General features: G+C 70.2%; 51 protein-coding genes (1 of these 51 cut by a window edge). 23 read left to right on the plus strand and 28 right to left on the minus strand.

What is annotated here, in order from left to right:
* The 21 genes from ACIBTU_RS36000 to ACIBTU_RS36100 form a co-directional block, all read left to right on the plus strand.
* The coding region (locus ACIBTU_RS36000; RefSeq protein ID WP_399130920.1) for a hypothetical protein at positions 1 to 450 on the plus strand (450 nt) is incomplete at its 5' end.
* 148 nt (positions 451 to 598) lie between these two features.
* Positions 599 to 3,178 carry a Helicase associated domain protein gene (locus ACIBTU_RS36005; RefSeq protein WP_399130921.1) on the plus strand — a complete coding sequence of 860 codons (2,580 nt, stop codon included), beginning with the start codon at positions 599 to 601 and terminating at the stop codon, positions 3,176 to 3,178.
* 150 nt (positions 3,179 to 3,328) lie between these two features.
* Positions 3,329 to 3,730: a nuclear transport factor 2 family protein gene (locus tag ACIBTU_RS36010; RefSeq protein WP_399130922.1), complete on the plus strand. Its 402-nt coding sequence runs from the start codon at positions 3,329 to 3,331 to the stop codon at positions 3,728 to 3,730.
* A gap of 301 nt (positions 3,731 to 4,031) precedes the next feature.
* Complete coding sequence (locus ACIBTU_RS36015; RefSeq protein WP_399130923.1) at positions 4,032 to 5,447, plus strand: MFS transporter; 1,416 nt, start codon at positions 4,032 to 4,034, stop codon at positions 5,445 to 5,447.
* A gap of 77 nt (positions 5,448 to 5,524) precedes the next feature.
* Positions 5,525 to 6,733, plus strand: a complete 1,209-nt coding sequence (gene glgA, locus ACIBTU_RS36020) for a glycogen synthase (protein WP_399130924.1) — start codon at positions 5,525 to 5,527, stop codon at positions 6,731 to 6,733.
* A 121-nt stretch (positions 6,734 to 6,854) separates the two neighbouring features.
* Positions 6,855 to 8,066 (plus strand): low temperature requirement protein A, encoded by a 1,212-nt coding sequence (locus tag ACIBTU_RS36025; protein WP_399130925.1) that lies wholly within the window; start codon positions 6,855 to 6,857, stop codon positions 8,064 to 8,066.
* Entirely contained in the window at positions 8,063 to 8,536 is a 474-nt protein-coding gene (locus ACIBTU_RS36030; RefSeq protein ID WP_399130926.1) for a nuclear transport factor 2 family protein, read from the plus strand. Before ACIBTU_RS36025 ends, ACIBTU_RS36030 begins: the two co-directional genes overlap by 4 nt.
* Before the next feature lie 148 nt (positions 8,537 to 8,684).
* The gene (locus tag ACIBTU_RS36035) at positions 8,685 to 9,134 is read left to right on the plus strand and encodes a nuclear transport factor 2 family protein (protein WP_399130927.1); all 450 of its coding nucleotides are present in this window, start codon (positions 8,685 to 8,687) and stop codon (positions 9,132 to 9,134) included.
* A complete protein-coding gene (locus tag ACIBTU_RS36040; RefSeq protein ID WP_399130928.1) occupies positions 9,131 to 10,165 on the plus strand; it encodes an ankyrin repeat domain-containing protein in 1,035 nt (344 codons plus the stop codon). Before ACIBTU_RS36035 ends, ACIBTU_RS36040 begins: the two co-directional genes overlap by 4 nt.
* Positions 10,166 to 10,178: 13 nt before the next feature.
* Positions 10,179 to 10,487 (plus strand): muconolactone Delta-isomerase, encoded by a 309-nt coding sequence (locus ACIBTU_RS36045; RefSeq protein WP_399130930.1) that lies wholly within the window; start codon positions 10,179 to 10,181, stop codon positions 10,485 to 10,487.
* A gap of 21 nt (positions 10,488 to 10,508) precedes the next feature.
* Positions 10,509 to 11,222 (plus strand): SDR family NAD(P)-dependent oxidoreductase, encoded by a 714-nt coding sequence (locus ACIBTU_RS36050; protein ID WP_399130931.1) that lies wholly within the window; start codon positions 10,509 to 10,511, stop codon positions 11,220 to 11,222.
* 51 nt (positions 11,223 to 11,273) lie between these two features.
* Positions 11,274 to 11,711: a nuclear transport factor 2 family protein gene (locus tag ACIBTU_RS36055; protein ID WP_399130932.1), complete on the plus strand. Its 438-nt coding sequence runs from the start codon at positions 11,274 to 11,276 to the stop codon at positions 11,709 to 11,711.
* A 46-nt stretch (positions 11,712 to 11,757) separates the two neighbouring features.
* Positions 11,758 to 13,023 carry an MFS transporter gene (locus ACIBTU_RS36060; protein WP_399130933.1) on the plus strand — a complete coding sequence of 422 codons (1,266 nt, stop codon included), beginning with the start codon at positions 11,758 to 11,760 and terminating at the stop codon, positions 13,021 to 13,023.
* 43 nt (positions 13,024 to 13,066) lie between these two features.
* Positions 13,067 to 14,722: a benzoylformate decarboxylase gene (gene mdlC / locus ACIBTU_RS36065; RefSeq protein WP_399130934.1), complete on the plus strand. Its 1,656-nt coding sequence runs from the start codon at positions 13,067 to 13,069 to the stop codon at positions 14,720 to 14,722.
* An 86-nt stretch (positions 14,723 to 14,808) separates the two neighbouring features.
* The gene (locus tag ACIBTU_RS36070) at positions 14,809 to 15,321 is read left to right on the plus strand and encodes a cupin domain-containing protein (protein ID WP_399130935.1); all 513 of its coding nucleotides are present in this window, start codon (positions 14,809 to 14,811) and stop codon (positions 15,319 to 15,321) included.
* Positions 15,322 to 15,579: 258 nt separating this feature from the next.
* Entirely contained in the window at positions 15,580 to 16,527 is a 948-nt protein-coding gene (locus ACIBTU_RS36075; RefSeq protein ID WP_399130936.1) for an NADP-dependent oxidoreductase, read from the plus strand.
* A gap of 55 nt (positions 16,528 to 16,582) precedes the next feature.
* A complete protein-coding gene (locus tag ACIBTU_RS36080) occupies positions 16,583 to 17,422 on the plus strand; it encodes an NAD(P)H-binding protein (RefSeq protein ID WP_399130937.1) in 840 nt (279 codons plus the stop codon).
* A 57-nt stretch (positions 17,423 to 17,479) separates the two neighbouring features.
* Positions 17,480 to 17,776, plus strand: coding sequence for an antibiotic biosynthesis monooxygenase family protein (locus ACIBTU_RS36085; RefSeq protein WP_399130938.1), 297 nt, complete (start codon positions 17,480 to 17,482; stop codon positions 17,774 to 17,776).
* A 116-nt stretch (positions 17,777 to 17,892) separates the two neighbouring features.
* Positions 17,893 to 19,281, plus strand: coding sequence for an FAD-binding oxidoreductase (locus ACIBTU_RS36090; RefSeq protein WP_399130939.1), 1,389 nt, complete (start codon positions 17,893 to 17,895; stop codon positions 19,279 to 19,281).
* Between the two features lie 52 nt (positions 19,282 to 19,333).
* Positions 19,334 to 19,753: a heme-binding protein gene (locus ACIBTU_RS36095; protein ID WP_399130940.1), complete on the plus strand. Its 420-nt coding sequence runs from the start codon at positions 19,334 to 19,336 to the stop codon at positions 19,751 to 19,753.
* Positions 19,750 to 21,066: a cation:proton antiporter gene (locus tag ACIBTU_RS36100; protein WP_399130941.1), complete on the plus strand. Its 1,317-nt coding sequence runs from the start codon at positions 19,750 to 19,752 to the stop codon at positions 21,064 to 21,066. The genes ACIBTU_RS36095 and ACIBTU_RS36100 overlap by 4 nt, the downstream gene beginning before the upstream one ends.
* A gap of 68 nt (positions 21,067 to 21,134) precedes the next feature.
* Here the strand turns inward: ACIBTU_RS36100 and ACIBTU_RS36105 are convergent, their stop codons facing one another.
* The 20 genes from ACIBTU_RS36105 to ACIBTU_RS36200 form a co-directional block, all read right to left on the minus strand.
* Positions 21,135 to 22,439 carry a cation:proton antiporter gene (locus ACIBTU_RS36105; RefSeq protein ID WP_399130942.1) on the minus strand — a complete coding sequence of 435 codons (1,305 nt, stop codon included), beginning with the start codon at positions 22,437 to 22,439 and terminating at the stop codon, positions 21,135 to 21,137.
* Positions 22,440 to 22,443: 4 nt separating this feature from the next.
* Positions 22,444 to 22,929 (minus strand): cation:proton antiporter regulatory subunit, encoded by a 486-nt coding sequence (locus tag ACIBTU_RS36110; RefSeq protein WP_399130943.1) that lies wholly within the window; start codon positions 22,927 to 22,929, stop codon positions 22,444 to 22,446.
* Positions 22,930 to 22,963: 34 nt separating this feature from the next.
* Positions 22,964 to 25,171 (minus strand): 1,4-alpha-glucan branching protein GlgB, encoded by a 2,208-nt coding sequence (gene glgB, locus ACIBTU_RS36115; RefSeq protein ID WP_399130944.1) that lies wholly within the window; start codon positions 25,169 to 25,171, stop codon positions 22,964 to 22,966.
* Positions 25,168 to 27,198, minus strand: a complete 2,031-nt coding sequence (locus ACIBTU_RS36120) for a maltotransferase domain-containing protein (RefSeq protein ID WP_399130945.1) — start codon at positions 27,196 to 27,198, stop codon at positions 25,168 to 25,170. The genes glgB and ACIBTU_RS36120 overlap by 4 nt, the downstream gene beginning before the upstream one ends.
* Positions 27,199 to 27,248: 50 nt before the next feature.
* Entirely contained in the window at positions 27,249 to 28,016 is a 768-nt protein-coding gene (locus ACIBTU_RS36125) for a MinD/ParA family protein (protein WP_399130946.1), read from the minus strand.
* A gap of 45 nt (positions 28,017 to 28,061) precedes the next feature.
* A complete protein-coding gene (locus ACIBTU_RS36130) occupies positions 28,062 to 29,357 on the minus strand; it encodes a PP2C family protein-serine/threonine phosphatase (RefSeq protein ID WP_399130947.1) in 1,296 nt (431 codons plus the stop codon).
* A 15-nt stretch (positions 29,358 to 29,372) separates the two neighbouring features.
* On the minus strand, positions 29,373 to 29,912 hold the full coding sequence (locus ACIBTU_RS36135; RefSeq protein WP_399130949.1) for an ATP-binding protein: 540 nt from the start codon (positions 29,910 to 29,912) through the stop codon (positions 29,373 to 29,375).
* A gap of 15 nt (positions 29,913 to 29,927) precedes the next feature.
* Positions 29,928 to 32,450 carry a glycogen debranching protein GlgX gene (glgX, locus tag ACIBTU_RS36140; RefSeq protein ID WP_399130950.1) on the minus strand — a complete coding sequence of 841 codons (2,523 nt, stop codon included), beginning with the start codon at positions 32,448 to 32,450 and terminating at the stop codon, positions 29,928 to 29,930.
* Positions 32,447 to 32,788, minus strand: a complete 342-nt coding sequence (locus ACIBTU_RS36145; protein WP_399130951.1) for an STAS domain-containing protein — start codon at positions 32,786 to 32,788, stop codon at positions 32,447 to 32,449. The genes glgX and ACIBTU_RS36145 overlap by 4 nt, the downstream gene beginning before the upstream one ends.
* The gene (locus tag ACIBTU_RS36150) at positions 32,785 to 34,638 is read right to left on the minus strand and encodes an AGE family epimerase/isomerase (protein WP_399130952.1); all 1,854 of its coding nucleotides are present in this window, start codon (positions 34,636 to 34,638) and stop codon (positions 32,785 to 32,787) included. Before ACIBTU_RS36150 ends, ACIBTU_RS36145 begins: the two co-directional genes overlap by 4 nt.
* Positions 34,639 to 34,643: 5 nt before the next feature.
* Positions 34,644 to 35,243 carry a DJ-1/PfpI family protein gene (locus ACIBTU_RS36155; RefSeq protein WP_399130953.1) on the minus strand — a complete coding sequence of 200 codons (600 nt, stop codon included), beginning with the start codon at positions 35,241 to 35,243 and terminating at the stop codon, positions 34,644 to 34,646.
* Positions 35,236 to 36,882: a thiamine pyrophosphate-binding protein gene (locus ACIBTU_RS36160; RefSeq protein ID WP_399130954.1), complete on the minus strand. Its 1,647-nt coding sequence runs from the start codon at positions 36,880 to 36,882 to the stop codon at positions 35,236 to 35,238. Before ACIBTU_RS36160 ends, ACIBTU_RS36155 begins: the two co-directional genes overlap by 8 nt.
* A gap of 49 nt (positions 36,883 to 36,931) precedes the next feature.
* Entirely contained in the window at positions 36,932 to 37,771 is an 840-nt protein-coding gene (locus tag ACIBTU_RS36165) for a type 1 glutamine amidotransferase domain-containing protein (RefSeq protein WP_399130955.1), read from the minus strand.
* A 98-nt stretch (positions 37,772 to 37,869) separates the two neighbouring features.
* Complete coding sequence (locus tag ACIBTU_RS36170) at positions 37,870 to 38,574, minus strand: EthD domain-containing protein (protein WP_399130956.1); 705 nt, start codon at positions 38,572 to 38,574, stop codon at positions 37,870 to 37,872.
* 158 nt (positions 38,575 to 38,732) lie between these two features.
* The gene (locus tag ACIBTU_RS36175; protein ID WP_399130957.1) at positions 38,733 to 39,680 is read right to left on the minus strand and encodes an NAD(P)/FAD-dependent oxidoreductase; all 948 of its coding nucleotides are present in this window, start codon (positions 39,678 to 39,680) and stop codon (positions 38,733 to 38,735) included.
* A 38-nt stretch (positions 39,681 to 39,718) separates the two neighbouring features.
* Positions 39,719 to 41,170 (minus strand): maltokinase, encoded by a 1,452-nt coding sequence (locus tag ACIBTU_RS36180; RefSeq protein ID WP_399130958.1) that lies wholly within the window; start codon positions 41,168 to 41,170, stop codon positions 39,719 to 39,721.
* On the minus strand, positions 41,167 to 42,399 hold the full coding sequence (locus ACIBTU_RS36185) for an IS701 family transposase (protein ID WP_399130959.1): 1,233 nt from the start codon (positions 42,397 to 42,399) through the stop codon (positions 41,167 to 41,169). The genes ACIBTU_RS36180 and ACIBTU_RS36185 overlap by 4 nt, the downstream gene beginning before the upstream one ends.
* Before the next feature lie 373 nt (positions 42,400 to 42,772).
* Positions 42,773 to 43,468, minus strand: coding sequence for an SDR family oxidoreductase (locus ACIBTU_RS36190; RefSeq protein ID WP_399130960.1), 696 nt, complete (start codon positions 43,466 to 43,468; stop codon positions 42,773 to 42,775).
* Between the two features lie 38 nt (positions 43,469 to 43,506).
* Positions 43,507 to 44,853 (minus strand): sugar phosphate nucleotidyltransferase, encoded by a 1,347-nt coding sequence (locus tag ACIBTU_RS36195; protein WP_399130961.1) that lies wholly within the window; start codon positions 44,851 to 44,853, stop codon positions 43,507 to 43,509.
* Positions 44,854 to 44,906: 53 nt separating this feature from the next.
* Complete coding sequence (locus ACIBTU_RS36200; RefSeq protein ID WP_399130962.1) at positions 44,907 to 45,080, minus strand: hypothetical protein; 174 nt, start codon at positions 45,078 to 45,080, stop codon at positions 44,907 to 44,909.
* 265 nt (positions 45,081 to 45,345) lie between these two features.
* Between ACIBTU_RS36200 and ACIBTU_RS36205 the strand changes: the two genes are divergently transcribed.
* Positions 45,346 to 46,221 carry a LuxR C-terminal-related transcriptional regulator gene (locus ACIBTU_RS36205; protein ID WP_399130963.1) on the plus strand — a complete coding sequence of 292 codons (876 nt, stop codon included), beginning with the start codon at positions 45,346 to 45,348 and terminating at the stop codon, positions 46,219 to 46,221.
* A 40-nt stretch (positions 46,222 to 46,261) separates the two neighbouring features.
* Here ACIBTU_RS36205 and ACIBTU_RS36210 read toward each other — a convergent pair whose 3' ends face one another.
* The 8 genes from ACIBTU_RS36210 to ACIBTU_RS36245 all read right to left on the minus strand — a co-directional run bounded on the left by ACIBTU_RS36210 (position 46,262) and on the right by ACIBTU_RS36245 (position 55,614).
* Positions 46,262 to 47,089: a transketolase gene (locus tag ACIBTU_RS36210; RefSeq protein WP_399130964.1), complete on the minus strand. Its 828-nt coding sequence runs from the start codon at positions 47,087 to 47,089 to the stop codon at positions 46,262 to 46,264.
* Between the two features lie 63 nt (positions 47,090 to 47,152).
* On the minus strand, positions 47,153 to 48,157 hold the full coding sequence (locus ACIBTU_RS36215) for a Gfo/Idh/MocA family protein (protein WP_399130965.1): 1,005 nt from the start codon (positions 48,155 to 48,157) through the stop codon (positions 47,153 to 47,155).
* Positions 48,154 to 49,542: an NDP-hexose 2,3-dehydratase family protein gene (locus tag ACIBTU_RS36220; RefSeq protein WP_399130966.1), complete on the minus strand. Its 1,389-nt coding sequence runs from the start codon at positions 49,540 to 49,542 to the stop codon at positions 48,154 to 48,156. The genes ACIBTU_RS36215 and ACIBTU_RS36220 overlap by 4 nt, the downstream gene beginning before the upstream one ends.
* Positions 49,543 to 49,587: 45 nt before the next feature.
* Positions 49,588 to 50,892, minus strand: coding sequence for a lipopolysaccharide biosynthesis protein RfbH (gene rfbH, locus ACIBTU_RS36225; RefSeq protein ID WP_399130967.1), 1,305 nt, complete (start codon positions 50,890 to 50,892; stop codon positions 49,588 to 49,590).
* Between the two features lie 12 nt (positions 50,893 to 50,904).
* Positions 50,905 to 51,891, minus strand: a complete 987-nt coding sequence (rfbB, locus tag ACIBTU_RS36230; protein WP_399130968.1) for a dTDP-glucose 4,6-dehydratase — start codon at positions 51,889 to 51,891, stop codon at positions 50,905 to 50,907.
* Complete coding sequence (locus ACIBTU_RS36235) at positions 51,888 to 52,955, minus strand: glucose-1-phosphate thymidylyltransferase (protein ID WP_399130969.1); 1,068 nt, start codon at positions 52,953 to 52,955, stop codon at positions 51,888 to 51,890. The genes rfbB and ACIBTU_RS36235 overlap by 4 nt, the downstream gene beginning before the upstream one ends.
* A 30-nt stretch (positions 52,956 to 52,985) precedes the next feature.
* Positions 52,986 to 54,218 carry a nucleotide disphospho-sugar-binding domain-containing protein gene (locus ACIBTU_RS36240; RefSeq protein ID WP_399130970.1) on the minus strand — a complete coding sequence of 411 codons (1,233 nt, stop codon included), beginning with the start codon at positions 54,216 to 54,218 and terminating at the stop codon, positions 52,986 to 52,988.
* A gap of 244 nt (positions 54,219 to 54,462) precedes the next feature.
* The gene (locus ACIBTU_RS36245) at positions 54,463 to 55,614 is read right to left on the minus strand and encodes a DegT/DnrJ/EryC1/StrS family aminotransferase (protein WP_399130971.1); all 1,152 of its coding nucleotides are present in this window, start codon (positions 55,612 to 55,614) and stop codon (positions 54,463 to 54,465) included.
* 320 nt (positions 55,615 to 55,934) lie between these two features.
* Here ACIBTU_RS36245 and ACIBTU_RS36250 point away from each other — a divergent pair, with 320 nt between their 5' ends.
* Positions 55,935 to 56,842 carry the 5' portion of an MFS transporter gene (locus ACIBTU_RS36250; protein WP_399130972.1) on the plus strand. The gene runs 583 nt beyond the window's last position, so only the first 908 of its 1,491 coding nucleotides appear in the window; its start codon is at positions 55,935 to 55,937; its stop codon lies off the right edge, out of view.

The raw sequence follows: 56,842 nt of genomic DNA on the forward strand, positions 1-56,842 counted from the left end.
CAGATTCGAAACCCACCTCTACCAGCCCCCGACACCCGCCAGACCACTGACATCTCCACACCGACCCACCACCGACAAACCAACCAACATCACCACTCGTTGAACGCCGACGAGCGCGCAGTACTCGAACACATCCTGTCGGCGGAGTTCGATGGCGCGTCGCAACTGCGGAATCAACTGGGCCGCACCGCGGTGACCGCTGTCTGGGGGCCCGACTCCGTGAGCGTCGATCTGCAGGTCCGAGAACCGTGCGAGCATGCGGCACTGCCGAACGAGCTCGTTCCCGTGGACGCGCATGTCCACGACCTTTCCGGCGCCTACGTCGGCGAGATCCTCGTATGGACAGACCGGGGAGCCACGCTCGCGGCCCTGGAGTTCGCCTGGGTCACCGACGAGATGCCCACGTCTCTCCCGACCGTCATGAACGGCCGGCTCAGCTGGCCGTCCTGACGGCTCCCCCCGCCCTCAGTCCTATGCCCCGCAGGGGACGAGATCGCCACGTGAGACACCGTCTTAGTGCTTGGGTCAGCTCTTATTGGTTCGGGACGGCCAGCTGGCCTCAGTAGATTTAGCAGTGTTTCCGTCGTAGGAGGGGAAATTGCCGACAGGATTTCAGGTACTGAGGCCCCATCAGGTCGAGGCGGTCGACGGGATCCTGAGGGCTCTTCAGACGCCTTCGGACGGGCGCCTGCCGACCGAGGGGCTGCGGTGCCAGTGCATCGCCGCCACCGGCTCCGGCAAGACCCTCATCGCCGCCGCCACAGCCCGGAAGCTCGGCGCACGACGGGTGCTCGTGCTGGTGCCCACGTTGAGCCTGCTCGTGCAGACCGCGACCGCCTGGCGGCGCGACGGAGGCCGCACGGGCGCGATGATCGGGGCGTGCTCGCTGCCCGCCTCGGACTCAGAAGGGGTTCCCTGCACCACCGACGTGGGTGAACTCCTGTCCTGGGTACGGGACTTGGACGCCGTGACGGTGTTCGGCACCTACGCGTCCGTCGGAGTCCTCCAGCGGACACACGCGGCCGGCCTGGCAGCCTGGGACCTGATCGTGGTCGACGAGGCGCACCGGACCAGTGGGGACGGGTTGAAGCCGTGGGCGGCGGTGCACGACCAGCAGAAGATTCCCGCCGCACGGCGGCTGTACATGACGGCCACCCCGCGCGTGTGGGAAGCGGCCGAGGGGCGTGCAGTGCCGCGGCTGGTCGCGAGTATGAGTGAGGACTCCCCCGTCTTCGGGCCGGTCGCCTACAAGCTCACCCTGTCCGACGCGATCGGCCGGGGACTGGTCGCCCCCTACCAGGTCGTGTGCGTCGATATCCGCGATCCGGAGTACGGGAGGCGGGCGCAGCTCGGATCGGGGACGGAGCGGGTGCGTGGGGCGCGGCTGGCGGCGTTGCAGGCCGGGGTCCTAACGGCGGCCGCGCGGGAGAACGTACGCAAGCTGCTGACCTTTCACTCCCGGGTCGTGGAGGCCGAGGCCATGGCCGAAGGCATCGCGGATGCTGCAGCACAGCTGTGGGAGGCGGATCCGCGGACGTATCCGGACCCGAAGCGGGTGTGGGCTTCCTGGCTGCACGGAGACCATGCGCCCGCGCACCGGCAGGCCGTGCTCGCCGAGTTCGACTCCGATGTCATCGAGCGCCAGGCCCACGCCGGCGGTGAGGGCGCCGAGCCCGAGTTGCTGCCCGCGGCGCTGCGTGTCCTGGCGTCGGTCAAGGTGCTCGGCGAAGGCGTCGACACCGTCGCGGACTCCATCGCGTTCGGCGATGTGCGTGGCTCGATGGTCGACATCGTGCAAATGGTCGGCCGGGCACTTCGCATGAAGCCCGGGCAGGGGAAAATTGCTTCCCTCATCGTTCCGGTATTTCTCGCCGAGGACGAGAATCCCGACGACATGCTCACCTCACCGGCCTACGGAGCCCTCGCCAAGATCCTCGAAGCGCTCCGCGCGCACGACTCGGACACCATCGAGGCACTCGCCGACTCCCGCCCGCGCAGCGGGAGTCGGAGTGATGAGAGTGGCGATTCCGTCGAGTCCGGCGAGGGCCAGAGCGAATTCAGAGGTGACGTCGACGATCTGGAGGAGGCTGGTGAGCCTGCGGATCCGGTGAGCGTAGGGGCACGGGAGCTGCTGAAGTTCTCCAGCCCGCGTGATCCGGCCCAGCTGGCCCGGTTCGTCAGGCTCAGGGTGCTGGAGCCGGAGGGTGAGTACTGGCGGCGCGGGATCGAGGCCGCCGCCCGGTACAGGAGAGAGACAGGCGCGCAGCAGCTGCGGGTGGCGTACGACTACATCACCCCCGAGGCGTGGTCGCCGGGCGGGTTCCCGCTCGGGGTGTGGCTGAAGACGCAGCGCACGGCCTATAAAGCGGGGCGCCTGGAGCGGGAGCGGGCCGCCGAGCTGGATGCGCTCGGAATGGTGTGGTCCCACCAGGACCTCGCCTTCGAGGAAGGTCTCGCAGCGGCGCGGGAGTGGGCGAGCGTGCACGGGCATTTCCTGCCGCCGGTGGGCGCGGTGTGGAACGGCTACCCCGTCGGGAACTGGGCCAAGGCCCAGCGGGCAGCAGCAAAGCTCGCTGACGAGCTCGAGGCCCGCCGCGCAGCGGGCGAGTCGGTTGGTTCGGAGGCCGGCGCTCTGCCGGAGTCGCGGCGGGAGGCGCTGGAGGAGATCGATCCCGGATGGTGCCCGGTATGGGACATCGGCTGGCAGCGCAACTTCCGCCTCGTACGCATCCACGTAGCCGGCGGCGGCACCGTACCGACCGAGACCGGCGACATCATCGTCCAGGGCGAGGACCTCGGTCGGTGGGTGCAGGCGCAGCGCCTTGGGTGGGGCCAGTTGCAGACCGCGCAGGCGTGGCTGCTGGAAAACGTCCTCGGGCTGGAACCCGCGGGTGAGGACGAGCAGCCGGTACGGCGGACACAGGATGACAAGTGGCAGCTCAACCTCGCCGCGGCTCGGCAGTTCCACGCGCGTGAAGGGCACCTGAACGTGCCCCGCAAACACATCGAGGCGGTACCCGTATCCGATGCCGGGCCCGCCGCTTCCGGGCGTCAGATCACACCCGAGGACACCGTCCTCGTCGACCTCGGCATGTGGATCACCAACACACGCCGCCGCGCCGACAAACTCACCGACGAACGACGGGACGACCTCAACACACTCAACATGCGCTGGTGAACGCCATCCCAACTGCCTTGTACGGGCTCCCGGAGCGTCTGCGTGCGCACCTCATGAAGTCGCCCGAGATCGCTTGGTGCCCGGGCTGGTGATCCTGCTTCACTCGTTGCTCGACCGATCCGAGCGATCTCTGTGAGCAGGGAGGGTGCGATGGACACCAGAGAACTGATCACCCAGTACTACGTGCGTACCAACCGCGCGGACTGGGCGGCGTTCGTCGATCTGTTCGCCGTCGACTTCGTGATGGACGAGCAGATGGTCGGCCACCTGGAGGGACGGGAGGCGCTGCGCGACGTGATGAGTCACTTCCCCGAGTGGTACGCCTCGTTCCAGAACGTGCCCCGGCGCATTGTGGTCGACGGCGACGAGGGCGTCGCGCTGACGCACCTGTCGGCTGTCAAGCCGACCGGCGCGAGCATCGACGCCGAGGTCTCCTACTACTTCCGTACCTCAGGCGGACAGATCACGTACATGTCCAGCATTCACGACACCATGCCGTGGCGGGACGCCGGTCATGTGCAGACGGGGACCCTGGTGCAGGAGACGTCTTGAGGTCTTGAGGTCTTGAGGTCTTGAGGTACACCGTGCTCGGCAGCTTCCTGGGCACCAAGGGTGTCCGGGGCCGCATTGATGTCCCGGACGGCAGTCGGCTCGTCTGACGAGCCATCTGACGGAGCCCTGCGGCACCCCGCGCGCGCGGCCGATTCGCAGCGCCCGTCGGTGAACGCGGTGCTCTTCGCCACCGCGAACCTCTTCGTCGCGAATTCGCCGGCCCGGCCTCCACTGGATCGGGCGCCTCATCACCGGGTCGCTGTGCTGCGTGTCTGTCTCTATCAGGGAGGGGTCGGTCAGCGTGTCCCAAGGCGGTTCGGAACGCCCGGGTGCGGCGTGTTCGGCGCGGAGCACGCGTGGCGAACGGGCCGGTGCCCGGGCGCGGGCGGAGTGGGGACTGCGGGGTGCGGCGGCGATCGCCAACGCCGACTGGTACGCCACCGCACCCTTGCTCGCCGTGCTCGTGCCGGTCCTGCGCACCGACGTGGCGACCCTCACCCTGTCCATCGGCGGGCATCTGCTGGGGCATGGGATCGCCCTGCCGGTGTGGGGGCGGCTGGTCGACCGGTTCGGGGCCCGGCGGGCGCTGCGTGCCGGGCTGGTCGTCGCGGCGCTCGCGCTGGCCGGTTCGGCCCTGTGCGCCACCGTCGGGGTATGGATCGCGTTGCGTACGCTCACCGGTGCCGCGTTCGCGGTGGTGACGCCGGTCACCGCCGTGCATTACGGGACGGCCGCCACCGGTGTCGCTCGGCAGCAGGCCTTCGCGACGCTGGTCACCGTCAGCTCCGCCAGCGCCATTCTGGCGCCGCTGCTCATCGGCACCCTGGACGGTCCCACGGTCTGGCGGCTGGTGTTCGCGGCGCTTGCCCTGCTGACCGCCGGGAGCGTGTGGGCCACCTGGGCTCTGCCTGAGCCCGCTCTCGCCGAAAGGCCGGTACGCGGTGCGGGGGCCGGTGCGGTACGGCACCGCCGCTGGTGCGCGGTCGCCGCCGTGGGCGCGCTCGAGGGTGCGACTCTGCTGGCGCTGCCCGCGCTGCTCGCTCCGGCGCTGACCGGCGCCGGGGTGGGCGGTGGCCAGTCGGCGGTCGTCGTGGCGTACGGGATCGGCGTGTTCGTCAGCTCCCTGTGGCTGCGTCACCATGTGCGGCTGTGGGCGGCACGGAGCCTCTTGGGTCTGGGCGGGGTGTGCGTGGTCGGCGCCTCCCTGGTGGGTGGGCAGCGGGTGTCGCTGACGACGCTGATCCCTGCCGCCGTGCTCCTCGGGGTCGCCTGGAGTTATCTGCACACCACCCTCCAGGCGTGGTTGCCGCGCCTGTTGCCGGAAGAGGCACGTGGCACGGCCGCATCCGTCTTCGCGACGTCGGGGATGCTCTCCGGTGCCTTGAGCGTGGCCCTGGCCGCGCCGCTTCTGACCCGCGGGATGTCCACGGAGGTGTTCACTGCGGGAGCCGTGGCCGGGGTCCTTCTGACCGTGGGGGTGCTGCCGCTGCCGCGCCGCTGCCAGGACCGATGCCCCGAGCGGTCTCCGCTCCCGCGGCCGGCTTCCGGTTCCTGGGCTGCGGCGACGGCCTGGCGTGGTGCGAAGGCTCCGCCACGTCGTGGAGCAGACCTTCGCCCTGCTCCACCAGTTGAAACGGCTCGCCGTCCGCTGGGAACGGCGGACCGAACTCCGCAACGCCTGGCTGAGACACCGTCCAAGTTTGCGGATGCCAAGTGACTCCCGTCGCACCAGGCCGGCCTGTACGAGGCAGGCGGGTGAAGGGAATTTCCGGATCTCGACCTCAGGAAGTGTTCATGACCGTGAAGCCGAATTCGCCACGCGTCGATCTGCTGACCAAGGAGTTTCCCCCCGAGGTGTACGGGGGTGCGGGCGTTCATGTCGCGGAGTTGTCCCGTCACTTGCGCTCGCTGGCCGATCTGCGCGTGCACTGCTTCGGTGAGCCGAGGGCCGAGGAGGGGGTTCTGGCGCACCGCGAGCCGTGTCTCGCGGGTGATGCCAACCCGGCGCTGCGTACCCTCGGCGCCAATGTGGCGATGGCGGCGGCTTGTGCGGGGGCGGACCTGGTGCACAGCCACACCTGGTACGCGAACGCGGCAGGCCGGCTCGCGCAGACTCTGTACGGCATCCCGCACGTGGTGACGACGCACAGCCTGGAGCCGCTGCGGCCGTGGAAGGCGGAGCAGTTGGGCGGCGGGTATGCCCTGTCCTCGCAGATCGAACGCGACGCGCTGGAGCACGCCGACGCGCTCATAGCCGTTTCCCGCGGCATGCGTGACGACATCCTGCGGGTCTATCCGGACGTGGACCCTGCCCGTGTCCACGTCGTGCACAACGGCATCGACACCCGGGTGCACCGCCCCGACCACGGTACGGCCGCCCTGGCGCGGTACGGCATCGACCCCGGCCGCCCGATCGTCCTCTTCGTCGGCCGCGTCACGCGCCAGAAGGGCCTGTCCCAGCTGCTCCGGGCCGCGTTCGAACTGGATGCGGCGGCCCAGCTGGTGCTCTGCTGCGGGCAGCCCGACACCCCCGAGATCGCGGCCGAGACGGCGGCCCTGGTCGATGAGCTGAGCCGGGCGAGGAGCGGTGTCGTACGCATCGACGGCATGCTCGACCAGGTTTCGCTGCGCCAGCTGCTCACCCACGCCGCGGTGTTCGTCTGCCCCTCGCTGTACGAGCCCATGGGCATCGTCAACCTGGAGGCGATGGCCTGTGGCACGGCGGTCGTGGCCACGGCGACCGGGGGCATCCCCGAGGTGGTGGCCGACGGTGAGACGGGCCTGCTCGTGCCCGTCGAACAGGTGCAGGACGGGACGGGCACCCCGCTGGACGAGCGACGGTTCGCCACGGGCCTCGCGACCGCGGTCAACAGCCTGCTCGCCGACCCCGCCCGCGCCGAGGCCCTCGGCAAGGCGGGCCGGGTGCGCGCCGAGGAGCAGTTCAGCTGGGGACAGGCGGCACGGCGGGCGCTGGCCGTCTACGAACAGGTGCTCGACCGGTGAGCAGGAGTGGGCCGGTGAGTACGGGTGGGGCAGGCGAAAGACGGAGGGCGGGGCGCCGACCTCATGTTGTCCGTTCGAGTATTTTGCCGGGGCGCGGGCCGCGGCAGTTGACTGCGGAGTCATGTCTGACGTAGCAGCTGCCGCGGAAACAACTGGAGTTCCCGGGCAGGACCGTGCCGAGGCCGGCTCCGCACTTGACCAGGGGACCCGGGTCACGACGCTGGAGCTGTTCTTCGACCTGGCCTTCGTCTTCAACTTCACCCAGCTGGCCAGGCTGCTCGCCCAGGACATGACGCCGCGCGGACTGCTGCAGGTCGTGCTGATCTTCTGGCTGCTGTGGTGGATGTACGGCGGATACGCCTGGCTGACCAACCATCTCCCGCCTCACCGGAAGCGGCACCGGCTGCTTCTGCTGCTCGGCATGGCGTCCTTCCTCATCGTCGGCCTCGCCACACCGAACGCCTTCGACGGCGACGGTGTCGCGTTCGGCGTCGGCTATCTGCTCATCGTGCTGACACACGCCACACTGTTCGCCTTCGGCGGTCCCAAGGCCGCTCGGAACATGCTGCGCATCGCCCCCTTCCACACGGCGGGGGCGCTCATGGTCATTGTGGCCGGATTCCTCGACGGGCCCGTGGTGTACGCCTGTTGGGCACTCGCGGTGGTCCTGGAGATCGTGGCGCCGATCATCACCGGGGTGTCCGGGTTCGAGTTGAAACCGGGCCATTTCGTGGAGCGGCACGGCCTCCTGATGATCATTGCGCTCGGTGACTCGTTCCTGGCCCTCGGCATCGGGACCGACGGCGTCGCCGCGGGCCTCTCCGTGGTCACCACCGCCGTGCTGATCTTCATCATCCCGGCCTGCCTGTGGTGGGTGTACTTCGACGAGTCGGAGAAGGCGGGGCGCGCCGAGCGGGCCCTGGAACGGCAGGACCCGGTGCAGCGCTCGGGCACCGCTCTGCTGGCCTTCTTCTACGCCCACATACCGATGCTGCTCGGCCTGATTCTCATCGCGGCGGCCGTCAAGAAGACCATCGCGCACCCCTTCGTGTCGCTCGCGGCAGGGCCCTCGCTCGCACTGGCCGGCGGTGTCGGGCTCTACCTCGCCGGAATCGCCTGGTTCCACGGAATTCTCAAGATCGGGCCGCAGCGCTTTCACTTCGCGGCCGCGGTCCTCGCCGCCGTGGCCGTTCCGGTCGGGCACTTCGGCGCGGCGGTCGCCGAGGTCGCTGTGCTCGGCCTGCTGATCGTCAGCACGCTGTTCATCGAGCACCGGTGGACCCAGCAGATGACTGAAACTGCCGGCGAACTGCCAACCGGAGGAGATTCATGAGTTCCGCACAGGAGAGTTCCGTGCAGGACCGTCTTGACGTCACCGATCTGTGCACTCGGGTCGCCTGGCACACCGATCTGCGTGAATGGGATGCCCTCTACGAGGTGTTCGCCGACAAGGTGCTGCTCGACTACACGAGCCTCAACGGCGGCGAACCCTTCACGGCGACCCCGCGCGAGATCATCGAAGCCTGGTCGCAGCTGCTCGGCGGCCTCGCCTCCACGCAGCACCTGATCAGCAACTTCCTGGTCGACGTACAGGGCGACGAGGCGGTCTGCACCGCGATGTTCCAGGCCGTGCACCGACTGCCCAACGGCCTCGGCGGACCGCACTGGACGCTGGGCGGCCGCTACCGCTGGACGGCCCTGCGCACGCCTGCGGGGTGGCGTGTCTCGGCCATGGTGATGACCGCGCTCTGGTCCGACGGAAACCGCCACATCATGACGCCCGAGGGTCAGCGGACGTCCTGACGAAATTCCGTCGAATCCTCCCGGGGCGAAGCGGAATGGAGGACCTCAGGAAGTCCTTTACCACTTCTTGGCCACCCCTGGGAGGAACGCCCACGATGTCGTTGGCAATTTCACTGCCGGTGGATTCCCGAAATCTCAAGGAGAGCACATGAGCGGGCTCACAGAAGAGACGCGCACTGTCGCCGAGCGCTGGTTCACCGCGCTGTCGAGCGGCGATTTCGAAACCGCGCTCAACACCCTTGCCGACGACGTCGAGTGGATCAACTACGCACCGGTCCCGGGCTACAACGACGACATGAAGTGGATCGGCACGGTGCGGGGCCCCGACGCGGTGCTCGGCACCCTGCAGATCTTCTCCGGGGCCGTGGACGTGAAGTTCGAGAAGCTCATCAACCTCGTGGTCGAGGGTGACCAGGCGGCCGGTGTCATCCATGAGCTCTCGGTGGTCAAGGAGACGGGCCAGGAGTTCGAGATCGAGTTCGTCCAGTGGCTGACCGTCCGTGACGGGAAGATCGTGCGCTGGAAGTCGTACACCGACCCGTCGCAGATCATCCGCGCGCTGCGCGGCGACAACAAGGCCGCGGAGGCCGGCCGGTGAGCAGCGAACTGATCGCCGCCGTACGCGACAGGGACGCCGCAAACGTCCGGGGTCTGCTCAGCGCGGGCGCCGACCCCTCCACCCGCGAGGATGTCTCCGGGCTCACCGTCCTGATGATCGCCGCAGGCCAGGCGGACGCCGCCGGTGTCCGCGCGCTGATCGCGGCCGGTGCCGATGTGCTCACCGCGGACACCCGGGCCGGTGCCACCGCCCTGCACAAGGCCTGCCAGGGCGGCAGCCTCGACGTCGTGCGCGCTCTGGTCGAGGCCGGTGCGTTCGTGGACGCCGTCGCGCCGACCACCGGGCACACCGCCCTGATGGACGCCCTCTGGTACAAGTACCCGGACATCGCCGAGTACCTGCTCGGCCAGGGCGCCGGCCTGAAGGTCTTCACCCACTACGGCTTCTCGCTCGAGCAGCACTTCGAGTACGAGCTGAACGTCAACACCTTCGGCAAGGACCAGCTCCTCAAGGCCGAGCAGCACCTCAACCACCGCCGGAAGAGCGACGAAGAGGCCGTCGGGCGCCAGGAGTTGATGGCCGCCACCGCGGCGGGCGACACCGACAAGGTCCGCGCCCTCCTCGCGGCCGGCGCCCGGGTCGACGAGCGCTACCCGATCCTGAACGGCTTCAACGACGACCACACCCCGCTGCTCGTCGCCTCCCGCGACGGTCACCGCGAGATCGTCGGGCTGCTGCTCGCCGCGGGCGCCGACGTCAACGCGACGGAGCCCACCTTCGGCGCCGTACCGCTGCACAAGGCCGTCTACAACGGCCATGCCGGAATCACCGCCGATCTGGTCGAGCGTCCGGGCATCGACCTGAACTTCCAGGGCGCCACCAACGGCTACAGCCCGCTGCACGACGCCCTGTGGCACGGCTACGAGGACTGCGCGCGCACCCTCGTGCGGGCCGGCGCCCGGCTCGATCTGGTCGGCCACGACGGCAAGAAGCCGCTCGACCTCGCCATCGAGGTGTTCGGCGCGGAGCACGCGCTGACCGGGCTCATCCGCGACACCGCCGGCGATTGAAGGGGAGTTGCAGATGCTGTTCTACGTCCAGATGAAGTGGAAGCACGAGGGCCGCATCACCCTCGACGAGCTGTGGGAGCTCGAGCAGGACGAGGCTGAGCACGCGCAGGAGACCGTCGAGTCCGGTTTCTGCGTGGGCATCTGGAAGGTGGCCGCGCAGAAGCGCGTCATCGCCATCATCGACTCGCCGGACGCCGAGGAGCTGGACCGCACGGCGCTCGGCCGGCTGCCCATGCGCGAGTACCTGGAGTTCGAGCAGGTCTGGCCGCTGCGTGACTACCTCGGCTTCGCCGAGGACGTCAAGAAGCGCTACCAGGTCTGAGGCCGGGCGAGAGGACACCCCATGAGCCCAGGCAGCCGCCAGGAGCGGACGCGTACCGCCCTGGTCACCGGAGGCAACCGGGGCATCGGTCTGGAGATCTGCCGCCAGTTGAGCCGTGCGGGGCTCCAGGTCGTGCTGGCCGCGCGTGATCCCGCGCGCGGCCGGGCCGCCGCCCGCAAGCTGGGCACCGGCGGCGCCCCGGTCCGGGTCGAGGAGCTGGACATCACCGACTCCAAGAGCGTCCGGGACTGCGCGGGCCGGCTGGCCGACTCGGGCGTCGAGGTCGACGTACTGGTCAACAACGCCGGGATCTACCCGACCGACGCGTTCTTCTCGCTCGGCGAGGAGACCATGGGCCGCGCCCTCGACGTGAATCTGATGGGTGCCTTCCGTACCTGCCAGGCGTTCGTCCCGGCGATGGCCGAGCGTGGTTACGGCCGGGTGGTGAACCTGTCGTCAGGGCTCGGCGGCATGACGGACAACGTCCCCTCCCCCGCGGCGTACGGCATCTCCAAGGCCGCCCTGAACGCCCTGACCCTGGTCGTCTCCGCGGCCGCGCCGGCCTCCGTGAAGGTGAACGCGGTCTGTCCCGGCTGGGTGCGCACCGACATGGGCGGCTCATGGGCGCCGAGCAGCGTCCAGCAGGGCGCGGACACGGCCGTGTGGCTGGCCCGGCTGCCCGCCAACGGTCCCACCGGCGGGTTCTTCCGTCATCGCAAGCCCATCGACTGGTGACCCGCATTTCCATGAACTGTGCCTGATTTCGAGACGACGAGGAGAGCCCCCGTGCGACACCGCGTGCTGATGCCGGCGGCCCTGACCGCCGCGCTGCTGACCGGCCTCACCGGCTGTTCCGACGACACGGACAAGGACGGCGGCACGAACGCCCCCGCCGCCTCGTCCGCGCGCGCCGCCGCGAAGGTCGATCCCGCGGCCCGGCGCTATGTGGACGCGGTGGCCGAACGCGACCTGGACTCCCTCGTCGACGCCTTCCACGAGGACGGGGTCGCGATCGACGTCGGCCGTGAGTTCCGCGGCCGGGACGCCATCCGCGACTGGGCCGAGGCCGAAGTGATCGGCGGCAAGCTGCAGATCCTCAAGACCACCCCCAAGCAGGGCGGCACCACGCTGCTCGTCCGTGTCGATCCCGGCGGCTTCGAGGCCTCCTACGAGTTCGACGTCCGCGACGGGCGTATCGCACGGCTCGACCTGCGGTACGCCTGACCGCTCCCGTCCACCCACAGTTCCGAACAAAGGAGGGCGCTCACTCATGAGCACCGAAACCGCTCCCGGGGTCAGTGAGACCCGGAGCAAGTACGCGTTGGCCACCCTCGGCCTCGGCGCGTTCGCCATCGGCACCGCCGAACTGGTGATCGTCGGCGTGCTGAACCTGATCGCCGGTGATCTGGACGTCTCCGTCGGCACCGCGGGGCTCCTGGTCACCGCCTACGCCCTCGGTATCTCCTTCGGCGGCCCGATCCTGACCGCGGCCACCATCAAGCTGCCCCGGCGCACCCTGCTCTGGCTCGCCCTGGCGGTCTTCATCGCGGGCAACGTGCTCGCGGTCTTCGCCTCCGCCTTCGGGCTGCTGCTCGCGGCCCGAGTGATCACCGGCGCCATTCACGGCCTGTTCATCGGCGCGGCCTGCGCGGTGGCCGCGAGTCTGGTGACGGCCGAACGCCGCGGTCAGGCCGTGGCCATGGTCTTCGGCGGCATCGCCGTCTCCACCGTCATCGGTGTTCCGCTCGGCACGCTGATCGGTCAGTCCGTGGGCTGGCGCGCCGCCTTCGTCGGTGTCGTCGTCCTGGGCGCACTGGCTCTCGTCTCCACCCTGGTCCTGGTGCCGTCCGTCGGGGGCAGCGGCTCCGGCGGTCTGGGCGCGCAGGCCAAGCACGCCTTCGCCCCGCGGGTACTCGCCATGCTGGGCACCGGACTGCTGCTGCTGGGCGGGCAGTTCACCGCCTTCACCTTCCTCGCCCCGTTCCTGGAGGACGTCACCGGTATCGGCGGCGGAGCGGTCAGCGCCTTCCTCCTGATCTTCGGTGTGGCCAGCGCGGTCGGCACCTTCGCCGGCGGCAACTTCGCCGACAAGAACGCCAGCGCCACGCTGCTCGTCGGCAATGTCGTCCTCGTCGTCGCCCTCGGCGCCCTCTACCTCATCGGCTCGAACGCCGTGCTCGTCGGCCTGGCCCTGGCTGCCTGGGGTCTCGTCGGCTTCGGCATCGTGCCCTCGCTGCAGCTGAGGGTGATCTCCCTGGCCGGCCCCGGCGGTGACCTCGCCGCCACCCTGGGCGCCTCCGCGGTCAACGCCGGAATCGCCGCGGGTGCGGCGATCGGCGGCTGGGCCGTGGCGGCCAACGGTGTCGAGGAGGTGCCGCTCGCCGCACTGATCATCTGCGCCGTCGCTCTGCCGGCCACCTGGGCCACCCGCTGGCTGAAGGTGCCCGTCGACAACGACCGGGCCGGGAGCGCGGGGGCCGCGCCCGACAACGGCGAAGCCACGGCCGACGGCGCCCCGCTGGCCGCAGGCCGCTGAAGCGCGCCACGAGAACCCACCCCAATCCGTCAGGAGAGTGACCGTGACCGTGACCGACGACACCGGCCACAAGACCGTACGTGACGCAACGCTGGACGTACTTCGGCAGCTTGGTCTGACGACCATCTTCAGCAACCCAAGTCACAGCGAGATGAAGCTCTTCGAGGCCTGGCCCGAGGACGAGTTCAGGTTCGTCATGGGGCTCCAGGAGGCCTCTGTCGTCGGTATGGCCGACGGCTACGCCCAGGCCACCGGCGAGCCCTCGCTGGTGATCATCAACGGCGGCCCCGGGCTCGCCAACGCGATGGGCAGCGTCTACACCGCCGCCTCCGCGAAGACCCCGATGGTCATCCTCGGCGGCCAGCAGGCCCGCAAGATGCTCCTCGGCGAGCCCTTCCTGATCGCCAAGGACTCCACCCAGCTGCCCAAGCCCTACATCAAGTGGGCTTCCGAGCCCGCCCGTCCGCAGGACGTGCCGGCGACCATCGCGCAGGCGTACCAGATCGCCAAGCAGGCGCCGCAGGGCCCGGTGTTCGTGTCCGTGCCCGAGGACGACTGGGTCCGGCCGGCCGACCCCAACCCGGTGCGTATCCCCGAGGTGCGCAGCGCGGTCGAGCCCGCCCGCTCGACGCTCACCGAGATCGCGGCGATCCTCGACGGCGCCGAGCGGCCCGGCCTGATCGCCGGCGGTCCGGTGGACGCCCAGGGTGCGCGCGGTGATCTGATCGCGCTGGCCGAGAAGCTCAACGCCCGGGTGTGGGGCGCGCCGGTGTGGAACCGCGGTGCGTTCCCGGAGGACCACCCGCTGTTCGCCGGTGTGCTGCCGCCCATCCCCGAGCTGATCAACGAGCGGCTCTCCGCCCAGCACGACGTGGTCGTGGTGCTCGGCGGTCCGGCGTTCACCCTGTTCACCGCCTGGGACCTGTTCTCGACCGCGCCCGCGGACCTGGACAAGAGCCCGCGGCCCACGCTGTCCGACTCGGTGCGCTTCCTGCATGTCACGGACGACCCGCAGGCGGCGGCGGCCACGCTGGCCAACACCAGCTATGTCGCCCCGCCCGGCGCCGTCGTCAAGGGTCTGGTGCCGCTGGTCACCGGGCGCGAGCGGGTCGATCTGGCCCCGGTGCGCGAGCCGGTGCCGGTGCCCGAGGCGTCGACGCCGCTGTCCCAGGCGTACCTCTTCCATCTGCTGTCCAAGGAACTCCCGGACAGCGCGGTGCTGTTCGAGGAGCTGCCGATCGCCCGTGCCGACTTCCACGAGCAGATCCCGCTGGGCGCCGACAACGGCTACTTCGCCACCGCGTCGGGCGCGCTCGGCTTCCCGTTCGCCGGTGCGGTCGGCTACGCCCTGGCCCGCCCGGACCGCCGTGTGGTCGTCGTGGTCGGTGAAGGCTCCGCGCAGTACACGCTGCACGCCCTGTGGACGGCGGCGCAGCACAACCTGCCGGTCACCTTCGTGATCCCGGACAACGCGGGCTACCTCTCCCTGAAGTACTACCTGCAGGATCAGAAGTCCTGGCAGAAGGGCTACGACCTCAGTGGTGTCGACATGGCCCAGCTGGCCCGCGGCTTCGGCGTGCGCGGCGAGCGCATCGACACCCCCGAGGGACTGCAGGCGGCGCTGAAGGACGCGCTGAACGCCGACGGTCCCGTCCTGCTCGACGTCATGGTCGCCGACCCCGGCCTGTTCCGCCTCTGACCCCGTGGGGCCCCGGCCGGCGGGCCGGGGCCCCACGGATCACGTACCGCGAACTCACCTGTCCGAGTCGTGACTCAGGAGACATGATGACCACCACAGCGGAGCCGGGAGCGGCGCGGAACGCCGCCCACCCGGAGGGCAATGTCGTCCACTACCCGGCGGGCGAGGGCCCGACGTACTGGTTCGGCGACGCCATCTACACCTTCAAGGCGACCAAGGAGAACACCGGCGGTTCGCTGACCTTCGCCGAGGCGACCGTTCCGCCGGGCGGCGGTCCGCCGCCGCACATCCACCCCCACGCGGACGAGGCCTTCTACATCCTCAGCGGCGAGATCGAGTTCCTCAACGGTGAGAAGACCTTTGTCGCGGGCGCGGGCAGCTTCGTCTTCGTGCCGCGGGGGACCCGGCACCGCTTCCGCAACATCGGCATGCAGACGTCCCATCTGCTGTTCATGTTCACCCCGGCCTACCTGGAGAAGTTCTTCATGGAGATCGGCGAGGAGGCACGCGCGGGCGAGGCCCCGCTGCCGCTGACCGACGAGCAGAAGCGCCAGATCGTGGAGTTCGCGCCGCGCCACGATCTGCAGCTGGCCCTGTGATCCGTGCGGGGGGCGCCCCCGGGGGGGGGCCCCCCCCCGGGGGGGGGGGGCGGGGGGGCCCCCCGGCCGGGGGGGGGGGGGTGGGGCTGTGGTCGTGCGTGGTGGGGGGGGGGGGGGGGGGGCGCGGGGGGGGGGGGGGGGGGGGGGGGGCCGCGCCCCCGCCCCCCCCCCCCCCCCCCCCCCCCCCCCCCCACCTGGGGTAGGACGCGGTGGTGCATCCGCAGCATGCGGGGATCGGATCGAATGGGAGACAGGACAGTGGCAGAACAGGCGACGATGCAGGCCGTGGTGATCGACGGATTCGGGGCGGCCGGGGCGCTGCGCACGGAGTCCGTCCGTGTGCCCGTACCGGGTGACGGCGAGATTCTCGTACGGGTCCATGCCGCGGGCATCAATGCGATCGACTGGGCGACCCGGGCCGGCGAGGGTGTGGGCGTGTCCGCCTTCCCCGCGATCCTCGGCTGGGACGTTTCCGGGACGGTGGCCGCCACCGGTCCCGGCACACAGCGCTTCCGCGTCGGTGACGAGGTCTTCGGCATGCCGCGCTTTCCCGCGCCGGCCGGAGGCTACGCCGAGTACGTCGTCGCCCCGGAGGCCGAGCTCTCCCGCAAACCGAGCGAGATCACCCATGTCGACGCGGCCGCCGTCCCCATGCCCGCGCTGACCGCCTGGCAGTCGCTCTTCGAGCACGGCGATCTGCGGAGCGGACAGCGGGTCCTGGTGTCAGGGGCCGCCGGCGGGGTCGGCCATCTCGCGGTGCAGCTGGCCGTGGCGGCCGGCGCCGAGGTGATCGGCACCGCCTCGCCCGACAACTTCGCATTCGTACGCGGCCTCGGTGCGAGCGACGTCGTCGACTACCGAGGGACGCTCCCCGAGTCGGTCAAGGACGTCGACGTGGCGATCGACCCGAGGGGCGGCGGTGACTTCCACCGGCTGCTCGATGTGCTGCGCCCCGGCGGCATCGTCGTGACGCTGAAGGGTGAGGCGGACGGGCAGCGCCGCTCCGCCGAGGAGCGCGGCAGGCGGGCCGGGTACACCTACGTCCACCCGGATTCGGCGGCCCTGGAGCGGATCGCCCCGCTGCTCGCCGACGGCCGGGTGCGCCCCGTCGTGCAGCAGGTGTTCCGCCTCGACCAGGTCGCGCGGGCGCATGCGCTCGGCGAACAGGGTCATGTGCAGGGACGGCTCGTGCTGGACCTGGCCTGACGTCGACCAGGACCCTGCGCACCTCAACATGACGTACCGAAAGAGGAGTTCAAGCATGATCCTGGTGACTGGCGCGACCGGACACGTGGGCGGCGAGGTGGCCCGCCATGTGCTCGGCGCGGGGCGACAGGTGCGCGCACTGGTGCGGGACGCCGCGAAGGCGGACCTGCCGGAAGGCGTGAGCACGACGGTCGGCGACCTCAATGACCCCGCTTCGCTGCGGCCCGCACTCGACGGCGTCGAGGCCGTCTTCCTGCTGCCCGGGTACGCCGACATGCCGGGTCTGCTCACCGAGTTCAAGCGGGCCGGAGTCGGCCATGTGGTGCAGCTCTCCAGCATCGCGGCGCCGGACGGCGACCTGGACAACGCCATCTCCCGGATGATGATCGAGTCCGAGGAGGCGGTACGCGAGTCCGGTGTGGCCTGGACGATCCTGCGGCCCAGCGGCTTCATGTCCAACACCTTCCAGTGGCTGCCCCAGCTCAAGGTCTCCGATGTGGTGCGGGCGCCTTTCCCGAAGGTGCCGATCGCGATGATCGATCCGTACGACATCGGGGCCGTGGCCGCCGAGGTCCTCGGTGACAGCGCCCACTTCGGCCTTTCGCATGCGATCAGTGGACCCGAGGCGCTGCTGCCCGAGGACCGGGTGCGGGTGCTCGGCGAAGTGCTCGGACGGGACCTTCGCCTTCAGGGGCAGAGCGACGCCGAGGCCCGCGAGGACATGGTGGCGAGCGGCACGCCCCCGCAGTACATCGACGCCTTCTTCCGCTACTACGCGGAGGGCGTCGGCACGCTCGACGACTCCAAGGTCAGCCCCACCGTCCGGCAACTGCTCGGCCGGCCGCCGCGCACCTTCGCGCAGTGGGCCGCGGTGCACGCCGACGCGTTCGTCTGACCGCAGCCCGGAAGTACCACCACTTCACAGAGCAGCACTTCCATCAGGAGGAACAGCATGAGCGTCATAGAGACCGTCCGGTTCCAGCTGAGCCCCACCGTCGATGCGGCCGACTTCGTGAACCGCGACCGGAAGGTCGAGGCCGAGTACATGGAGAAGCGCCCGGGCTTCCTCTCCCGTGAGGTGTCCCGCAGCGAGGACGGCGAGTACCTGGTGATCGTGCACTGGGCGACCCCGGAGGATGCCGACGCCACCATGCAGGGCTTCTTCGGCGCACCGGAGACGCAGGACTTCCTCGCTGCCGTCGACAAGACGACCGTGCAGTCGGGCCGCTATACGCAGCTCGAGCGCTAGGGGCCTGGGACACGGATCCAGGGCTTCCGCCGCCGTGAGGGTGTCCGGGCTGCCCGGGCGCCCTCACGGCGTTTCCACCCCCTGCCGACATCAGAATCCGGAGGGCTGAGAGCCCCATGGCACCTTCAACTTCACTCCCCGGCGAGACGGCGGCGGCCGAGCGCGAGCTTCGTTCGGCCCTCCGCGGAACCGTGCTGGTGGCGACGGACCCGTCGTACGACGGGGCACGACGGATCTGGAACGGCGCGGTGGAGCACCGTCCCGCCGTCATCGTCCGCTGCGCGGACGGCCGGGATGTTCCCGCGGCCGTCCGTATCGCCCGCGAACACGGCCTGCCGCTCTCGGTGCGCGGCGGCGGCCACGACTGGTCGGGCCGGGCGCTGCGCGAGGGCGGCGTCGTCCTCGACCTGTCCGCGCTGCGCGGCGTCGCCCTGGACCCCGCGGCCGGCACAGCCGAGATCCAGGGCGGCGTCCGGGCCGGTGATCTCGTCGCCGCCGCCCACACCCACGGGTTCAAGCCGGCCGTCGGCACGGTCAAGGCCGTCGGCGTCGGCGGGCTCACGCTCGGCGGCGGCTACGGACTGCTCGGCGGCCACCACGGTCTCGCCTCGGACAATCTGCTCGGGGCGCGGGTCGTGCTCGCGGACGGCACGGAGGTCACCGCCGACGCGCAGGAGAACCCCGACCTGTACTGGGCCCTGCGCGGTGGCGGCGGCAACTTCGGTGTCGTCACCAGCCTGCGCTGCCGCGTACATCCGGGCACCACGGTTCTGTCCGGGCTGCTTCTCTTCCCCCTCGCCGAAGCGGCCGGAGTGCTGCGCGGCTACCGGGAGCTGGTGGCCGGGGCCCCCGACGAGCTGACGGTGATGGCCGGGTTCTTCACCGGCCCCGAGGGCTCTCCCGTGCTGTTCCTGCTCCCTATGTGGAGCGGCGATCCGGCGCAGGGCGAGGACGTGGTCGCGCGGCTCAGGAAGCTCGGTACTCCGGTGTTCGGAGAGGTGGGCCCGATGGCCTACCAGGACGTGCTCGGCATGTTCGACGGCAGCATCGTCGACGGCCGGCACAACGAGATGCGGACGCGCTGGACACCCGAACTCACCGAGGACAGCGCGGAGTTGCTGACGGAGGCCGCGGCCCGGATGACCTCCCCGTACTCGGGTCTGTATCTGCACCATTTCCACGGCGCCGCGGCCCGGGTGCCGGTGGCGGACACCGCCTTCGCGCTGCGCCAGGACCACCTGCTCGTGGAGATCGCCGCCTCCTGGACTCCGGCGGGTGCCCCGGCCGCGGACGGTGCGCACGGGCAGTGGGCACGCCGGGTCTCCGACGAACTCGCCGGGTTCGCCCTGCCGGGCGGCTACCCCAATCTGCTCGGCTCCGACGAACGGGAGCGCGCGCTCCTCGGGTTCGGGCCCAACGCCGGCCGGCTCCTCGAGGTCAAGCGCCGCTACGACCCGCACAACGTGTTCAGCGCCGTGCCCGCGCTGGTCCCGCCCGCCGGCTGAACCAGCCGCTCCCGCACCCGACGACCCTCGACTCCCCAAGGCGGTACTCACCATGGCTGCTCAGCCGGCTCTTTCCCTGGCGGGCGCGGTCGCCCGGACCGAGGCGGGCATCGCCGTCTCCCGCGACCTCGGCGCGAACATGAACATCGCGATCGTCGACGCCGCCGGGCATCTGCTCCACTTCGTGCGGATGGACGGCGCATGGCTCGGCTGCGTCGACTGGGCGCTGAAGAAGGCGAAGACCTCCGCGCTGTTCTGCATGCCGACCGGTGCGATCGGCGAAATGTCCCAGCCCGGTGGTCCCGTGTACGGCATCGAGCACACCAACGGCGGCCTGGTGACCTTCCCCGGCGGGCTGCCGCTCGTCGCCGAGGACGGCACCGTGATCGGCGCGGTGGGGGTCTCCGGCGGATCCACCGAGCAGGACCTGAAGGTGGCGGAGGCCATAGCAGCGGCGCCGGCCTCCGCGTGACCGTGCTCCATCCCCTCGGAGTCTCCTCCGGCGCCGGCCCCGTCCGGCTCGCGGTGGACGGGGCGGTCGCCGGGCTCGATCCCACCACCCGGTTCCTGCTCGGCCTCGCCTGTCTGCTGCTGCTCGCCCATGGCGCCGGCCGGCTGGCCCGCCGGGCCGGGCAGCCCGCGATCCTCGCCGAACTGGCGGTCGGGGTGCTGCTCGGCCCTTCGCTGTTCGGCGCGCTCGCACCGGACGCGCAGGAACTGCTCTTCGGTCCGGAAGTCCGCCCGGCGCTCGACGGCCTGGCCCAACTCGGCCTGGTGCTCTACGCGCTTCAGGTCGGCCGGATGCTGTCCGGGCCGGGCCGTGCGGGGAGCGACGGGCGCGAGGGGGGCACCGTCATCGCGGTGAGCGTGGCCTCCTTCGTCGTGCCGATGGCCGTCGGGGCAGCCCTCGCGTTCGCCCTCGACGACACGTTCGCGGGCCCCCGGGCCACCCCGGTGGCCTTCTCCTTGTTCCTCGGCTGCGCCCTCGGCATCACCGCGCTGCCGGTCCTCGCCCGGCTGCTCCAGGACGAGGGCCTGACGGACACCCCGGCGGGGCGGATCAGTCTCGCCGCGGCGGCGATCGGCGACGCGGCCGCCTGGTGCGTGCTGACCGCGGCCCTGGTCGGCGCCGGCACCGCCTCCCCGGCGAGGCTGCTCGTCGCGGCGCTCGGCGTGCTGACGGTCCTGCTCCTGCTCCGGCTGCGCGGCAGCCGCCCGGACGCCGCCGCGGCCGCTGCCCCCGCGCGCCCGAGGGACCTCGCCGTGCTCGTCGCCGGATGTGTGCTCGCCGCTGCCGTGTCGTCCGCCGCCGGGCTGCACCAGCTGCTCGGCGCCATGGTGTTCGGCTGTCTGTGGGGCAAGGGACGGCCGGTCCCGGACGGGGTCGACACGGTCGCGTCCAAGGTGCTGTTGCCCTGCTTCTTCCTCGGCTTCGGCCAGCGGCTGGACCTGGGCGCGGTGGCGTGGACGCCCGGTTTCCTCGGCCTGCTGGCGGGCCTGACCCTGCTCGCCGCGTTCACCAAGCTGGTGCCGTGCGCCGCGGTGGGAGCGGCCAAGGGCCTGCCCGCCGACCAGTGGATGCGCCTCGGCGTACTGATGAACTCACGGGGCCTCACCGAGATCGTGGTGCTCTCCGTGGGGTACGACGCCGGGCTCATCGACCGCACGCTCCTGGTGGCTCTCACCGTGGTGGCCCTGGTCACGACCGCGGCGGCCGGCCCCGGGCTGCGGCTGCTCGACCGGACGCTGCCGCGAACCGAGCCTCGGGAACCGCTCAGGCGGTGAGCCGAGCCGCTCCCGGCACCGGCGCTCCCAGGGGCCGGTGCCGGGGGCGGTGCCTCGGGCGGTGTCCTTCAGTGGCGGTCCGCTCCCGAGGAGGTCGCGGCCGCGGGCTTCGACCCGGCCGGACGGGGGTCGGCGGCGGGCTCGGACGCGGTGCCGGACGCCTTGGTGGACGCGGTGTCGGAGGCGGTGGTGGCGGTGGCGGTGGCGGAACGCTTGCGGCGCCGTCCGGTCAGCCGGCCCGCCACCGGTTCCGTGAAGCGGGCCGCGAGCGGGCCGATGATCACGAGGAGCAGGACATAGGCCGTGGCCAGCGGGCCGAGCGCGGGTTCCAGGCCGGACGCGACCGCCAGCCCCGCGATGACGATGGAGAATTCGCCCCGTGCCACCAGAGCACCGCCCGCCCGCCACCGCCCGCGCTCGCCGATCCCGGCGCGCTTGGCGGCCCAGTAGCCGGTGGCGATCTTCGTCAGGGCGGTGAACACCGCGAGGACGAGGGCCGGAACGAGCACCGGCACCATCGTGGTCGGGTCCGTGCTCAGGCCGAAGAACACGAAGAACACCGCGGCGAACAGATCGCGCAGCGGCATCAGCAGGTGATGGGTGTTCTCGGCGACTTCGCCGGAGAGCGCGATGCCCACCAGGAAGGCCCCGACGGCCGCGGAGACCTGGAGCTGCTGGGCCAGACCCGCCACGAGGAGGGTCAGCCCGAGCACCACGAGCAGCAGCTTCTCGGGGTCGTCGCTGGAGATGAAGCGGGAGATCACCCGGCCGTAGCGCACGGCCACGAGGAGGACCGTGCCCACGGCGACCAGGGCGATCGCCAGGGTGAGGCCGCCGGCCGCCCAGCCCGCCCCCGCCAGCAGCGCGGTGAGGATGGGCAGGTACAGCGCCATCGCGAGGTCTTCGAGGACCAGCACGCTGAGGATCACCGGAGTCTCACGGTTGCCGAGCCAGCCCAGATCCCCGAGCACCTTGGCGATCACCCCGGACGAGGACACCCAGGTCACCCCGGCCAGTACCACGGCGGCCACCGGCCCCCAGCCGAGCAACAGCGCGGCGGCCGCGCCGGGCAGCGCGTTCAGCACGAAGTCGACCGCTCCGGCGGGGGCGTGCGTCTTGAGGTGCCCGACGAGATCCCCGGCCGTGTACTCCAGGCCGAGCATCAGGAGCAGCAGGACGACGCCGATCTCGGCGCCGACCTCGATGAAGTCCTCGCTGCCGCCGAGCGGCACGATGCCGCCGGACCCGAAGACCAGTCCGGCGAGGAGATAGAGCGGGATCGGGGAGAACTTCATGCGCACGGCGAACCGGCCGAGCAGCCCGAGGGCCAGCACGACCGCGCCGAACTCGATCAGGAAGACAGCGGAATGCACGTGATCACTTCCGCTCGAGGATGTCGTGTGCGCCGTCCACGCCCTCCCGGGTCCCGATCACGATCACGGTGTCACGGCCCCGCAACCGGAATTCCGGGCCGGGCGAGGGGATCGCGTGGGACCGGCGCAGCACGGCGACGATGGAGGCTCCGGTCTCGGTGCGCATGTGCGTCTCGCCCAGCGTGCGGCCGTTCCAGTACGAGGTACCGGTGATGGTGACCCGCTCGGCGAGCAGCCCGAAGTCGCTGGTGTGCAGCAGGTTCGGGTTGTTGTGGTTGGGCAGCAGCGCGTCGGTCAGGGACAGCGCCTCCGCGGCGGTGAGCCGCAGCGACAGACCGGCCGAGTCGGGGTCTTCGTCGTGGTGGACGTTGAGGGTGCGGATGCCGTCGCGGTGCGCGATGACGGACAGGGTGTCCTGCGCGCGGGTGGTGAGCTCGTACTGGACACCGATCCCGGGCAACGGGGTGGTCCGCAGTCGCGGAGCGGGCACAACGGCCCCCTTTCCTTGAGGTCCTGTCCGGAGGTCAACGCGGGCGGAGCCACACGCCCGCGAGGGGCGGCAGCGTGAGCGGGGCACTGTGCTCGAGGCCTTGCCAGGGCACGGCCTCGGCCCGTACCGGCGCCGCGGTGCCGGCCCCGCTGCCGCCGTAGGCGGTGGCGTCCGTGTCGAGGACCGGCACCCATGTGCCGCTCTCGGGGAGGCCGACGCGGTACTGGTGGCGTACTCCCGGCTGGAAGTTGAAGACGCAGACCAGCGGCCTGCCTTTGGTGTCGTGGCGGACGAAGGAGAAGACGTTGTCCTGGGCGGCGTCCGCGTCGATCCAGCGAAAGCCCTCGGGGCTGGTGTCCTGGCTCCACAGGGCCGGCTCCTGGAGGTAGTGCCGGTTGAGGTCGCGCACCAGGTCACGGACGGCCGCGTGCGGTGCGTGGCGGGCGTCGGGCCAGTTGAGGCCCGCGTCGTGCGACCACTCGCTGTCCTGGGCGAACTCCTGTCCCATGAAGAGGAGCTGCTTGCCGGGAAACGCCCACATGTAGGCCAGACAGGCGCGCAGGTTGGCGAACTGCTGCCAGCGGTCGCCGGGCATCTTGTCGAGCAGCGAGCCCTTGCCGTGGACGACTTCGTCGTGGCTGATCGGCAGCATGTAGTTCTCGGCGTACGCGTACACCATCGGGAACGTCATGGAGTGGTGGTGGTACTGGCGGTGCACGGGGTCTTCGGCCAGGTAGGACAGCGAGTCGTGCATCCAGCCCATGTTCCACTTCAGGCTGAAGCCGAGGCCGCCGTGGTCGGTGCGGCGGGTCACGCCGTCCCAGGCGGTGGACTCCTCCGCGATGGTGACCACGCCGGGTGAGCGGCGGTGGACGGTGGCGTTCATCTCCTGCAGGAACTCCACCGCGTCGAGGTTCTCGCGGCCGCCGAACTCGTTGGGCAGCCACTCGCCGTCGCGCCGTGAGTAGTCGAGGTAGAGCATGGAGGCCACGGCGTCCACGCGCAGGCCGTCGATGTGGAACTCCTCGCACCAGTACGTGGCGTTGGCCACCAGGAAGTTGCGCACCTCAGTGCGGCCGTAGTCGAAGACGAGGGTGCCCCAGTCGGGGTGTTCGCCGCGGCGCGGGTCGGGGTGCTCGTAGAGCGGGGTGCCGTCGAAGCGGGCCAGGGCCCAGTCGTCGCGCGGGAAGTGCGCGGGCACCCAGTCGACGATGACGCCGATCCCGGCGCGGTGCAGGGCGTCCACCAGGAACCGGAAGTCGTCGGGGCTGCCGAGCGCCGCCATGGGCGCGAAGTAGGAGGTGACCTGGTAGCCCCAGGAGCCGCCGAAGGGGTGCTCGGCGACCGGGAGGAACTCGACGTGTGTGAAGCCCAACGCCTTGACGTAGGCGGGCAGTTCACGGGCGATCTGGCGATAGTCGAGGCCCTTGCGCCAGGACCCGAGATGGATCTCGTACACGCTCATCGGCGCCTGCTCGACGGGCTGCTCGCCGCGGGCGGCCAGCCAGGCCGCGTCGCGCCACTCGTGCCGCTCGGTGAAGACGATCGAGGCGGTGCCGGGGGCCGGTTCGGCGCGGCGGGCCAGTGGGTCGGCCTTCTGGATCCATCGTCCGTCGCGGGTGAGGATCTCGTACTTGTAGCGGGTGCCGTCCCCGACGCCGGGCACGAACAGCTCCCAGACGCCGCTCGCGCCCAGCGAGCGCATGGCGTGCGCGGCGCCGTCCCAGTGGTTGAAGTCGCCGACCACCCGCACCGCACGGGCGTCGGGCGCCCACACGGCGAAGGCGGTTCCGGCCAACGGACCCCGACCGGCCTCCTGTTCCGTGGTGTTGGCGCCGAGCACCTTCCACAGCTGCTCGTGCCGGCCCTCACGGATCAGGTGCAGGTCGAGCTCGCCGAGGGTGGGCGGGAAGCGGTACGGGTCGTCGTAGACGTGCACCTCGTCGCCGTAGCGGACCGCCACCCGGTAGTCCGGCACCTCGGTGCACGGCAGCTGCCCGGCGAAGACGCCGCCGGCCTCGTGCGCCAGTTCGGCGAAGGCCGCGCCGTCCGGGGTGAGCAGTTGCACGGCGTCCGCGAGTGGGCGCAGCACCCGCACGGTGACTCCGGCGGGGCCGGGGTGCGGGCCGAGCAGCGCGTGCGGGTCGCTGACCTCGCCGGTCGTCAGGCGCAGGAGGTCGGTGCGGGCGAGCGGGCGGGCCGTGAGGGCGAGCGGGGCCGGCCGGCCCGGGCCGGGGGTCACCGCGGGTTCCTGTCCGTGAAGATGTGGGCCACTTGTTGCCGTGGGTCGAGGCGTACGTAGTTGTCGCGCCCCCACTGGTAGGTCTCGCCGCCGAGCAGGTCATGGGCGTCGAAGCTGTCGGCGCGGTCCAGGCCGAGGGCCGGCAGGTCGAGGAAGACGGTGGCCTCGCGCACGCTGTGCGGGTCGAGGCTGAGCACGACGAGCACCCAGTCGGCCGGCCCGTCGGGGCGCACCGCCCTCTTGGAGAAGGCGATCACCGCGTCGTTGTCGGTGCGGTGGAAGCGCAGGTTGCGCAGCTGGTGCAGGGCGGGGTGGGCGCGGCGGACCTCGTTGAGGGTGCGGATCAGCGGGGCCAGGGAGGTGCCCGCGGCCTCCTCGGCCGCCCAGTCGCGGGGCCTGAGCTGGTACTTCTCCGAGTCGAGGTACTCCTCGCTGCCTGGGCCTGCCGGGATGTTCTCGGCCAGTTCGTAGCCCGCGTACACGCCCCAGGTCGGGGCGGCCGTCGCGGCGAGGACGGCGCGGATCGCGAAGGCGGACCGGCCGCCGTACTGGAGGTAGGCGTTGAGGATGTCGGGGGTGTTCACGAAGAGGTTGGGCCGCAGATAGGCCGCGCTCTCCTCACCGCCGAGGCCCGCCAGTTCGCTCAGGTACGACGCGACCTCGTCCTTGGAGTTGCGCCAGGTGAAGTACGTGTACGACTGGTGGAAGCCGGTCCGGGCGAGTGCCTGCATCATCGCGGGCCGGGTGAACGCCTCGGCCAGGAACAGCACATCGGGGTCGGTGGCGTGCACGGCCTCGATGAGGCGCTCCCAGAACGCGACGGGCTTGGTGTGCGGGTTGTCCACGCGGAAGATGCGTACCCCGTGGTCCATCCAGTGGTGGAGGATGCGCAGGCACTCGGTGTGCAGGCCGTCCGGGTCGGTGTCGAAGTCGATGGGGTAGATGTCCTGGTACTTCTTCGGCGGGTTCTCGGCGTACGCGATGGTGCCGTCCACGCGGTGTCTGAACCACTCGGGGTGGTCCTTGACCCAGGGGTGGTCGGGCGAGCACTGCAGGGCGAAGTCGAGGGCGATCTCCAGGCCCAGCTCCGTGGCCCGGGCGACGAACCGGTCGAAGTCGTCCAGGGTGCCCAGGTCCGGATGGATCGCGTCGTGGCCGCCGTCGGCGGAGCCGATCGCCCAGGGGGAGCCCGGGTCGTGCGGGCCGGGGGTGAGGGTGTTGCCGGCGCCCTTGCGGTGGGTCGTTCCGATCGGGTGGACCGGCGGCAGGTACACCACGTCGAAGCCCATGGCGGCGACGCCTTCGAGGCGTTCGGCGGCCGTGCGGAACGTGCCCGAGCGGGGGGCTCCGGGCACCCCGTCGGCGTCCGGGCCGGCGGGCCGGGCCCCTTCGGAGCGCGGGAAGAACTCGTACCAGGCGCCGTACAGGGCCCGCTTGCGGTCGACGCGCAGCGGCAGTGCCGGGGACTCGGTGACCAGGTCGCGCAGGGGACGCGCGGCGAGCTGTGCCTGGACCTCGGGGGCGAGGGCCGCCGCGAGGCGCTCGTCGGGGTCGACGGAGTCGTCCAGGATCAGGTCGAGGGCGCCCTTGAGTTCGGCCTGCGCGGTGGCGTCGGCGCCGCGGTCGAGGAAGCGCTCGATGAGGAACGCGCCCTCGGCGAAGACGAGTTCGACGTCGATCCGGGCCGGGATCTTCACCTCGGCGGTGTGCCGCCAGGTGGCGACGGGGTCGGTCCAGGCCTCCACCCGGTAGGTCCACTCGCCCTCGCGGTCGGCGGTCACCTGCGCGGCGTACCGGTCGGTGCCGGGGGCGAGCAGCCGCATCGGGGTCCAGTCGCTCTCCTTGCCGTCCGGGTCGACGAGCACGACGTTGACGCCCACCGCGTCGTGTCCCTCGCGGAACACGGTCGCCGACACCTCGAAGGACTCCCCCGGCACGGATCTGGCCGGACGGCGGCCCGCGTCGACCTGGGGACGTATGTCCACGATCGGTATCCGGCCTACGGTCACGGTGAACCTGCCCTGCATGCTCGTGCCTCCTCGGACCGGGGTGCGCTCACTCGTCGGCGCCGGCGGTGTCATCGACGTATCCCTGTGGTTCCGTTGCTCACTTCGGAAATGATCTTTCGATAGCCCGCGACCAGCGGATGGTGCGGATAGGCCGTGCTGAAGAGGCGCTCACCCGCGAGCGAGACCATCTCCGGGGCGTACGGCAGGACGGCGGTGAGCCGGGTGTCGTACGCCGACTCCACCTCGTCGCGCAGCCGGGTGTGCACCTCGCCGTCGGGCACCATGTTCACCGCCACGGAGATCCGGGCGCCGCCCAGCCGCTGCGCGAGCGCCATGGTCTCGCGGGCGCCCGCGAGATCGAGGCGGTCCGCACGGGTGACGATGACCAGGGAGTCGGAGCACGCCATCGCGGTCACCGTCTCGTTGTTGAACCCGGCGTGGGTGTCGAGGAGCAGAACGTCGAGGGCGAGCGAGTCGATGAGCCGGTCGAAGCCCTCGCGGAGCAGCCCGACGTCGTAGCCGCGGCCCATGATCTCGTTGCTGCCCGCGGCCCGGCTGCGGGCCGGGACGAGGAAGAAGCCGTCGTGCCCCGCGTCGGCCTCGGCCGGGTACACGGCGTCCTCGATCTCGCAGCGCCCGATCAGGTAGTCGGCGAGCGACCGGCCCGCCGGCGGCACCGCCGCACCGAACATCACATCGAGCGCCGGGGTCTGGATGTCCGTGTCGACCAGGGCCACCCGGTGACCGGTGGAGGCCAGGATCAGCGCGAGGTTCGCCGCTGTGCTGGACTTGCCGGTGCCCCCTCGGTAGGAGTGCACAGCGATGATCTGGGACATGGGTTCCACCCTGGTTCGGTGAGTCGGCTGGGGGGTCGGCGAGGGTCAGGCGGCGGCCTCCGGCTCGGGCGGGCGCCAGTGCACCGCCATCATCGTGATGTCGTCGGACTGCTCGGCCGCGCCGACGAACTCGCTGAGCGCGCCGTCCATGTGGTCGAGGAGTTCCTCGCCGCGCACCGCGGCCCGGGTGAGTTCCCTGAGCAGCCGGTCGTCGCCGAAGAACTCGCCGGTGGCCGAGCGGGCCTCGGTGACGCCGTCGGTGTAGAGGAAGAGCGTGTCGCCGGGGCTGATCTGCGCGTAGCCGAGCGAGAAGGTGACGTCGGGCATGACGCCGACGGCCGGCCCGGTCGGTTCGAGCAGCACCGGGTCGGCGCCGTCGGCGCTGACCAGGACGGGCGGGTTGTGGCCGCCGTTGATGTAGACGAGGTTGCCGGTGAGCGGGTCGAGGACGCCGAAGAACATGGTGGCGAAGTAGCCCTGCCTGATGTGGTTCCTGGTCAGGTAGTTGTTGGTGCCGACCACGGCGTTGAGCAGCGGGGTGGCACCGACCACGGGGATGGCGCGGCTCTGCTCGTGCCAGTCGGACTCGCCGCCGAGCAGGTCGGCCGCGATCAGGCTCTGCAGTCCGCTGTGTTCCGCGGTGTGCCGCAGCAGGGATCGGATGAGCGCCATGAACAGCGCGGCTCCGACCCCCTTGTCGCAGACGTCCGCGACGACCAGCGCGAGGCGTCGCTTGTTGACCAGCTCGAAGACGTCGTAGAAGTCGCCCGCGACGGTTCTGGCCGGCCGGAACCGGACGTGGATCTCCCAGTCGTCCGGGTCGGGCAGCGACTCCGGCAGAAAGCCCAGCTGGATCTCCCGGCCGATCTCCAGTTCCCGCTCGTAACTGAGGAGTTCCGCGTGCGAGGCCACGTCCTCCATGGTCCGGCTGAACGCGGCCTTGGCGTGGCAGTCGCGCAGCCGGGCCCGCACCAGGTCGGGGTAGAAGGGCGGCACGAGGTAGTCGGCTCCGGCGTGGATGTGGCTGCCGAGCAGATGCAGTTCGTGCTCGGCGAAGGCCACCACGGTCGGCCGGGACCCCTCGTCGTCCAGGCGCCGGGCCACCGCCCGGACGGTGTGCGGGCTCAGGCTCGCGTGGGCGAGCAGCACCTCGGCGTCCGGGAGCAGGCCGGGGCCTGCGCCCAGGACGTCGCCCGGGGTGCGCGTCCACACCTGGGCGCCCACGTCGGCGAGTGCCCGTTTCAGTTCGGCGGGCAGCCGCCGCTGCTCGTCGAGGACCACGACCTTCGTACGGTCGGGCCCCGGCTTCTGCGCCGTGGCGGTCTGCAGCGTCTGTGCCATCGGATGCCTCTTCTTCTATCCCGCTGCGGGAGCAGACGGGGCGCCGCAGCCCTGCCGGCGCATCACGAGCGTGCTGACATTGCGGCCGGCCACCAGCTCGTACTCGAAGGAGTCCACCGCGGTGAACGCGAGGTACACGCCGAGCCCGCCGATCTGCCGCTCGGCGAGCGGCACGTCGAGGGCGGGCGGCTGCATTCCCTGCCGTGGGTCGAAGGCCGGGGCGTCGTCCTCGAAGCGCACCCACACCTGGTCGTCGCCGATGCCGCCGTCCACCGCGATCTCGCCCGGGGCCCCCCGGTAGCCGTGCATGACGATGTTGGTCGCCAGCTCGTCCGCGGCGAGCCGCAGCCGGTAGAGCTGGCTCTGGGCGAGCCCGGCCCGGTCGCCGAGAGCCAGCACGAACGCGGCGACCGCGTCGAGGGAGCCGAGGTCGGCCGGGATGCGCAACGCGGGCGCCCCCGGCTCGCGCGGCGTGCGGACACAGGTGCCCGTCGGATCGGGCCGGGTCTGGGCACCGGAGGACGCCGTGGCGCGGGCCCCGTGGTCGAACGCCATGTCGCCGCGCCCCCTTCAGCCGTCGATCAGGTCGATGCTGTGGTCGAAGCCGGCCAGTTTGATCGTCCTGGCGACCGGCTCGGCGGCGCCGACCACGGCGATCCGCACCTCGTCGCCCATCTTCTGGCGGGCGAACACCAGCGAGCGCAGGCCCGCGCTGGACAGGTAGGACAGCTGCTCCGCCCTGATCACCAGTTCGATGGCGCCCGCCTTCGCGGCGTCGTCGACCGTGTCGTGGAACCGGCCCGCGGTGGAGGCGTCCAGCTCGCCCTTGATCTCGATGGTGGCGACCTTGTCGTTGATCCTGAGCCGTACGTCGAAAGACATGGCACTCCCCTTCGGTGATGCGTCGACGAGCCGTGGTTGAGCGCTGGTTGCCCGCTCCGTGGTGGGCCGGCCGACGAGCACGACCAGGCTGTGCGCCCCGAGCCGGTAGCGCCCCGGGTGCTCGAGGCGCGGCTCGGCCCCGAGCGGATGCGGTGCGCCGCCCGCCGCGGTGTCGGCGAACAGATGCCAGACCTGACCGGCGGGCAGCTCGGGCAGCTCCAGGTCGTGGCCCTCCCAGTGGGCGTTGACCGCGAGGTAGACGTGGTCGTCGGGTGTGGTGCCGCCCTTGGCGTGCCGGCCGCAGCGCAGCATGCCGAGCACTCTGCTGTGCCCGGACCAGTCCGGCTGCCAGGCCCGCACCCCGTGCCAGCTGATCTCGGGCAGTCCGCTGCCGACCCGGTCGGTGCCGTGCGGATGCTCGGCGGTGCGCAGCACGGGGTGGGCGTGCCGGAACGCGATCAGCGCCCGGGTGAAGGCGAGGAGTTCGGTGTTGGCGGTCGGCCCCTCGGCGAGTCCCCAGTCGAACCAGGACAGTTCGTTGTCCTGGCAGTAGGTGTTGTTGTTGCCGAGCTGGGTGCGGCCCACCTCGTCGCCGGCGAGGATCATCGGGACGCCCTGGCTGGTGAGGAGCAGGGCGAGCAGGTTCTTCATCTGGCGCAGCCGCAGGTCGCGTACGTGCGCGGAGGCGCTGGGGCCTTCCTCGCCGCAGTTCCAGCTGTGGTTGTCGTTCGCGCCGTCGTTGTTGTTCTCGCCGTTCGCCTCGTTGTGCTTGTCGTTGTACGAGACGAGGTCGTTCAGCGTGAAGCCGTCGTGCGCGGTGACGAAGTTGACGGAGGCCGTCGACGTACGCCCCTGGTAGAGATCGGGTGAGCCGGCCAGGCGTGTCGCGAGCTCGCCGACCAGGCCCGGTTCACCCTTGATGAACTTCCGTACGGTGTCGCGGTACTTGCCGTTCCACTCCGACCAGCGGCCGTAGTTGGGGAAGTTGCCCACCTGATAGAGCCCGGCCGCGTCCCAGGCCTCGGCGATGAGTTTGGTGTGCCGCAGGATCGGGTCGTGCGCCAGCTGTTCCAGGAGCGGCGGATTGGGCAGCGGGCTGCCGTCCGGGGCCCGGTCCAGGATGGACGCGAGGTCGAAGCGGAAGCCGTCGACGTGGTACTCGGCGACCCAGTGGCGCAGGCAGGAGAGCACGAAGTCGCGGACGACCGGGTGGTTGCAGTTGACGGTGTTGCCCGTGCCGCTGAAGTTGTAGTACTCGCCGTTCGGGGTCAGCATGTAGTAGGTGGCGTTGTCGAGGCCCCGGAACGAGATCGTGGGGCCCTGCTCGTTGCCTTCGGCGGTGTGGTTGAAGACCACGTCGAGGATCACCTCGATGCCCGACCGGTGCAGTTCCTTGACGAGCGACTTGAATTCGTCGGCCTGCATGTTGAAGCGTCCGGTCGCCGCGTAGCCCGCCTTGGGGGCGAAGAACGAGACGGTGTTGTAGCCCCAGTAGTTGTGCAGCCGCTCACCGGTCGCCGGGTCGGTGCGCGGGTTGTCCAGTTCGTCGAACTCGAAGACCGGGAGCAGCTCCACGCAGTTGACGCCGAGTTCCTTCAGATAGGGGATCTTCTCCCGCAGTCCGGCGTACGTCCCCGGGGCCTGGACCCGGGAGGAGGGGTGCCGGGTGAAGCCTCGTACGTGCATCTCGTAGATGACGAGGTCCTCGGTGGGGATGCCTAGCTGGGTGTCGTCGCCCCAGTCGAAGTCGTCGTTCACGACCTGTGAGCGATAGGGGTAGACGTTGTTCCAGTCGGGTTCGGCGTCCCATACGTCGCGGCCCGCGATCAGCCGGGCGTACGGGTCGCTGAGCACCTTGCGCCGGTCGAAGCGGTCGCCGGCCACCGGGTCGAAGGGCCCGTCGGCACGGAAGCCGTACTCGAGGTTCTCCAGGTCGAGGCCGAACACCGTCATCGCGTACACGCTGCCGGTGCGGAACTCGGGCGGGAACACCAGCTCCGCGGTCGGCTCCTCGGCGCCCCGTTCGAAGAGCACCAGGCTCATCGAGGTGGCGCGGTCGGAGTAGACCGAGAAGCTGACCCCGCCGGCCACCGGATGGGCGCCGTACGGGAACGGCCGTCCGGCACGTACCCGGTAGCCGCCGATCCGGTGCGTGGGGAACTCGTCGACGCGGGCCGTGGGACTGAGGTCCTGAACGCTGTCGGTGTTCATCGGCCGGCCCGCTCCAGCTCCGTGTCGACGTCGTCGCCGATGCGGAAGAAGTCGAGGAAGCCGGTCGCGTTCATCACGAAGCGCACCTCCTCCGAGAGCCCGACGAGGGTGATCCCGGTCTCCACCTGCTGCGCCCGCCGATGGACGATCAGCAGGGTGCGCAGGCCCGCACTGGAGATGTACGAGATTCTGGTGAGATCGATCAGCACCTCGCGCTCGGGACGTACGAAGGGCAGCAGCTGCGCCTGCAGTCCGCCGGACGTGGTGCTGTTGATCTCGCCCTCCAGCACCACGACGGCTATGTCACCCTCGGCCCGCGAGGTCACCTTGATGGTCATCCGGAGACCTCCGCGCGGGAGCCGGCGGCGAGCCGGACCTTGATCTTCAGGCGGCCCGAGGTCTCCGGGAGACGGACGGTGAGCGCCTCGGCGTCGTAGTCGGAGTACGGCTCGCCCTCGATCTCGACGGACTCGATACGCACCGAGCCGGCCGGCAGCAGATCGGGCGCGACACGCAGCGTGCGGTCCTCGACCAGGGCCGGGTCGGGCTTGAACCAGAAGTCCATCGCCTTCCCGCTGATCAGCAGGTTGTTGTAGACAGCCGCCAGGTAGCAGAGCTCCGCCGAGTGGTACATCGACATGGAGTGGCTGCCCTTGTGGCGCTCGACGCCGAGCAGATACGGCAGGCCGCTGGCCAGGACGTTGAAGTAGACGGCGCCCTCGTCGTGGTCGAGGAAGAACGCGTTGTAGAACGACTGGGCGTCGCGCGCCTCGGTCCGGAAGTCCTCGCGGCGGGTGATGCCGGCCAGGACGAGGTAGGCGAGGATCGCCTGCTCCTGCTGCCACCAGGCCTTGCGGTCGTGCCAGGTGAAGCGGAACCGGTCCTCGCCGTCGGCCTTGGTCCGCTCGACCACGTCGTACCAGCCGCCGCGCTGGCGGTCGCTGCCGGCCTCGGGCATGGTCGCGCCGATCTCGGCGGCCGTCTCGAGGTAGGCGTCCTTGGGGCGCAGCGAATGCATCCGCATGAGATTCCAGGCGATCTTCAGGTTGTGCCCGACGACCGCGCGGTTCTGCTGCCAGCCGTGCGTGGTGTCCGCGGACCAGTCCTTGTGGAAGCGCTCCTGCACGAAGGGGCTGTTCTTGGTGTCCGGGAAGCGGTCGACGATGGTGTCGAAGGTGTACTCCAGCATGTCGGCGTACTTCTTCTCACCGGTCGCCAGATACAGGTTGATCAGGTACGCGGGCGCGTGGTCGCCGACCGAGTTCCAGTTCTTGCGGGCCTTGTTGGGGCCGAGCGAGTCATGGTCGGGGCTGAGCAGGATCGGGTCGATGTGCGAGAAGTAGCCGCCCTCCTCGGGGTCGAGGTAGAAGCGGTCGAACAGCCGGATGGTGGCGTCCGCGTCGGCCTTGATCCGAGGGTCGCCGGTGACCCGGTAGGTCTGGACGGGACCGGCGAGGGCGTAGATCTGCTCGTACGCCGGGAGCGCGTCGTAGTCGTCGCCGAACTCCGAGGTGAAGAGCTTCGTCTCGATGTCGCCGTCGACCTTGAGGCCGTGGTACCAGTACGTGACGTTCTCGTCGGTGTCGACGAACCGCATGTGCTCGCGCAGATACTCGGTGCCGCGCTCGGCGACCTCCAGGTACTCGTCGTTGCCCGTCAGCTGGAAGGCGGAGGCCATGCCGTAGACGAGCCGCGAGATGGTGTCCGTCTCCTGGACGTGGCTGCCGGTCTTGTCGCCGCTGAGCCGGATCTCGGTGCGGTAGTCCTTGAAGTCGACCGGTCCCTCGCCGAACTGGGCCTTGCGGTAGAAGCCGGCGATCTCCTCGATCTGCCTGACCCACCAGCCGGCCTCCTCGAACCGGAAGTCGTCGCTGTTGCGGCCCAGGAAGATGAGCCGCTTGGCCTCGAAGCGCAGCCGGTCGGTGCCGCCCTGCGGATAGAAGATGCCGTACGCGATGACGTACGCGCCCTCGACGACGAGTTCGTCGATGTGGCCCGAGGCGTCCTGGTAGGGCTCGCCGAGGTTGTGCAGCAGTTCCGCGCTGGGCCCGCCGTCCAGGGCCACCTCGAAGGCGCGCCCGTCGGCGGTGTCCACCGTGAAGGTGCGGGCGGCCCGGTCGAAGCCGGTGACGCGCCCCGCGACGGTGTCGGAGAACGTGAAGTTCACGATGCCTGATGTCTCGGTCATGCCGGTCACGCCCCTCGCTGCGCAAGCTCGTCGATGATGGTCCTGGCGAACAGATGGCAGTGGTCTCCGGTGCGCGCCGTCACCAGGTCGCCGTCGACGACGACGTCCTGGTCCACGTAGTTGGCGCCCATGTTGCGCACGTCGCCGAGCAGGTTGTTGTGGCAGACGACCTTGCGGCCGCGTACCACGTACGGAATGGACGCGGCGAGCCACATGCCGTGGCAGATGATTCCCTTGACCACCCCGGAGCGGGCGAAGGCACGGCGCAACAGGTCGGTGGCGGGGGCGAGTTGCTCGATGTCCTCGGTGTAGCGCAGCCGGTCGGCCACCATGCCGGAGGGCACGATCAGCGCGCTGTACTCACGCAGCCGGCGGTCGTCGACGTCCTCGAGGCTGCGGGTGACGGTCAGCGGGGCCCGGTACTCGTGGCCGCTGAAGGTGATCGACTTGTTGCCCCACAGCCGGGTGATGAAGTCGACCCGGGCGCCCTCTTCGGCGAACCGGCGCTGGTAGTAGGCGATCTCGGGCTCGTAGAAGTCGCTCTCCGCGAAGACGGCGATCTTCTGGCCCGAGAGCACGCCCTCGCGGGCGGGTGTCTCAGCCACGGTCTGCCCCCTCGGTGATGCGCAGGTCGATCAGGAACGGCTTGTCGTCGGCGAGCATCCGCTTGACCGCGTCGCCGACCTGGTCGGGTGAGTCGACGCGCAGCGCGTCCACGCCGAAGCCCTGGGCGATCTCGGCGAACCCGAGGTCGGGGTCGGCCAGGTCGAAGGGCGTCGGGTGCCGGTGCAGCGGGATGTCGCGCTCGCGCCAGTACTGCTCGATGTTCAGGTCGAGCAGTTTGTAGCTGCGGTTGTTGCAGATCACGAACTTGGCGCCGACGCCGTGGCGGACGGCCGTGTAGAGCGCCTGGAACGTGTACATCGAGCCGCCGTCGCCGGTGAACCCGATCACCGTCTTGTCCGGGTGGGCGAGCTTGATGCCGATGGCCCCCGGGATGCCGACGCCGAGGGAGCCGCCCCGGGTGGAGAACCAGTGGCCGGGCAGCCGGCCGGGCAGGTGGGCGTTGAGCGGCCCGGCCGAGGTCAGGGCCTCGTCGAAGACCATGACGTCCTCGGGGACCTGGGCGGCCAGTTCCTTGAGGAAGGCGGTCAGCAGCGAGCCGTCGTCGGCCGGCCGCGCGGGCTGTTCGGCGCGGCGGGTGGCGAGCCGCCGGGCCGCGTTCTCCCGGTCGGCCGCGGAGAGCGCCGTCTCCAGGTGCCTGCCGAGCGCGGCGAGTGTGGCCTTGGGGTCGGCGACCAGGCCGAGGCTCACCGGGTGGTTCTTGGCGATCTCGTAGCTGTCGAGATCGATGTGCACGATCCTCGCGTCGCCCCGGAACGGGTCGGTCAGCTGGGGGAACACCTCGGGGAACACATAGGTCCCGACGATCAGGACGGCGTCCGCGTCCTTGACGACGTTCTCGCTGACCTCGCCGAACATGTGGCCCAACTGGCCGCGGTAGAGCGGATGCCGGGCGTCGAGGTTCACCTCGGAGAAGTCCACGCCCCACACATCGGCCCCGAGCTGCTCGGCCACGGCCGCCAGCTCGTCCTGCCCGCCGGACGCCGAGACTCCGTCACCCACGAGGATGAGCGGCTGCTCGGCGCCGGCGAGCAGCTGTGCCGCCTGCTCGACCAGTGAATCGATTGGGGCGGACCGTGTGTCGAGGAAGGTGCTCCTGAGGACGGGCTCCTCGTTGAGCGCGTCGAGCACATCGAGAGGAAGGGCGACGAAGACCGGGCCGCGCGGCGCCGTCATGGCCGTCTTCATGGCCCGGCGCAGCGTCCTGAGCACGGACTTCGGGTCGGTGACCCGGGTCGCGTACTTGGTCACCGGCTTGGCCATGGCCACCAGGTCGGCCGCCATCTGCGCGTCCATCGCCTCGTACCGCACACCGGCCTCACCGGCGATCACGACGAGCGGCGAGTGGCCGCGCTTGGCCTGGTAGAGCATGCCGATGGCGTTGCCGAGACCGACGCCGCTGTGCAGCTGAAGCAGCGCGGGGCGTCCGGTGGCGCGGGCGTACCCGTCCGCGATGCCGGCCGCGACCGTCTCCTGCAGCGTCAGGATGTACTGGAGGTCGTCATAGTCCTCCAGTGCGTCCAGGAATCCCTGCTCGACCGTTCCTGGGTTGCCGAACATGTACGGGATGCCGTCAGCGATGAACTGCTCGATGATCGCCGCATTACCCTGCCTGGCCATGTCGTCCTTCTCTCGGTTTCTCGCGGTCGAATGCAGCTGACTGCGGCTGTTACCAGCCGAAGCGGCGGAGGCCGTCCTCAAGAACCTCGACGACCTTTTCGCCCGTGAGATACGAGTCCGGGGTGGAGCGGCCGGTGATGAACGGGTAGTCCACGATGACCGAGGTCTCCTTACCGAAATTGCCGTGGTAACGGCCCTCGGGACCCGTGGCGTCGCGCAGGATGTACTCGAGCGGGTACGGCGGCGGACCGATGACGAAATCGGTGCCGAGGAATCCGGTGCCGTCCTTGTAGTCGTATTCCTTGCAGTGACCGGTGACGTGCTTGCCGTAGATGATGGAACGGCCGCGGTTCTCCCAGTCACGGGCGAAGGCCAGCGGCGTGACGCCGTAGCACTCGGCCGCGATCGGCTTGTCCGCGGCCAGGAACGCCAGAATGATCTGGTGCACCCGCTCGTTGTTGGCGATGTCCACGACCGGGCCGCTGCCGCCGACGATGAGCAGCGCGTCGTACGCGTCGAGCTCCTGCGCCACGGTGTCCACCGCGTGGTGGTAGGCCTCCAGCTTGCGCAGGTAGCCGTCGTCGGCGGTGTACGGGCGCTCCGGCAGCCAGCCGGCGATGTCGATCGGGTCGTCGAGCCGGTCCGACGCGTCGATCCGCCGGGTCAGCTCGGCGACCTTCTCCGAGGTGACCGACTTGCCGAGCGGCGGGTCGATGTACTCGGGATCCATGGACGGCGGCAGGGCGTGCGCCCGCTTGCCGGTCGGCGTCGCGAAGTCCACCTCGTAGCCGCGCTGGTCGAAGTGGTGCAGGGGGCCGACGAGCTCCTCGCCCCAGTAGCCGTACTCCGACAGGATCACAAGGATCTTCTTGGCGTTCTTCCTTGCCACGCCTGCTCCTTCGGTCATCGTTTCAGGGACCGGGGCCGCGCGCCGCGACGGAAGGGGGCGGCGCGGCAGCCACCGGGGTCTGCGGATCGGCCGGGCGGTCAGCGGGGATCGGGGCCGATGATCCAGTTCTCCTTCGAAGCGAGGGAGAAGACGTACTTCGGGTCGGCGATCCGGTCGCGTGCGGCCGCGACCTGCTCGGTGAAGTACGGGGAACGGAGCGCCGCTTCGAGGGCGGCCACGTCGTCGAACCAGAGCTGTTCGACGCTGTCGAAGTTGGACTCGCCGAAGACGTAGGCGCCGTCCACGGTGTGCGCGTGCAGATAGCGGCGCAGCCCGGGGGTCTCCTTGACCACGTCGGCGTACTCGGCGAGGGACTCCTTGCGGTAGTCCTCGAGGGCGAGGCCCGGCCGGCGCTTCTGCAGCACGGTGAGCTTCACCCAGTCCTGGCCCTTGGCGAGCGCCGGGCCCGGCACGATCTCGTGCGCGGTGGTGTCGACGAGGATGGTCTGCCAGAAGGCGGCCCAGTTGGGCTCGTCGAGGCGGGCGCCCTCGAGGAACTCCGGGGTCTGCAGCGAGGCCAGCTGCTCCTCGCCGTTGGCCAGCCAGATCTCCGCGATGCCCTGGTGGGCGAGGGCCGGGGTGCCGAGGTTGCCCTCGATCTCGACCACGGTGTCGACCAGGTACTTGCGGATCTGCGGAATCTTCGCCGCGTACTTCACCGCGTGAACATTCACCCAGTAGTCCTGGAACTCCTGAGCGGTCATACCCGGCTTGGGCGCCGCCAGAATGAACTGGTGGATCATGGGAATCTCCTTCGTCCTCCGCGGCGCGAATGGGGATTACACGCGCAGAGAAATGCATTCCGGAACGTGCTGGACCAGCATGTGGCGCGGCGTGCACGGTGGGCAAAGAAGACCGTCTGACTTCCTGACCTACGCCCTGGAGCGGCGCATGCCCCGAATTACACCTTGAGTTCGGGGGGATGAAGAAAGTAGTTCGCGGCCGAGGCCGCCTGGGCGCCCTCGTGCACCGCGGCCGTCACCTGATGGGAATGCAGCGCGGTGAGATCGCCGGCCGCGTACACCCCCGGCACGGAGGTCTTCTGCTCCGAGTCGACGGCCACATAGCCGAAGTCGCCGAGCGCCACCCCGAGCTGCCGGGCCAGGCCGGTCTCCGGGGTGGCCCCCTGGAGGGAGAACAGGGCCTGAAGGGTCAGTCGCCGGCCGCCTCGGGTGTGTACGGCCGTCAGCCGGCCGTCCGAGCCCTCGACGTCGGTCAGCCGGTCGTGGACGACCGGGATGCCGGCGGCGGTGAGCCGCCTGCGGTAGGGCTCGGTGATCTCGTCGCTGCGGCTGTTGGTCAGCAGCCGCACCCGGTCGGTGAGGCTGTGCAGCTGCATCGCCTCGGCGGCCGCCAGATCGGTGTGCCCGACCACGAGGATGTCCCGGCCCTGGTTCTCGTAGCCGTCGCAGGTGATGCACCAGAACATCGACCGTCCCACGTACTCCCGCCAGCCGGGAAAGTGCGGGAAGTGGTCGAGCACCCCCGTGGCGAGCAGTACGGTCCGGGCCCGCCAGACGTGGCCCTGTGAGCGCAGCGTGAACCCGGTGTCGGCATCGCCCTCGACCGAGGTGATCAGGTGGTGGACGATGCGCGCGTGCGGGTACCGGCTCAGTTGCTCGGCGGCCAGTTTGCGCAGGTCGACCGTGGCGATGCCCTCGGGGAAGCCCAGGTAGTTGTGGTTGACCTGGTGGTGGGTGGAGCGCCCGTGGCCGGTGTCGAAGACCGCCACGTCGCGCCGGTAGCGGGCCAGATAGATCGCCGCGGACAGCCCGGCCGGTCCCCCGCCGACCACTGCGGCGTCCAGGAGCGGCACCGGCTCCCCGTCCTTCACTGCTGCTCGGGACACTTCGGCACCCCGTCCACCGCCTCCCGCATCGGACGCCATCACCGGGTGGTGAGCCGTCGGACGGCTGCCAGCGGAATCGGCAGCCACCCGGGCCGGTTGTGGGCCTCGTACAGGGCCTCGTACACGGCCTTGTCCGCTTCGAAGGCGCGCAGCAGCACGGGCTCCCCCGTGGGGTCCGTCCCGCCCGCCGCGCGGTATCCGGCGCAGAAGCCCCGCCGGCTGTGCACCGCCCAGGCCGAGGCCCGGCGGGCCAGCCGGGTGCCCCGTACGTCCTGCGGCGACTGCTCCCCCGGCGCGAGCCCGAGCACCCCCGCGAGCGCGTGGTGCGCGGCGTAGTCGAAGGACCGCAGCATCGCGGCGACATCCCGCAGCGCGGGCTGCAGATGACGCCGCTCGGCCTGCGGCCTGCCCGGCTCGCCCTCGAAGTCGATCAGCACCCAGCCGTCCTTGGCCCGCAGCACCTGGCCGAGGTGCAGGTCGCCGTGGATGCGCTGGGTGTGCAGCGGATGGCCCCGGCGTACGACATCACCGAGGTCCCGGTACGCACCCCGCAACGCCCGCTGGTGGGGCCGGAGTTCGGGTACCTGGGCGGCCGCGGCCTCGAGCCTCCCGGTGAGCAGGTCCACCAGCTCGTCGACGTCCTCCCCCGTGAGCTCCTGCCTGGCCAGTCGGCTCTCCAGGGCGGCGTGCACCTGTGCGGTGGCCCGCCCCAGCCCGGCCGCCTCGACCGCGAATCCACCGATGGGGGCCACCGACTCGCACTCCCCGAGGATGCAGGCCCGTGCCTCCTCGACGGCGATGTTCCAGCCGTCGCCCCGGTTGGGCACGAACTCCTGCAGGATGCCGAGGGTGGTCTCGCCGCCCGGCATGTCGGGCGAGGTCTGGATCCAGGCGAGCGGCGCCGCGCTCGGCACGTCACCGGCGCGTTCCAGCGCCGCGAGCATCTCCAGTTCGGGGTTGGGCCCGGGCACCAGAAGGCGCAGCACCTTCAGCATCGCGCGAGACCCGTACGCGATCGAGGAGTTGGACTGCTCGGCGGTGCTGAGCACACCGGGCAGGCCCTGTGGCACCTCCGCGCCGGGTATGCGGTGGAACTGCACCGTCCCGGAGCCGCCGCTCTCGGCGCCGCCTCCCTCGGCGAGCAGATCGAGCAGCCGGCCCGTCAGCTCGGGGTCCACGGTGGCCTCGTAGAGCTGGGCGCCGTTCGCCGTCCTGCCGATCCGTGCGGCCGCCGACTCGTCCGGCAGCGGCGATGCGGGGCCGCGGACACCGATCAGGAGCTGGTACCGCTCCTCGTGTCCGGTCCGCACCACCGCGAGGACCAGCGCCGGGTCACCGGGCGCGACCACCTCGACCAGGAGGGGCTCCACGGTGGGCGCACGGTCGCCCTTGTCCGCGAACCAGCGGCGGGTGCCGAGCCACGCGGGCAGCAGCCGGCGCAGGTCCTCGGCGAGTTCATCGCTGTCGAGCTCTTCGGATATCAGGGTCATGCTGCGGACACCTTCGCGGTACGCGGATCGGACGGGGCGGGCGCGGCCTGCCGGTCCGCCGCGAGCACCGTGAGGGCGTGCGCGAGCGAGACCATGGTCATGTGGTGGTGCCAGCCGCGGAACGAGCGGCCCTCGAAGTCCCGCAGGCCCACCCGGTCGCTGACCTCGGCGAGATCGCGCTGGACCCGGCGGCTGAGCATCGCCGTGCGGTAGACCGTGCCGAGCCGCGGCTGGGACAGATTGGAGAGCCAGTACTCGCTGGGGTGGCGCCGGCCGGGGTCGGCCCACGCGGCGAGGAGCACCAGATCCTGCAGTTCGGTGCGGCCGGACGGGCCGGACAGGCGGACCCGGACGGAGCCCACGGTGGTGGCCCTGACCGTGCCGGTCACGTGGTCCACCCACTCGACGGGCAGGCGGTGCCGGCTGACGGCGGTGAGCAGTCCGGCGGGCTCGGCGGACCGGGCCCCGGGGCGCGCGGGGGCGTGCGGCCCGACCTGACGGAGCTCCAGGGCGGTGTGGGAGGCGGACGGGTCGACGCGGACCACGAAAGGTGTCTTCAGATCGGTGAGGTCCGCGCAGACCGGGTGGGGGTCACTCTCCCGCAGATCCATCACGACGGGCCGCACCGGCAGCCCCCATTCGTTCTTCATCCGGCCGATCGAGCCGGTCGCGCACTGCTCGGGCGGGCAGGACCCCACATGCTCGGGGATGGAGGCGCGCTTGCGCATGCCCGGCTGCTCGGTCCAGCACTCGGGCAGGGCGAGCCGCCAGTCCACCGGGCAGCTCGCCCGGTCGGAGGCCAGCCAGACGCCCATGGTCTGCTGGCAGTTGACGACGCGTCCGATCTGCGGCACGAACTGCCGTTCCACGCCCACCGACTGGTCGCCGACCTTGGTGAGCACCAGTGGCTCGACGACCCAGGCCCGCGTCGGAGCCGCCTCGTAGAACTGCCGCGCGAGCGCGTGGCGCACCTCTGCGGCGTCCCACGGCGACTTGCTGATGAATTGGTAAAGACTTTGCTCGGTTCCGGCGCCCACCTGCTGCGCGAGTGCCCGCATCGTCTTCTTGCCCTTGACCGTGAGGAGCGCCCGGGCGTACTGCTCGCCCCAGCGCCGCTGATCGCTGCGCGGAATGGAGGAAAGTGTCACGGAGAGGAACTCCGAGACAATTTCCGATGATTCCACCGACGGCATGTCGGTGGGCAGTTCCAGTGCGTTCTCCACGGCCATTGCTCAGCCCTCTCCTCCACTGACTTCCGCGCATTCCGGTTGGCTGCCGGAATGACTGTTGAATGTCGAGGATTCGTTTCGGTCGTTCTCTCGCACCGCGTCGGGGCAGGGGGCATCGACCGGGCACCCTGGGGATGACGGGAGTGGTGCCGCTCGGCAGCGGCGTCGCCTTGGATTCCTCGATGGACACCGGGGCCGGCGGGCGGGTGCGGCAGCACCCTCGAGGCCGGCACCGGCCCCGGGTCCGTCCCGTCGGCGCGGGGGAATGAACCGACGGGGGCCTGGCGGGGCGGGGGGGTCGGCACCCCACCCCGTCGTCTCGTACCGGCCGGACGCTCAGGGCCCGGCCGGAGCCCTCGGGGGGAGCCGGACGCTAGGCGCCCCAGCGCTCCAGGACGCGGTCCGGGCGGAGCCTGCCGAACATCTGGTCCCAGTCGGCCGGCGGCCGCCCGGGCTCGTTGTAGAGCTCGAAGGTGCGGCCGACCGCCGCCGGTCCACGCAGCGCCGCCACACTGGCCTCGGCGACCGCGGACCGCGACACCCAGCCGTCGCCCCGGTCGTCCTGCTCGAGGCGGACCCGGTCGCCCGCGATGCGGTCGTCGGTGAGCCAGCTGGGGCGCATGACGGTGTAGGGCAGACCCGATTCACGGACCGCGTCCTCGCCGCGAAGACGCCAGTCCAGGAGCCGCCCGTAGGCGTTCATGGGGTGCTCGCGGCGGGTCACGAATATCTGGCTGATCAGCACGAAGTGCGGACGTCCGCCCTGCTCCATCGCCGCGGCGAGCGCATTGCGCACCCCGTCGTGGACGGTGGTCTCGGGGCTGTCGGGCCCGGAGTCGGCGGTGCCGGGCTCCACGGTGAAGACGATGGCCGAGCAGCCGCGCAGGGCGTCGGTCAGGGTGTCCGCGTACCGTACGTCGGCGCGGTGCAGTTCCACTCCGAGCGGCAGCCGTCCGCGCTGCGGATTCCGGCTCACCACCCGTACTTTGACTCCTTCGTCGAGCAGCCTGCGCGTCACCAGACTGCCGAGCCTTCCGGCCCCACCGATCACTGCTACGGGGCTGTGCATGGTCCTCCCCTTTCGGTCTTCCTACGGGGACTTCGCCGTCACACCCAGCGCAGGATGTCGTCGGCGCTCTTGAGTTCCGTTTGGGCGGGCAGGCCGACCAGGGCCGGCACGCTGAGGCGCGGGTACACGATGACCCCGCAGAGCCTCGATCCCGGCCAGAGCACGGCGCCGTCACCGATGGCCGAGTAGCCCTCGAGCCGGAGCGGCCTGCCGCGCTCGGAGTTGGCCTCGGCCATCGGGCCGACGTACGAGTCCGAGATGTCGGCGTACGCGCCGATCACCGCGGACTCGCCGCAGGCCGAGCGGACCAGCGTGGAGCCCTCGCGGACCTCCGCGCCGTCGCCGACGTCCGCGTGCTCGAGCCGCACCCCGAGGCCTATCTCGACGTCCCGTCCGATGCGGACGCCGGCTCCTATCACCACCGAACCCTCTTCGATCTTCTGGGCGAGGGTCGTGCCGGTGATGTCGTCCTTCATCTCGAGACTCGACTCATGGATCCAGTACCGCGGTTCAGCGCGGTCGGGTTCGTCCATCAGCCGGTTCATCTGCTCGTACGCGCCGTTGAGCACGAGTTGGACGGTGTCCAGGTAGTCCGGGACATTGCCCAGGTCACCGAGTCTGCCGATGGCGTGCGACATCACCGGGAGACCGCGGGAGACCAGCTCGGGCAGCAGGTCGCCGCCCCAGTCGAGGCGTTGGTGGGACCTTCTGAAGAGCTCGGGCTCCCGGGCCAGCACCCGCAGCCGGGCGCAGTCGACCAGGTACATGCCCGCGTTGGTGGGCAAGGTGACCGCCGGGTCCTGTGCGACCTGGGGGAACAGCTCGCGCAGCTGCTCCGCTCCCGGCTTCTCGACGAAGCCCTGTACGCGGCCTCGCGTGTCGGTGCGCATGACTCCGTACTTGCCCGAGATCTCCTGTGCCGTACGTTCCACGGCAGCCACGGTCACCAGGGCGTCGCGCTGCGCGTGTGTCCGCTCCATCGCCGACAGGTCGAAGTCGAAGAGCGAGTCGACCGGCAGGACCAGGGCACGGCCCTGGAGGTCCCACTGTTCGAGGTTGTGCAGGGTGGCGCCGGCCGAGCCGACGTTGTAGCGGTCGAACCGGGAGCGGGAGTAGGTGATGTCCACTCCGTAGCGTTCACCGTGGCCGAGCAGCAGCTTGATCTGGTTCCGGTTCTCCAGTCCGTGGGTGACCACGTAGAAGCGCCGGATGCCCTGCTCGCGGCAGGCCTCGATCACCCACTCGATGAGGCGGCGCCCCACGAAGGGGATCATCGCCTTGCTGCGGATGTAGTCGGCGGACTCGAGGGTGATGGGCTTCGCCCGCTCGCCCCGGCCGCCGGCGAGGATGATGCCTACGGTTTCCTGCTCCTGGTTCGCACTCATCACGCCCCCTGCGAGTTGAGTAATCGACGGTCCGACAAATAAATCCGGACGCGCTACGCCTTGGGACTCGGCCCCGGCTGCGGGGTGCCCCAGTTGTCGTCATTCGGGGTGGCTATTTCCGCCTGCGCAGAACGCTCTCCGACGGTCGCCGTGTGCGCCGTGAATCCGAGCGTCAGCGCCAGAGCCAGCGCACCCATAATCGGCGTGATCTTCCGTGTGAATTCCATGATTTCCTCCCGTTGGCCGAAAGCCCCTCAAGCTTCCCGCTAGCGAGAATCATGCCGGACTCAAGGCAGGGATTGATGTTTAGGTAGCATCGCGATCACGCAATGTAGGAACCAGAAGGGGGAGCAAATGTGTAGAAACCCGGACATTTCCCCGCAATCCAATGTCGTACGGCTCTGCGCGCAAGGCCTGGAGCGCTACGAGGCGGCACTCGCGAACGGCCCCGTTTCGGGCGCCATTCCGGATTGCCTACTGGAGTTGGGGCTCATGCGCCCGCTGGCTGAATCCTCCAGCACGTACGCCGCCGTACCCCCTGACATCGCGGCCGGTGACCTGGTCCACCCCATGGAGCGGGCCGTGCTGATCCAGCAGCACACCATCGCGGCAGTACAGGAGGTGATCTCGGAGGCCGAGGCCATCTACCGCAGGCAGCACCGTGAGTCGGCCTTCCCGATCCGCGTCCTGCACGGCGCCGGGGTGATCCGCTCCGCGTTACGGGAGGCGAGGCTGGAATGCCAGACGGAGGTACTGACCGCCCAGCCGGGCGGCTCCCGGCCACCGGAGACACTCGCCAGGACCATGCCCGACCAGATCGCCAAGTTCCGCCGTGGAGTGAAGCAGCGAACGCTCTACCAGCACGCGATCCGGGCCCACAGCCCCACCTTGGCGTACATCGAGCAGATCACCGCCCAAGGCGCCGAAGTCCGCACCCTCAACGAACTGTTCGACCGGCTGATCATCTACGACCGGTCCGTGGCGTTCATTCCCGACTCGCGCTACGACGAGGACGAAACCGCCCTGGCCATCGAGCACCCCGCGATCGTCCAGTACCTGATCAAGGTCTTCAACCACGCCTGGCAGCGAGCCGATCCCATCACCTTCGGCCAGGACCAGGTCCGCCCCCCGCTCATGACCGACGAGACCCGCCGCAACGTCCTGCGCCTCATGGTCGAGGGCCACACCGACGCCGCGATCGGCTCCCGCCTCGGCGTCAGCGCCAGGACCGTCTCCAGCCACATCAAGAAGGCGTCCGACCTCATCGGCGGCCGCAGCCGGGCCCATCTCGCCTATCTGCTCGCCAAGTCCGACCTGCTCGAGGGAGCCCCGGCCACCGTGGCCGAGTCCGCACCGCCCTCCGTCTGACCGTCCGAAGCACCTTCGCAGTGGGGCCGGGGCCCCGATTTCAGCCCCCCACGCGGCCGACGCCGACCGCCGCGAGGACCCCGGCCGGCCCGTCCTCGACCCGCACCCCGGTGACCACGCACCCGGGCAGCAGCGGGCCGAGCGCCTGCCGCACACCACCGCGACCCAGATCGCCGATCACGGTGAACTCCCAGTGCTTTTCGGCGAGTTGACGCGTGACATCCGCCAGATGCTCGTCGTCCAGATAGACGAGCCGCACATGCGCCAGCTCGGGCGCCATGGACTGCGCCCGCAGCGCGAGCCGGGTCCCCTCCTCGCCCACCGAGATCAGGCACGCCCCACCCGCCTCACCGGCCGACACCCAGTTGAGCAGGGGCAGTTCGCCCGCGCCCCAGGCCGGCGACTCGTACCGCGTGTCCCGTCCGGTCTGGATGTAGTGCGGCCGCCCGGAGCGCACCGCCGCGCGCACCACCGCCCGCATCTCCGCCTCCCCGTACGGCGCCGCGATGGTCACACCCGGCTGCCGGCGCAGCGCCGTCAGGTCCTCGGGCGGGTGGTCGTACGGCGCCAACACGGTGGCCCCCGCCCGGAGGTAGTCGAGCGTGAGCCGCAGATTCTCCTTGGTGTCCGCCCCGGGCTCGGGCGGAACGAGGGTGGCGAAGGGCCGGAACCCGGCCGTGGCAAGCCCGGCGGCCATCTGCACCATCGCGGCCTCCGCGGCATGCAGGGCGAAGAACCGGTCGGGGTGCGACTGCTCGAAGGGGTGGCGGCCCTCGACGCTCAGGGCCTCCAGACACACCACCCGCTCGTCCTCCGCCGCGGCCTTGGCGAGCTCCTCGCAGTACGCCGCTCTCCCCGCGAGTGCCATCCTCATCCCCTCCGCCCCGCAGATGAGCCGCGGAGCTCCCCATGCTGCACGGTAGTTCGCAGGTCAAGGGAGCTGCAACGCCGTATTGGATCGTGAAATTGTTCGCACGGTGGCTGTCCGGCTCATCCTGTCGAGGAGTTCTGACTGCCGCAGGGTGTCACGGGTGTCCGGCGGGGTTCCGGCGCGTACCGCGGCGGCGAAGGCGGCCACGGTGGCCGCCACCTGGTCGTTCGGTTCCAGGCGGATCTCCTCGGCCTTCGCGCCTCGGTGGAGGCCGATCACGGGGACGTCCCCGGCGGGCGGGGTGAACGCCCGGTCCACGGTCAAGCTGCCCTCGCTGCCCCGCAGCTCGTAGGCCGAGCGGTAGGTGTGCTCCATGCCGAAGGTGATCTGGGCCGTGACGCCGCCGGGAGTGCGCAGCAGTGCGGCGCCGGAGGTGTCGACCTGCCGTCCCGCCCCCTGGACGAGGCAGGCGCCGATGAGGTCGAGCTCGGGGCCCAGGAGGTGGAGTGCGGCCCGCAGGGGATAGATCCCTACGTCCATCAGGGCTCCGCCACCGAGCTCCGGCCTGTACCTGATGTCACTTTCCGCGAGCGGCGGGATGGTGAAGGCCGCGTGGAACGAGCGCAGTTCGCCGAGTGCTCCTTCGGCGATCAGGTGCCGCACGGCTTCGTGCCGGCGGTGATGGACGAACATGACGTTCTCCATGAGCACCAGGCCACGGGAGGCGGCGAGCTCGAGCAGGTCGCCGGTGCGGGTGTACCGGGTGGATATGGGTTTCTCGGCGAGGACGTGTCTGCCCGCGCGCAGCGCCGCCTCGACCCATCGGGGACGCAGGGCCGCGGGCAGGGGCACGTAGACGGCATGGATGTCGTCCTGTTCCAGGAGCTCTCCGTACTCGTGTACGGCACGGCAGTCGAAACGTTCCGCGACCTGTCGTGCCTTGTCGGGGTCGCGGCTGGCGACCGCCGCGACCTCGATGTCGGGGCTGGAGGCGAAGGCGGGAAGCATCCGGCGTACCGCGATGTTCGCGCATCCGATCACCCCGACCCGGAGGGGGGCGGTCATCGGGTTCCGGTCTTCATGGCGTTGAGGCAGGCAAGCATGGTGCGGGCCTGGACGTTGAGGTAGTGGCTGTGCTGGACCAGGTAGGTGAGCTGCGCGGGGGTCACCCAGGTGTAGCCGGACGGCGGATCCAGTGGGGCGTCCGCCTCGATGACGAGGCAGCGGCTCTCGGCGTTGAGGAAGCGGCCTCCCTCCTCGGAGTGGACGACGTCGTAGCGGATTCGGTCGCCGGCGGCGTGGAGCACCGTCTCCGCGAACGGTGGACGATCCTTCTCCGGCAGGTGGGCGTAGTTGTGCGGGGTGTACTGCACGGTCGGGGCCAGCTCGACGGTGTCGACGAGGCCCGGTTCGACCCGGGCCTGTACCAGTACATGGGGGGTGCCCTGGATCTCGCGGGTGAGGAAGGCGTGGATGCCCTGGCCGACCGGCTCGAACAGGGGCTGGGTCCAGCCGGTCACCTCGCGGTTTCCCGCCTGTGCGGACACGGCCACGACGTCGAAGTAGCGGCCCGTCTCGTGTTCGATGGCGCTGTCTCGGCGCTTCCAGCCGGGGAGCTTGTCCAGCGGGGCGGGTTCGGTGCGCACGCAGTGCCGGGTGCGCTCACCGGTGATCCACGAGAGCAGTTCGGTGTCGGTGTGCAGAGCTTCGCCCGCTGTGTCGTCGGTGGGCAGGCACGACAGCACCGTGCGTGAGTCCATGTTGATGACGTTGTCCCGGTGCAGCAGCTCGTTGATCTGTCCGAGGGTGAGCCAGCAGAAGTCGTCCAGCAGCGGCACGTCGCCTGCCGCCTCGACGACCATGTTGCGGTTGGCTTTCCGGGAGAACCATGAGCCGTGTTCGGACTGGCGCACGTCCACGATGACCCGGCCGCGGTCCGGGCCGACGAAGTGTTCGATGTACTTGACGTCTCCGCCCTGGTGGGCCTTGGTGTAGTTGCTGCGGGTGGCCTGGACCGTGGGTGAGAGCTGGAGCAGGTTCGGATTGCCCGGTTCCATCTTCGCCTGCATCAGGAAGTGCAGTACTCCGTCGAACTCCTTGACGAGGATGCCGAGGACACCCACCTCGTGCTGCCGGATGATGGGCTGGTACCAGTCGCTGTACGGGCCGTCGCCATGAGGCTGACCCTCTTCTGTGAAGTGCAGTCCTTCGACCGTGAAGAAGCGGCCGCTTCGATGCGCCAGGTTCCCGGTGTGCTCCTGGAACGACCAGCCTTCCATTTCCGCGAACGGTATTCGGTCCACGCGGAAGGTATTGGCTCTGCGTCGTTCGGCCAGCCAGTCGTCGAAGTGCTCGGTCGGCAGCTGCACTCCCTGGTTGGTTGCGGCCGATGCGGCGATTCGGGCCGGCAGGCTCTGGACCTCACGCCTCTGGAGGACATGGGACGGCATCGACGTAACTCCCCTGGCTTCTGGTGATGTGGGTGGGGCAGGTTCTCAGCCGCGCTCGGCCACGAACTCCTTGATGGTGGCGACCACGTAGTCCAGCATTTCGTCCGTGAGCCCTGGGTAGACGCCGATCCAGAAGGTGTGTTCGGTGATGATGTCGCTGTTGGTGAGGTCGCCGACGATGCGGTGGGGGCGGCCGATGTAGGCCGGCTGCCGGGTGAGGTTTCCGGAGAAGAGCCGCCGGGTTCCGATCTTCCGTTCTTCGAGGCGTGCGACCAGTTCGGCGCGCGTGAAGCGGGCCTTCGGGTCGACGGTGATGACGAAACCGAACCAGCTCGGCTCGGACCGCGGGGTCGGTTCGGGCAGCAGCAGGCCCGGAAGGCCGTCCAGGCCTTCGCGCAGCCGGCGCCAGTTACGGCGCCGTGCCTCGATGAAGCTGTCGAGTTTGGCGAGCTGCGTCAGGCCCAGCGCCGCCTGGATGTCGGTTCCCTTCAGGTTGTAACCGACGTGGGAGAAAATGTACTTGTGGTCGTACCCTGCGGGCAGGTTGCCCATCTGGTAGTCGAACCGTTTGAAGCAGGTGTTGTTCTTGCCCGGTTCGCACCAGCAGTCCCGTCCCCAGTCGCGCAGTGATTCCACGACGCGGGCCAGGCGGAGGTTGTCGGTGAGGACGCAGCCGCCCTCGCCCATGGTGAGGTGGTGCGCGGGGTAGAAGCTGACGGTGCTCAGGTCGCCGAAGGTGCCGGTGATCCGGCCGTCGTAGAGGGTGCCGACCGCGTCGCAGTTGTCCTCGACGAAGAAGAGGTCGTGGTCCTGGGCGAGCTGGGCCACCTCGGCCACTTCGAAGGGGTTGCCGAGTGCATGAGCGATGATGATCGCCCGGGTCTTGGGGCCGATCGCCTGTGCCACCCGGTCGGCCGTCGTGTTGTACGTCGGCAGGTCCACGTCCACGAAGACGGGGATGAGCCCGTTCTGCAGAATCGGGTTCACGGTGGTGGGGAAGCCGGCGGCGACCGTGATCACCTCGTCCCCCGGTTTGAGGCGTCTGTCACCGAGCGTCTCGGAGGTCAGAGCGGAGACCGCGAGGAGGTTCGCCGACGAGCCCGAGTTCGTCAGATGGGCCTTGCGCCGCTTCAGGAGCTTGGCGAAGTCGGACTCGAACTTCTTGGAGCTGGGCCCGGCCGCGATGCGCATGGTGAGTGCGGCCTCGACGATGGCGACCCGGTCCTCCTCGTCCAGCACCGCGCCGGACGGCCAGATCTCCGTCACTCCGGGCTTGAACCCTGCCTCTGGTGCGGTCGCCCGGTGGTAGTCGCGGACCGCTTCCAGCACGATGTCCTTGCTGTCAGTCATCGTCATTCCTTTTCAGTCGGCCGCGACTTCGGTTCCGTACTTGACGGACTTCCACCAGTCCGGGTTGTCGCGGTACCACCGCGCCGTGGCGGCCAGGCCCTCGTCGAATCCGGTCAGCGGCGCATAGCCCAGTTCTTCGCGGATCTTGGAGTCGTCGATGGCGTACCGCAGGTCGTGTGCCTCGCGGTCGGCGACGTGGCGGATCATCTCCTGCCCCAGGCCTGTCAGATCGAGCAGGCGTTCGGTGATGGCGCGGTTGGTCCGGTCGTTGCCGCCGCCGATGTTGTAGATCTCGCCGGGCCGGCCGTGGTCGAGGACGAGCTGGATGCCGCGGCAGTGGTCGTCCACGTGCAGCCATTCGCGGATGTTGCGTCCGTCTCCGTACAGCGGCACCTGCTTCCCCTCGAGCAGGTTGGTGACGAACAGCGGGATGAGCTTCTCGGGGTGCTGGTACGGGCCGTAGTTGTTGGAACAGCGGGTGATGGAGAGGTTCACCCGGTGTGTGGTCCAGTAGGTGCGGGCCACCAGGTCGGAACAGGCCTTGGAGGCCGCGTAGGGGCTGTTGGGCAGCAGCGGACAGTCCTCGGTCCAGGAGCCCTCGTCCACCGATCCGTAGACCTCGTCGGTGGAGACGTGCACGACGCGCTGGACACCGCTGTCCAGCACGGCGTGGAGCAGCGTCTGGGTGCCGAGGACGTTGGTGCGGTAGAACGCGCCCGCGTCGGCCAGCGAGCGGTCCACGTGGGATTCCGCGGCGAAGTGCACCACGGCGTCATGTCCGGGCAGCAGTTCGTGCAGCAGCTCCGCGTCGCAGATGTCGCCCCGGACGAACTCGAGACGCGGGTGCGAGGCCGGGAGATTGCCGCGGTTGCCCGCGTAGGTCAGCTTGTCCAGGACGGTGACCCGGGCGTTCTCCCAGCCCGCGTACTTGTTCGCGAGGAGGTTGCGGACGAAGTGGGAGCCTATGAAGCCGGCTCCGCCGGTGACGAGGATCTTCATGCGGCGACTTCCACTTGGGTGTGGTCGCCGACGACCAGGCGGTAGCGGTCCGTGATCTGTGTGGTGGTGCCGACGGAGGCGGAGCGGCCGACGAGGGAACTGTGCAGGCCCTGCACGCCGGTGACCGATGCCCCGTCCAGGACGATGGAGTGCGCCAGGCGGCTGTTGACCACCGCGCAGCCGCGTCCCACGGAGGTGTGCGTGCCGATGTGGCTGTCCTCCACCACGGTGCCCGCACCGATGATCGCCGGCCCCTCGATGCGGGAGCGTACGATGCGTGCCCCTTCCTCGACGACGACCGGCCCCACCAGCACGCTGGTGTCGTCGACGGTGCCGTCCACGGAGGGCCGGAGGCTGTCCAGGATGCGCGCGTTGCACTCCAGGACGTCCGCGACCTTCCCGGTGTCCTTCCAGTAGCCCTCGTACTCGCTGGCCCGTACGTCCGCGCCTTGTGTCACCAGCCACTGGATCGCGTCGGTGATCTCCAGCTCGCCGCGGGCGCTGGGCTCGATCGCCGCGATCGCCTCGTGAATCGCGGCGGTGAAGAAGTACACCCCGATCATGGCCAGGTCGCTGCGCGGCCGCTGCGGCTTCTCCACCAGGCGCAGTACCTCACGGTCGGGCCCCAGCTCCGCCACGCCGAAGGCTCGCGGGTCCGCGACCTTGCGCACCACGATGTGGGCTGCCGGGCGGCCGGCGGCGAAGTCGTCGGCGATGTCGGAGATTCCGTCGGGCAGCATGTTGTCGCCCAGGTACATCACGAAGTCGTCGTCGCCGAGGAAGTCCCGGGCGATGGCGACGGTGTGCGCGAGACCGAGGGGGTCCTCCTGGCGGATGTAGGTCAGCTCGGCTCCGAAGCGCGACCCGTCCCCGAGAACCTGCGGGATCTCGTTGTCGCGGCTGTTGACGATGATGCCGATCTCGCTCACGCCCAGGTCCAGGATGTTGCGCACGACGTATTCCAGGACCGGCGTGTTCGCCATGGGGATGAGCTGCTTGGGCATCGAGTAGCTGAAAGGCCGCAGACGGGTGCCCGATCCGCCGGCCAACACCAGAGCTTTCATAGTGGTCCTCTCACTTCGTGTGTGCGGACGTCAGCCGCGATGCTCCGCGGTCAGCCGCTCCAGTACCGGAATCACGTCCTTCGGCGCCGGGGCGGCCAGCATGTCCTCGTACAGGTCGCGGGCCCCGGTCCGGAACGACGGTTCCGTCAGCAGCCGGACAAGGTCTTTCCGCATGCTGTCGACATCGATCGCCGCGGGGTCGATGAGCAGTCCGGCACCCCGGCCGCTGATGTGCTGCGCTATGACCTTCTCGTCCCACATCGGGATCGGCATGATCAGCTGCGGTACCTGGAACGCCACGCAGGCACCGGAGGTCCCGCCGCCGCCGTGGTGGATGACTGCCGAGCTCGTGGGCAGCAGCTGGTTGAGCGGTACGTATCCGATGGCGCGGATGTTGTCCGGGAGCGCGCCCACGGTGGCCAGCTGGTCGCTGTTCAGCGTGGCGACCATCTCCAGGTCGAGGTCGGACACGGAGTCGAAGAACTCCCGCAGGGGGAAGCCGCCCTGCGAGCCGTCGAGGAGCCGGCGGGTCTGGCCGAGTGTGAACACCACCCGGGACCGCTCGGGCCGGGTGTGCAGCCACTTCGGAAGCGTGCCGGCGCCGTTGTACGGGATCCAGCGGACCGGTACGTACCTCAGATCCAGCGGGTACTGCATCCGCGCCGCGGTCAGGTCCATGGTCCACTGGCCGACCAGCGTGTCCTCGGTGAAGTCGAGACCGTACCGCTCCAGCACCGGTCCCAGCCACGGCATCCACGGGTCCTCCGTCAGGCCGGAGGCCGGATCGGCCAGCTCCTGCAGCGTCCTGGAACGGCACAGACCGACGTTGTCCATGCCGAACAGGAGGCGGGCGTGGGCAGCACCGCAGGCCCGCGCGGCCACCGCACCGGTCGGAGCCAGTGGGTCCCACAGCACCAGGTCCGGCCGCCAGTCCCGGGCGAATTCCACCAACGTGTCCAGGACCGGCCGGCGGCCGCCGCTGACCGACTCCGGCGGATAGTGCCCGTCGAGCAGGTCGATCAGCATGTCCCGGCAGGTGCGCCAGGCGTTCTCGTCGTCCGGGTCGATCGACGCGGTACGCCGGTCAGGACGGTTCGCGGCGGCGAGCAGGGGCGCCAGCGATTCGGCGAGTTCCTCCTTGCCGCCCAGGGGCACCGCGGTAAGTCCGGCCGAGGCGATGTTCGTAAACAACTTCGGGTCGAGCCCGGCCTCAGAGGTGGCCAACACGACTTCGTGACCGGCGCTCTGCAGTGCCCATGCCATGGGGACGATGGGATAGACATGTGACGATGCCGGGAAGACGTTGAAGAGAATACGCATCGCTGACCTTCCTTGAGATTGTCGGTACGACGCTTTCGGCTGCCGTTCGCCAGCAGCGTGCAGGCCGGTTCTAAAGGTCCACTTGCGCTGTGCGCCCACCCCGCGATTCATGAAAGCGGGAGGTCGGGCAGCAGCGGATCCTTTTCGGTCCACGCCCTGAATCCGGCCCCGTCGGTGGTCAGGATGCTCACGCGGTCCCTGCCGCGCTCCGGTTCTCGATCGACTTGCGCACGGCCGCCGCGACCGTGCGCACGTCACCGTCGCTCAGGCCGGGATGCAGGGGCAGGCACAGCGTCCGTTCCGCGGCCCAGTCCGAGTGCGGCAGCTGAAGGCTCTGGGAGCCGAAGGCGGGGACCTTGTGCAGCGGGGCGTAGCGGAAGGTCGTGTAGATGCCGTCCTGGTAGAGGTCGCCGGCCAGATCGTCCCGGATCTCCGGGGCTGTCTGCACCCAGTAGAAGTAGTGGGTGGACTCGTGGCCGTCCGGCAGGGCGGGGGGCAGCTGCAGCCCGGGCACCTCGGCCAGTTCGCGGTCGTACAGCGCGCAGATCTCCTGGCGGCGGCGTACGAACTCGGGGAGCCGGCGCAGCTGCACGGCGCCGATCGCGGCGGTGAGGTCGTTGCCGATGACACGGCGGCCGGGCTCGGGGATGTCCATCTCCCACCAGCGGGAGGAGACTTTCGCGTGGCCGAAACCGCTGGGCTGGGCCAGCCCGTGGTAGGCCAGCCGCCTGGCCCGGGCCGCTCGTTCCCGGTCCTTGAGGTAGATCATTCCGCCGTCGCCGGTGACCATGACCTTCATGGCGTCGAAGCTCCACATGGCGATGTCCCCGAACGAGCCCACGGCCCGGCCGTCCACCCGGGAGGCCACCGAGCAGGCGGCGTCCTCGACGAGTGTGACGCCCAGCTCCCGGCAACGGTCCGCGATGCGGACGATGTCACCGGGTGAGCCCCCGTAGTGCAGGACGATCACCGCCCGGGTCCGGGGCGTGAGCACCTGCTCGATGTCCTCGACCGTGGGGTTGAGGGTGCGGGGGTCGACGTCGCAGAAGACCGGTCGGGCACCGCAGCTGAGTACGGCGTTCGCGGCGGCGACGAAGCTGAGGGACGGCAGCACCACCTCGTCGCCGTCCTGCAGGTCCATCGACTCCAGGGCGAGGAAAAGCCCTGACGTGCCCGAGTTGATGAAGACGACATGCTCCGCCGGCACATCGATGTGCTCCGCGAACGCGGCCTCGAAAGCCCGGGTGCGCGGGCCGTGTCCCAACCATTTGTCATCGAAGGTCTCGGCAATCGCGGCGAGTTCCTCCGCTCCGACTTGAGGCTGAAAGAGATTGATCATGACTACCTTTCGTGTCTCCGGCTGATAGCGACGTCAGAACGATTCGAGTGGATTTCCCGAACGTGTTCGCTCCCTGCGAGCACACGACGGCGGGGCTCCATCGTGTGCCGCGGCGCTAAAAGTCCGGCAAAGCGCCGGTCCCCGGGCAGCGCGGAATGCGGCTGTTCTTCAGCCGTGACCATTCAGGGATTCTGTTCGGGCCGGCCCTGTGACGGTTTTGGCGGGCTGCGCGCAAGCGGGACTTCAGTGTGCGGGGCCACGCTCGTCGGGGGCGCGCACCGGCGCCGGCCCCGCCCGTGAGCGCGAGGAGAGGACCAGCGATGCGGTCGACGTACGACGAGGATGTGCGCACGTCCGGGCTCGCGGGCCCGCCGGACCCGCGCCGCTGGGCGGTGCTCGCGGTCCTCTCCCTCGCCCTGTTCGTGATCATCCTCAACAACGGGCTGCTCAACGTCGCGCTGCCCAGCATGATGCACGACCTGAGCATCGGCATCGGCACCGCCCAGTGGATCGTCGACGGCTACTCGCTGGTCTTCGCGGCCTGTCTGCTCACGGCGGGCACCCTGTCCGACCGGTACGGCCGCAAGCGGGCCACTCTGCTCGGTGTCGTGCTGTTCGGCGTCGGCACGCTCCTCGCCCTCACCGCGGACGGTGCGGCCCAACTCGTCGTCGCGCGGGCGGTGATGGGCGTGGCCGCGTCCCTGGTCATGCCGGGCACCCTGTCCATCCTGGTGGACGTGTTCCCCGAGCGGGAGAGGCCGCGCGCCCTGGCCGTCTGGGGCAGCGCGTCCGCGCTGGGGGTGGCCGTGGGACCGGTGCTCGGCGGCGCCCTCGCGGGCCACTTCTGGTGGGGCTCGGTATTCCTCGTGAACCTGCTGCCGGTCGCCGTCGTCCTGGCCGCGGGTCTCCTGTTGCTGCCGGAGTCGGCGGCGCCCGTACCGCGGCCGCTGGACCCGGTGGGCGCGGTGCTCGGCTCCGCGGTCATGGTGGCCCTGGTGTTCGGCGCCATCCACGCCTCGGGCGAGGGGTGGACGTCGGCCGCCGTCCTCGGTGCGTTCGGCGGCGCGCTGGTGTGCCTCACCGGCTTCGTGGCGTGGGAACGGCGGCACCCCAGCCCGATGGTCGACTTCGCGCTGCTGCGCCGCCCCGCCTTCCTCGGCGCGAGCGCCGGCATCATGCTGCTCTTCAGCGGGCTCGCCGGCACTCTGTTCACCCTCACCCAGTTCCT

This window comes from Streptomyces sp. NPDC050145, assembly GCF_044460245.1.
GTDB lineage: Bacteria > Actinomycetota > Actinomycetes > Streptomycetales > Streptomycetaceae > Streptomyces.

What these genes read in the sequence shown, in the direction of transcription:
- ACIBTU_RS36025 (WP_399130925.1), top strand. Translation starts at nt 6,855, where the DNA reads ATGTCTGACGTAGCAGCTGCCGCGGAAACAACTGGAGTTCCCGGGCAG.
- ACIBTU_RS36160 (WP_399130954.1), bottom strand. Translation starts at nt 36,882, where the DNA reads ATGGCCAGGCAGGGTAATGCGGCGATCATCGAGCAGTTCATCGCTGAC.
- ACIBTU_RS36060 (WP_399130933.1), top strand. Translation starts at nt 11,758, where the DNA reads ATGAGCACCGAAACCGCTCCCGGGGTCAGTGAGACCCGGAGCAAGTAC.
- ACIBTU_RS36120 (WP_399130945.1), bottom strand. Translation starts at nt 27,198, where the DNA reads ATGCAGGGCAGGTTCACCGTGACCGTAGGCCGGATACCGATCGTGGAC.
- ACIBTU_RS36070 (WP_399130935.1), top strand. Translation starts at nt 14,809, where the DNA reads ATGACCACCACAGCGGAGCCGGGAGCGGCGCGGAACGCCGCCCACCCG.
- ACIBTU_RS36035 (WP_399130927.1), top strand. Translation starts at nt 8,685, where the DNA reads ATGAGCGGGCTCACAGAAGAGACGCGCACTGTCGCCGAGCGCTGGTTC.
- ACIBTU_RS36180 (WP_399130958.1), bottom strand. Translation starts at nt 41,170, where the DNA reads ATGACCCTGATATCCGAAGAGCTCGACAGCGATGAACTCGCCGAGGAC.
- ACIBTU_RS36185 (WP_399130959.1), bottom strand. Translation starts at nt 42,399, where the DNA reads ATGGCCGTGGAGAACGCACTGGAACTGCCCACCGACATGCCGTCGGTG.
- ACIBTU_RS36080 (WP_399130937.1), top strand. Translation starts at nt 16,583, where the DNA reads ATGATCCTGGTGACTGGCGCGACCGGACACGTGGGCGGCGAGGTGGCC.
- ACIBTU_RS36150 (WP_399130952.1), bottom strand. Translation starts at nt 34,638, where the DNA reads ATGACCGAGACATCAGGCATCGTGAACTTCACGTTCTCCGACACCGTC.
- ACIBTU_RS36195 (WP_399130961.1), bottom strand. Translation starts at nt 44,853, where the DNA reads ATGAGTGCGAACCAGGAGCAGGAAACCGTAGGCATCATCCTCGCCGGC.
- ACIBTU_RS36090 (WP_399130939.1), top strand. Translation starts at nt 17,893, where the DNA reads ATGGCACCTTCAACTTCACTCCCCGGCGAGACGGCGGCGGCCGAGCGC.
- ACIBTU_RS36215 (WP_399130965.1), bottom strand. Translation starts at nt 48,157, where the DNA reads ATGACCGCCCCCCTCCGGGTCGGGGTGATCGGATGCGCGAACATCGCG.
- ACIBTU_RS36125 (WP_399130946.1), bottom strand. Translation starts at nt 28,016, where the DNA reads ATGTCCCAGATCATCGCTGTGCACTCCTACCGAGGGGGCACCGGCAAG.
- ACIBTU_RS36205 (WP_399130963.1), top strand. Translation starts at nt 45,346, where the DNA reads ATGCGCCCGCTGGCTGAATCCTCCAGCACGTACGCCGCCGTACCCCCT.
- ACIBTU_RS36170 (WP_399130956.1), bottom strand. Translation starts at nt 38,574, where the DNA reads ATGATCCACCAGTTCATTCTGGCGGCGCCCAAGCCGGGTATGACCGCT.
- ACIBTU_RS36200 (WP_399130962.1), bottom strand. Translation starts at nt 45,080, where the DNA reads ATGGAATTCACACGGAAGATCACGCCGATTATGGGTGCGCTGGCTCTG.
- ACIBTU_RS36235 (WP_399130969.1), bottom strand. Translation starts at nt 52,955, where the DNA reads ATGAAAGCTCTGGTGTTGGCCGGCGGATCGGGCACCCGTCTGCGGCCT.
- ACIBTU_RS36045 (WP_399130930.1), top strand. Translation starts at nt 10,179, where the DNA reads ATGCTGTTCTACGTCCAGATGAAGTGGAAGCACGAGGGCCGCATCACC.
- glgA (WP_399130924.1), top strand. Translation starts at nt 5,525, where the DNA reads ATGACCGTGAAGCCGAATTCGCCACGCGTCGATCTGCTGACCAAGGAG.
- ACIBTU_RS36210 (WP_399130964.1), bottom strand. Translation starts at nt 47,089, where the DNA reads ATGGCACTCGCGGGGAGAGCGGCGTACTGCGAGGAGCTCGCCAAGGCC.
- rfbB (WP_399130968.1), bottom strand. Translation starts at nt 51,891, where the DNA reads ATGAAGATCCTCGTCACCGGCGGAGCCGGCTTCATAGGCTCCCACTTC.
- ACIBTU_RS36095 (WP_399130940.1), top strand. Translation starts at nt 19,334, where the DNA reads ATGGCTGCTCAGCCGGCTCTTTCCCTGGCGGGCGCGGTCGCCCGGACC.
- ACIBTU_RS36220 (WP_399130966.1), bottom strand. Translation starts at nt 49,542, where the DNA reads ATGCCGTCCCATGTCCTCCAGAGGCGTGAGGTCCAGAGCCTGCCGGCC.
- ACIBTU_RS36145 (WP_399130951.1), bottom strand. Translation starts at nt 32,788, where the DNA reads ATGACCATCAAGGTGACCTCGCGGGCCGAGGGTGACATAGCCGTCGTG.
- ACIBTU_RS36050 (WP_399130931.1), top strand. Translation starts at nt 10,509, where the DNA reads ATGAGCCCAGGCAGCCGCCAGGAGCGGACGCGTACCGCCCTGGTCACC.
- glgX (WP_399130950.1), bottom strand. Translation starts at nt 32,450, where the DNA reads ATGAACACCGACAGCGTTCAGGACCTCAGTCCCACGGCCCGCGTCGAC.
- ACIBTU_RS36240 (WP_399130970.1), bottom strand. Translation starts at nt 54,218, where the DNA reads ATGGCATGGGCACTGCAGAGCGCCGGTCACGAAGTCGTGTTGGCCACC.
- ACIBTU_RS36085 (WP_399130938.1), top strand. Translation starts at nt 17,480, where the DNA reads ATGAGCGTCATAGAGACCGTCCGGTTCCAGCTGAGCCCCACCGTCGAT.
- ACIBTU_RS36010 (WP_399130922.1), top strand. Translation starts at nt 3,329, where the DNA reads ATGGACACCAGAGAACTGATCACCCAGTACTACGTGCGTACCAACCGC.
- rfbH (WP_399130967.1), bottom strand. Translation starts at nt 50,892, where the DNA reads ATGACTGACAGCAAGGACATCGTGCTGGAAGCGGTCCGCGACTACCAC.
- ACIBTU_RS36135 (WP_399130949.1), bottom strand. Translation starts at nt 29,912, where the DNA reads ATGGCGTTCGACCACGGGGCCCGCGCCACGGCGTCCTCCGGTGCCCAG.
- ACIBTU_RS36245 (WP_399130971.1), bottom strand. Translation starts at nt 55,614, where the DNA reads ATGATCAATCTCTTTCAGCCTCAAGTCGGAGCGGAGGAACTCGCCGCG.
- ACIBTU_RS36190 (WP_399130960.1), bottom strand. Translation starts at nt 43,468, where the DNA reads ATGCACAGCCCCGTAGCAGTGATCGGTGGGGCCGGAAGGCTCGGCAGT.
- ACIBTU_RS36030 (WP_399130926.1), top strand. Translation starts at nt 8,063, where the DNA reads ATGAGTTCCGCACAGGAGAGTTCCGTGCAGGACCGTCTTGACGTCACC.
- ACIBTU_RS36130 (WP_399130947.1), bottom strand. Translation starts at nt 29,357, where the DNA reads ATGGCACAGACGCTGCAGACCGCCACGGCGCAGAAGCCGGGGCCCGAC.